The following is a 47855-nucleotide window of genomic DNA, read 5'->3' on the forward strand; positions in this document are numbered from 1 at the left end:
CGCGGTAAACGTGGGCGGCGCCAGCAAGTAGCGGGTTGGCATCGGTTCGCGTCTATTCGCGCCGGCGCGCGATGCCGCGCGGGCTTTCAGCCCGCGCTCGGTTGTCGGGCAGCTCTCGGGTCTGCGCCTCGGCGCTGCAATTCGTTACCCTCGCACTCATGATCACCGTGCGGGGCAAACAGCTCGCAGACATCACCGCAGATGAGCTGCGCTCGCTGATCGACGCGTATGACGGCGTGACGCTTGACGTCGGTGCGGGCGATGGGCGATTTGTGTACCACTACGCGCAGCAGCACCCGGAGCGGTTCGTGATCGGCATCGACCCGGTGCGGGAGAACATGCGCGAGATCTCGGCGAAGGCGGCGAAGAAGCGAGAGCGCGGCGGCGCTGCGAATGTGCTGTTCGTCGTCGGGAGCATTGAGCAGCCGCCGGAGGAGTTGCGCGGCGTCGCCGACGAGATCTTCGTGACGCTGCCGTGGGGGAGCCTGATGCGCGGGATCATTCTCGGCGAGGCTCAGGTGCTCGACGCGCTGGCGTCGTTCGGGACGCCCGGCGCGCGGATGCGGATCGTGCTGAACACACGCATCTTCGACGATCCGGTGCCGCTCGAAGCGCGCGACCTGCCGGAGGTGACGCCCGACTACGCGCGCGAGACCCTGGCACCGGCGTTCGAGCGCGCGGGCATGCGCATCGGCCGGGCTGAGTGGATGGACGCGGACGAAGTCGCTACGCTCGGCACGACGTGGGCCAAGCGGCTGTCGCATCGGCGGCCGCCGCGGTCGGTGGCGGTGTACGCTGCGCGTACGACAACAGACAACACACAACAGACAACAGAGGGATGACGGTGGGCAGTTCGCTTGTGATTCGGGCGCTGGAGCCGCGCGACGCTGAGGCATGCGATGCGGTGCTTGCGAGTTTGCCGTACTTCTTCGGCGACCCGGACGGTGTTCGCATGGCGCACGAGGCCGTACGGCACCAGCGCGGGTTTGTTGCAGAGGCGGACGGGGCGGTGCGCGGCTTTATCACGCTGGAGCAGCATCAGCCGGGGAGCAGCGAGATCACGTGGCTCGCGGTGCAGGCGGAGCATCGGCGTGGCGGCATCGGGCGGATGCTGGTGGAGACGGCGGTGGAGTTGTTGCGCGGCGAGGGGCAGTCGATGCTGTTCGTGCTGACGCTGGGGCCATCGGTGCCGGAGCCTCCGAGCGTCGCGGACAACTACGAGGGCACGCGCGAGTTCTATCGTCGCACGGGATTCGTCGGGTTGCGGGAGTTCGGCCTGCGCGACTGGAATGACGCGTACGCGCTGGTATTGGGGCGGCCACTGTTGCGAGGATAGGGCAACCACGATGAACCGTGACGCGCTTCGTGAACTGTTCGATTACACCACCTTCACCTGGGCAACGTACGGCAATATCGTGCGTTCGCTGCCGAACCACGCGTTCGCGCAGGGGGTCGAAGGATCGGGGTGGCCGTCGCTGCGGGACGTGTTGTTCCACATCGCCGCGGGGTGGGACGATTGGATCTGCGAGCTGACCGGGAGACGTTTCAGCCCGTCGTTCGCGAGGAATTGACGACCTGGGAGGACATCGACTCGATCCGCTCGAAGACGAGGCCGCTGCTACATCGCATCATCGACGAGACGCCTGATGAAGAGCTGAACATGCCGACGAAGGCAGCGCTAGCGGCCCCCGCCCGCGCGCCGAGCGAGATCATCGCGCACATCCTGCTCCATGAGCGCGGGCACCACGGCGACGTGACGACGTTGCTCTCGGCGCTGGGGGTAACTCTGCCGTTGAGCGACTACCTGGTGTTTGCGTTCTTCCGGGATCGCCCTGGCTGAATGTCGAAATGAGCTCGAGTTCGGGTGACAGATGGCCGGGAAGTCACTCCCCCTGACACGATTCGTCAGGAGACGGTCGGCGAACACGCGTGCTAGACTGCATCCCGCGTGACCCCGCCCGACCTCCGATATCTTGCTTCCAGGAGCCGATTAGCCGATGCCATTGGACGCCATCATCGTCAAGGGCGCCCGCGAACATAACCTCAAGGACGTCGACGTCCGCATCCCGCGCGACCGTCTCGTGGTGATCACGGGGCTCTCGGGGTCCGGGAAGTCGTCGCTTGCCTTCGACACGATCTACGCCGAGGGGCAGCGTCGTTATGTCGAATCGCTGTCCGCCTACGCCCGCCAGTTCCTCGGCCAGATGGAAAAGCCCGACGTCGATTACATCGAAGGCCTGTCGCCGGCGATCTCGATCGACCAGAAGGGCGCCAGCCACAATCCGCGCTCGACCGTCGGCACGGTGACGGAGATCTACGACTACCTGCGCCTGCTGTACGCGCGCGCCGGCACGCCGCACTGCCCGCAGTGCGGCCGCCCGATCGAGCGCCAGACGGTACAGCAGATCGTCGACACGATCTTCGCAATCGAGCCCGGCAAGAAGCTGATGATCCTGGCGCCGATCATCCGCGACCGGAAGGGCGAGCATCAACACATCTTCGAAGATGGGCGACGGGCGGGCTTCGTGCGCGTTCGCGTCGACGGGCGGATCCGCGACCTCGGCGAGCAGATCGACCTCGACAAGAAGCGCAAGCACACGGTCGAGATCGTCGTCGACCGGCTGATCGCGGAGGGCGCCGAGGGCGAGGGCACGGCTTCGAGCGCGAGCCGGCTCGCGGACAGCGTCGAGCAGGCGCTGAAGCTCGGCGGCGGCACCGTGCTGGTGGACGTCGAGGGCGAGGGCGAGCGGATGTACTCCGAGCACTACGCCTGCGCGTTCGACGGCACGAACGTCGGCGAGATCGCGCCGCGCAACTTCTCGTTCAACAGTCCGCACGGTGCGTGCCCCGAATGCACGGGGCTCGGCGTGAAGATGGAGATCGACCAGGCGCTCGTGATCCCGAACCGCAGCGTGTCGATCGAAGGCGGGGCGATCTCACCGTGGTCGCGGCAACAGGCGACGAGCACGTGGTACTTCCGGATGCTGCAGGCGCTGGCGCGGAAGCACAATTTCAAACTGAACGTGCCGGTGAAGGAGATGAAGGACAAGCATCTTCGCCTGGTGCTGTACGGCGATCAGGACCCGATCTCGATCAACTACAAGACGTCGGGTGGGCACACGAACCGGTGGGACACGACGTTCGAGGGCGTCATCCCGAACCTCTCGCGCCGGTATCGCGAAACGGACTCCGATTACATCCGCGGCGAGATCGAGCGCTACATGGCCGCGACGCCCTGCCCGGTGTGCAAGGGCGCACGTCTGAAGCCGGAAAGCCTCGCCGTGACGGTCGCGGGCGACAACATCCACCGCGTGACGTCGATGGACGTGCGAGAAGCGCGCGACTGGATCGAACACATCGGCGGCAAGGATACGCCGCTGAGCGAGCGCGAACAGATGATCGCGCGGCAGATCGTGAAGGAGATCCGCGAGCGCCTGACGTTCATGTTCGACGTCGGACTCGACTATCTGACGTTGAACCGCGCGGCGGGCACGCTGTCCGGCGGCGAGGCGCAGCGCATCCGCCTGGCGACGCAGATCGGTTCGAGCCTGATGGGTGTGCTGTACGTCTGTGACGAGCCGAGCATCGGGCTGCACCCGGTCGACGACGCGCGCCTGATCAAGACGCTGGAGCGCCTGCGCGATCTTGGCAATACGGTGCTGATCGTCGAGCACGACGAAGCGATGATGCGCGCGGCCGACCACATCATCGACATGGGTCCGGGAGCGGGTGAAGGCGGCGGGCGCGTCGTCGCGGAGGGCACGATCGACGACATCATGGCGTCGGCAGGCTCGATGACCGGCGCGTACCTGTCGGGGCGGCGGTCCGTACCGATGCCTGAGACGCGCCGACCGGGCAGCGGCGCGTCGATCACGGTCGTCGGGGCGCGCGAGAACAATCTGAAGAATATCGATGTCGAGATCCCGCTCGCGAAGTTCGTGTGCATCACGGGCGTATCCGGCTCCGGCAAGAGCACGCTGATCAACGACCTGCTGTATAAGAAGGCGGCGCAGGAGTTGTACAACGCACGCGAGCGTCCCGGTAAGGTCGATGCGATCGACGGGCTCGAGCACATCGACAAGGTCGTGAACATCGACCAGTCGCCGATCGGCCGCACGCCGCGCTCGAACCCGGCCACGTACACCGGCACCTTCACGCCGATCCGCGAGCTGTTCGCGTCGGTGCCGGAAGCGCGGCTGCGCGGCTATACGCCGGGCCGTTTCTCGTTCAACGTGAAGGGCGGCCGCTGCGAGGCGTGTTCCGGCGACGGCTACATCGAGATCGAGATGCACTTCCTGCCGGACGTGACGGTGCCGTGCGAGGTGTGCAAGGGCAAACGCTACAACCGCGAAGCGCTCGAGATCCTGTACAAGGGCAAGAACATCGCCGAAGTGCTCGATATGACGGTCACCGAGGCGTGCGCGTTCTTCGAGAAGGTGCCGCGCATCTCGGCGAAGCTCGACACGCTGCACGACGTCGGGCTCGGCTATATCCGGCTCGGGCAGCCGGCGACGACGCTTTCGGGCGGCGAGGCGCAGCGCGTGAAGCTTTCGACGGAGCTTTCGAAGCGCTCGACGGGGCGCACGCTGTACATCCTCGACGAGCCGACGACGGGGCTTTCGTTCGAGGACACGCGGGCGCTGCTGGAGGTGCTGCAACGGCTCGTCGATGGCGGCAATACGGTCGTCGTGATCGAGCATCACCTGGACGTGATCAAGAACGCCGACCACATCATCGACCTGGGGCCGTTCGGCGGCGACCGCGGCGGCAGGATCATCGCGCAGGGGACGCCGGAGGAAGTGGCGCTCGTCGAGGAGAGCTTCACGGGCCAGTACCTGCTCCGCGTCCTTGCGAGTGAGCGCGTTGAAGCGGCGCGCGGCGCATCGAAGCGCAACGGCATGACGAAGCGCGGCGCGGCGGCGAAGAACGTCGCGGCGGCTGCTTCGAACGGGCGCGCGAAGGCTGCGCTACCGGCGAAGAAGGCAACGAAGCCGCTTCCCGCATCGAAGAACGGCCGGCCGAAGACGAGGACGACAGCACGCGCGCGATGAACCCGCTCCAGAAGCGCATCCGTGGATCTCTGCTTGCGATCGATGGCATGATCGAGAGCGAGGGCGCGTTCGGGCACGGCCAGGCGTTCTGGGTGAATGGCAAGCAGGTCGCACACTTCGACGGGTCGGACACGATCGAACTGCGCATCACGCGGGCCGTCTTCAGCGAGCATCGCGACCGCTTGAAGGGCGATGCGCGCGTGATGCGGCACAGCGCCTCATCTGACTGGATTGACGTGCGTTTCAGCGCCGGCGGCGACGTGGCCCTCGTGATCGAATTGGCGGAACTCGCCGCCGCAGCGCACCGAGCGGCGCGGGGCACGACGCCGAAGCCGCCGCCCGAGGGCGCAGATCTGGCGCGCCGCAAGCGCTTTCATTGACGGGACGTACGCGGTCGTGAACAAGCAAGAACTCGCGGAGATCACGAGATCGTCGTGGCGGGCGCTGGAGGCCGAACTAGTGGAGCTTTCAGATGAGCAGATGCTGCTGCCGGGCGTCGGCGGCGACTGGTCGGTGAAGGACGTGCTCGCGCATATTTCGGCGTGGGAGCGCATGTTTATCCGCGATATCGAACATGTGATGCGTGGTGAGGAGCCTGAACAGCCGGAGCTGTGGACGGGGCAGATTACCGGCGAGACCAACAGCCGCATCTTCGCGGAGAACCGCGACCGTCCGCTCGCCGACGTGCATGCCGACTCCCGCGCGTCGCACGAGACGTTCGTCGGGGTGATCGACCGGCTTTCCGACGCCGATCTGTTCGACGCGCAGCGCTTTCCGCAGGCGTACGGCAACGCGATCGCGCCGTGGTTTCGCGATCATGGCGACCAGCACTACGCCGAACATCACGGACAGATCGCGCGATGGAGAAGCTCGCTGGGATGAACAAGCAGGAGCTTGCGGAGATCACGCGATCGTCGCGAGGGGCGCTGGAAGCCGAACTGGCGCAGCTTTCGGACGAGCAGATGCTGACGCCGGGCGTCGTCGACGATTGGTCTGTCAAAGACGTGCTGGCGCATATCTCGGCGTGGGAGCGTATGTTCATCGATTGGATCGACGCACTGATGCGCGGCGACAAGCCGGATCGCCCGGAGTTCTTCACCGACGAATGGACGGACAAGGTGAACGCGCGCGTGTACTGGGCACACCGTACCGACTCGCTTGAGGTCGTACTGGCGGAGTTCCACGCGATGCATGAGGTAATGATGGAGTTCATCGAGGGTCTGTCCGAGGAGGACCTGTTTGATCATGCACGCTTTCCGTGGGCGAACGGCCGTGAGATGGCGCCGTGGCTGCGGGCGAACGCCGACGAGCACTACGACGAGCATCGCGAGCAGCTTGAGGCCTGGCGGCGTGCGCAGCGCGAAAGGAAGAGCGAGTGATAGACGATGCGGCGGCGCAGGCGTTCGTGGAGAGGAACCGATCCGCTGCCATGACGACGCTGCGCGCAGATGGCACGCCGCATACCGTGCGCGTCGGGATTGCGGTCGTCGATGGCAAGATCTGGAGTTCTAGCACCCAGGCACGGGCGCGCACGCGTCACCTGCGTCTCGATCCGCGATCGACGCTCTTCGTGTTCGACAGCGCGTGGGCGTATCTGACGCTGGAATGCCGCGTGACGTTGCTCGAAGGGTCCGACGTGCCTGAGCAGAGCGTAGGGCTGTTCCAGGTGATGCAGCAGGGCATATCGCCGGCGCCGGGTCCCGGCAAACTGCTGTGGAACGGCGCCGCGAAGACGCTCGAGGAGTTCAAGCAGGCGATGCGCGACGAGAAGCGCCTGATCTACGAGTTCGACGTCGTGCGCTCGTACGGCATGTACGGAGAGTCCTGACGATGACCGAGCAGCCGAAGGCGATCTTCTTCGACATGGATGGCACGATTCTCGACTGGCAGTCGGGGATGGAGGAGTCGTGGCTCGCATCGTGCGAGCAGCATTGCGCCGGCGGCTACGTCCCAGCGGAGCTGCACGACGCGATCCGCGTGCGCCGCACGTGGTTCTGGGGCGACCCGGAGCGCGCGAATGCCGGCCGCATGGACCTGGACGCGTCGAGCCGGGAGATCGTGCGAAGGGCGTTCGACGACATGAGGATCAAGAGCGTCGAGTTGGCGCACCGGATCTCGGATGACTATCGCGCGCTGCGTGATCTCGCGATCGCGCCGTATCCGGGAGCCATCGAACTGCTCGCGGGCCTGCAGTCGCGGGGGACGCGAATGGCGCTGATCACCAACGGCGCCGCGATCTCGCAGCGGCGGAGCGTCGAGCGGTTCGCGCTAGCGCGGTATTTCGACTGCGTTGTGATCGAAGGCGAGTTTGGCGTGGGGAAGCCGGACGAGCGCGTGTTTCAGCACGCGCTGGCTTCTTGCGGGGTCGAGGCGGCGGACACGTGGATGGTCGGCGACAGCCTGGAAGCCGACATCGCGCCTGCGGTGCGGCTTGGCATGCACGCCGTGTGGATCGATGGGGCCGGTGAGCTCGCGCCAACGGAAGCGCTGCGCGATCGAAATGCGCATGTGCGTCCGCATCGGGTTATCAAGCGGATCGATGAGTTGATGGCGGGCGAGCGCACTTCGTGAAATTGCCAGCGCCCGAGAGGGATCATGCCGGGTCTTCGGCGGATTGATGCGCGAAGCCGCGCGGGCTTTCAGCCCGCGCTCGTTGTGGTCGTCGGCCAGCGTTGCGCGAAGCCGCGCGGGCTTTCAGCCCGCGCTCGTTGTGGCTACTTCGCCCCGGCCGGACGCAGCTAAAGCTACGTCCCTACGATCCGGTCCCCCGAGCCCCAGCTACTTGAAGACCTTTGCGGTCAGTTCGTCGCAGCTCAGTTCTTCGATGGCTGTTGCGCGGCGCCGCAGCCATTCGTTGAAGAGGAAGAGGCCGCGCTCGTTGGCGCTGTCGAGCGAGCCGATGGCGACCACCGTGTAGACATGCATGAACAACGCCGACAAGCGGTAATCGTAGAACGCGTCATCGTAGGTGTAGTCTTTCGTGTCGTTCTGGTCGCTGATGATGTCGTGCCAGAGGCGCACCAGCCGCTCCTCATGCGCCTTGCGGACCTCCGGCGTGACGCTCGTTGACAGGAAATAGGCGACGTCGAACACGCCGCGCCCCTTGCACGAGATCTGCCAGTCGATGGCGCGGAAGGCTGGCGTACTAACGCCGTCGCCATAGAACACGTTGTCGCCGCGGAAGTCGCCGTGAATGATCGTGAGCGGCGCGGGCGCAAGCGCGTCGAGTACGTCGAGCACATGATGCTGTAGCTGTTCGCCAAGCTTCACCAGCGCGGGCGAGAGCTTGTCGCCGGCGAACTGGCAGAACGTCCCCCATGCCTGTTGGTACGCCCCCGCGGCCACCTGCTGCACGGGCCCGTTGACAGCCGGCATCCAGTCGAGCTTGTCGAGCTTCGGAGAGTTCCACCATGCGGCCTGGAACTTCGCGAGGCTGCTGATGGCAAGTTCGGCCTGTTCGGCGGCGCATCCCGGGGCTTCATCGCCTACGACTGCGGGCGCCATGTCTTCGATCAGGAGCAGGTACTCGTCGCCTTCGACGTCCATCGCGCTGTAGTAGCGCTTCGGGACGGACATGTTGACGTCCGCGGCGATGTCTTCGTAGAACCGGATCTCGCGCTCGTAAAAGCGGAAGAGGTTGGCGACGCCGCGGCCACCGGGGTCGAGTGCGGGCAGCTTGGCGACCATCGCCGTCGGAGCGCCGGCCTCGTCGCGGTCGTACGTGACCGTGATCCTGGCGAGTTGGCCGAGGAAACCAGCACCGGCGCCGATGCTTTCCGATGCCACCGACACGACGTTCGCTTCGCGGATGACGTCGTTGTCGCGCAATGCCGCGGTGAGCCACTCCGGCGAGATCTCCTGAGGGCTACGGGGAATGCTCAACTTGCCCATGCGAATCTCCCTCGTGTGGTGACGGCGATCGGGTCTAGAATCCGTCCGGGCAAAATGGCGCGTACTTCGTGCGCCACATGGCATCCCAGCGATCGAGGGGTGCATCCGGCGAAGCCTCGGCGCGCCCGAAGCGCACGGCGAGCGACGGCGACACTTGTCCGAACACCAACTGCGCAAGCGCGGAGATATCGAGTGTGAGCTGCGCTGACTCCTTCGTGCGCGACACTGCGGTGCCTTCGGGGCCCGCCTCGAGCAGCCAGCGGTCGGCGTTCCAGGGGCACATCTCATCGCGCACCTGGAAGACGACGCGCCCTTCGCCGTAGGGCCGCAGCGGCAGCGCGCGCTCCAGATCGATGATGCGGCCGAGCATCCAGTCGTAACGCGTGGTATCGAGTTCTCGCGGGTCGAGCATGATGTCGAACGCGGGATCGTCGGCGGGAGCGGCGCCTACGATGACGCGCTTGACGAGGTCGAACGTCTTGAAGAACTCCCACATCGCGCGATAAGCGCCCGGCGTCAGCCAGGCGTAGTCCCGCACGAAGAGCCGCTGTCCGGGGCCGGCGCGATCGGCATGCTCCTCGTAGAACTTGGCGCTGTAGGCGACGTAGCCCTTCGGCTCACCATCTTCCTCGTACACGGCGAGCAGGCTTGGACCCATGTCCGGGCCGCCCGGGCCGGGCCTCAGGGCGAGCACGCTGCTGTCCCACATCACTTGGGCACGGTGCAAGTAGCCGTTACGCGGCGTCGCGAATTCGCGGTAGATCTGCTTGATCAGGGGCAGGTCGTCCTTCAAGACTTCACGCCACGACCCGCGCGCCGCCGGTACCGTCGGGGCGAAGTTAATCCACCGCGGGTCGATGGTGTACTGGTTCCGCGACGACACGACGGAGTACCCGTACCGCTGGTAGATCGCCGCGACCGACGCGAGCAAGACGGCGAGCGGCTGCTCGTGCTGCTCGTAGCGCTTCTTGAAGTCATGCTCCATGATCTTGCGCAGGTGCCCGCGCCGCCGGAACTGCGGCAGCGTGCCTACGAACGTCACGCCGGCGGCAGGGGCGGGGGCGCCGTTAAGGCGCATGGTGAAGGGCCAGGCGGCGTACGTGGTCGTCAGCTCGCCGTCTTCAAATGCGCAGACGGACCAATCCGGCGGGATCGGCGACGGGTCGTTCGCAGCGTCCCACGGTTGCCCGTTGTAGTTGCCGAACACGATGCCAGGGACGCGTTGGAATGCAGCGCGCTCTTCTTCTCTGAAGGGACGAATCTCAAGTGCCATAGGGCGGGATTGTACCGTCCCGGTCCGGGTGGCGACAACGGAGTGTGGGTTCTCGCGCGGAGCTCCGCGCACGCCGGCGGCAGGGGGTGTCAGAGAGCGCCGGCGCTAATCATGCGCGCGTCGTTCGCGGGTCAGGCGGCGGGCGTACGGGGCACTATCCGTCGAAGGGCGCGGTTTCGCCTTCGGCGCGCTGTGGCGACTGGATCGGCGCCTCACATTCGATGCAGATGTGCGTGTCGATGGGGTTGCGCGAGTTGCAGGCGATGCAGCGCAGCGGCAACGGCTCCGGCTCCAGGCCCGAACTGGCGACGAACTGGCGGACCATGGGGTGCGATTCGTCGAGTTCGCTGATCGTCACTTCCCGCACGTCCGTGACGGTCTTGTAGCGGCGCATCAGGCCGTTGCGCAGCATGTACGAGATGGCGTTCGACTTATCGGGGTCGTTGCCGGGGACGCCGTTGCGGCTGTCGCGCGACCACTGATCGATGAGCTTGATCGTCCAGAAGCCCGTCGGCGGCGTGGCACGCTTCATCATCATGGCGATCGCCTCGATGGAGGCGAGCAGCGCGTCGGTCGATACCCCGCCTTCGGCTTCGAGGTGGTCGGACTCGCCGGCGGCCGCCACCAGGTCGGCGCTGATCGTGCCCGGCACGCCCGACACGATCACCCGCTTATCGAAGCGGTTCTTGATCCACGTGATGACGCGGATGTAGTCGGAGTCGCCGGTCATCAGCACGTAGGTGCTCACCTGGGGCCTATCGAGCGCGGTTTCCATGATGTCCATGAGCATGTGCAGGTCGGCGGAGCTTTTCTGGCGCTCCTGGCCGTCGCGCACGAAGCGGCGAATCGGCACGTCGCGGGCGGTGATGCCGGCGACGTCGAGGCCGCGGCGCACCCACTGCGGGTGCTCGTTGAAGTCGGCGTAGGCCATGGCGACGGACACGCGTCCGTGCTTTCGTGCTTTCTCGATGAATGCGGAGACGTTTGGTTCGATCTGATAGACGTTCAGGAAGCTATAGCGGATGTTCTCGAGGTCGATGAAGAGTCCGACCTCTCCCGTCCCTATCCCCTGCATCTCTCGTCCCTTTCTCTCTTATCTCTGTTATCGGGAGGTAACGCGAGAATCGTACCACGGACCCCCGGCCGCCTTCGCGGCCGCAGCCGCGAGACGCGAAAGGGGCCGGACTGTTGCTAAACGGTGGCTTCGCGAATCCGGCGCCACGTTCCGAGCCTTGCAAATTGCTACAATGGGAGGTGCCGCCGGTTATTCCCGGACGGGGAGGAAAGAGGTTCAGAACACGACAATGGGAGCTACTGCCAAGACCTTGCTGCTTATGGGGGCACTGACGGGCCTCCTGGCGGGGCTGGGGTACCTGTTCTTCGGCGGATGGCTGGGCGTCATCCTGTTCGTCATCATCGCCGGGGCGTTCAACATCTTCGCGTACTGGAAGTCCGATTCGCTCGCGTTGCGCATGGCCGGCGCGCGCGAAGTGACGCCAGAGCAGGAACCGCGGCTGCACCGCATCGTCGATGAGGTGACGTCGCTGACGAGCCTGCCGAAGCCGCGCGTGTTCGTGGTCGACAACCCGTCGCCCAACGCGTTCGCAACGGGCCGCAATCCCAAGCACGCCGTCGTGGCCGCGACGACGGGCATCATGAGCCTGCTCAATGACCGCGAGCTAAAGGGCGTCATGGCGCACGAACTCGGGCACGTCGGCAACCGCGACATTCTGATCGGCGCAATCGTCGCCGTATTTGCCGGTGCGATCGCCATGGCGGCGAACGTGCTGCAGTTCCGGATGATCTTCGGCGGCCTGGGGGGTGGTGACCGCGGCGGCGGCGGCGGCCTGCTGGCGCTCGTCGCGATCATCCTGATGCCGATCGCAGCCGTCATCATCCAGATGGCGGTGAGCCGTACGCGCGAATACGAGGCGGACCGCACGGGCGCGCGCGTCACGCACGACCCCGACGCGCTCGCCGACGCCCTGATGAAGCTCGAACAGGGTGCGCAGTTGCGGCCGATGCAGGTGAATCCGGCGGCGGCGCACATGTTCATCGTCAACCCGCTGGCGGGATTCCGCGGCGCCAATTTCACGAACCTGTTCACGACGCACCCGCCGATCGAGGAGCGCGTGAAGCGTCTTCGCAACATGGCGCGCAGCGGCTACTAAGCCGGTCCGAAACGCGAAACGCAGTCGAAGGGCGCAGAAGATGCGCCCTTCGCGCATCCGGCGACGGATGCTCCTGGAGGATTCGATCAAACCGCGCGGCGGCGCAGTCCGCACGAACTTCGATGAGGCCTACTACCGGCGCTATTACGGCGGCGCCGCAACGAAGGCACGCGACCGTCGCACGCAACGCCGGCTCGCGTCGCTCGTATTTGCGTATCTCGATCATCTCGAGATCCCGGTGCGCCGCGTCGTCGACCTGGGCTGCGGACTCGGCGCGTGGCGCCGCGAACTCGCGGCGCGATATCCAACTGCCAGCTACACGGGCGTCGAGGCGAGCGAATACCCGCGTCGCAAGTACGGCTGGGATGACGGCACGGCAGCAACGTATCGCGGGCGTGGCCGGTACGACCTGGTGATCTGCCAGGGCGTGCTGCAGTACGTCGATGACGGCGAGTTCCGCGCCAGCATCGCGAACATCGCGCGGCTCTGCCGCGGCGCCGCGTTCCTGGAGATTCCAACCGTGCGCGACTGGAACGAGAACTGCGACCGCAGCACGAGCGACGGGCAGATATATATGCGCTCGGGGGAGTGGTACCGGCGCGAGATCGGGCGGCACTTCCGGAGCGCCGGCGGCGGCGTGTGGCTGCCGAAGGACTCGGACGCGGTGCTGTACGAGCTTGAGGGCGCAGGCTAGCGGATGCTTGCGGGCATTTCTAGCCTCGCGCGCGACTGCCGAGCGCGGTGAATCAGTCTTCGCAACATGGCGCGCACGGGCGCCTAGCCCCACGCAAAAGCAACTTATGTGGCACGGCGTGCGCCTAGAAGGCCCGGTCTGGGGACGGGGCCTCGCGCTTGACTCCACCAGTTCGACAGTCAATGCTGCGACGATGAAGCCGTCGCCCAGCTCGCTGACACGATTGGTCGCTGGTGCCGCGCTCATTGTCGTTGTTGTCGCGGTCGCCGGGTGCTCAAGGGACAACCAAGGCGAAACAGCTACGAGTGAAGAGATTGAGGCGTACTTCGCTCGCCTCAACGCCATCAATGCTCAGGCCTATGGGCGCTTCGAACTGCTCGTCCGTATCCTCGACGATTCGAGCTATACCGAAGGACTGAGCGTCAACAGCCGTCGCTTCGATGAGGGTGCGAATGCACTGCGTAATCTAACGGCGCCAGCCACATTCGAAGCCGAGCATGACGCGTATGCCGCGGCATTGAAAGATGTTGCCGACGAACTCGAGCAGAGTCTGCAGCGGATCTACGACGGAGAGGATGTAACCGATCAGATCGTCTCCCAAGTCGAGGGACCTCTCGCGGACAAATTCGCCGCACTTGCCGAGGCGTGTAGGCAGATCGCGCGGCAAGCAGACGAACTAGGGGTGTACGACGCCACAGAATGCGGAGGCGATCCCTACTTCATCGAGGCCGTAGAGCCGCCGTGGTCACATCGCGTGCATGTGAACCGTTGCTGCGGTGGCTCACACCCGCTGTCCAATCCACTCGACATCTTCTATGGAAGTGACGACTCTTGGGAGCGTACCGTCCAGCACTACAAAGATGAGATGACGAAGCGTGGCTTTCAATGGACTGAAGAGGAAGATCGGATCAGGTTTTCGAGACCGAATTGGCCTGAGGAATGCTTCTTTCTCCAACAGTACCGTGAAGAAAGTCGACGGTACGAGGTCGACGCGTCCGATGTTGCTGATCTTGGTCGATACGACCATGCGTATCAGACGGGATATACGTTGCTCTGCCTGGGCTAGTCTTCCGCCGGTTGTGTCCGCTTGTTCGTCACCCGCTGCTCCTCCCGCTCGCGCTTGCGGCGGCCCTCCCACCCCTGGTCCGTCGCGCGGTAGTACGTGTGACCCGCGACGCGGTCCGGCAGGTGCTGCTGGTCGACGACGGCGCCCTCGTAGTCGTGCGCGTACTTGTAGCCGGAGCCGTAGCCCATCTGGCGCATGAGGCCGGTGACGGCATTGCGCAGGTGCAGCGGCACCGGATCGTTGCGCGTCGCCTCGACGTCGCGCAGGGCGGCGCCATAGGCGCTGCCGGTGCTGTTGCTCTTCGGCGCGAGCGCCAGGTACAGCGCGGTCTCCGCCATCGCGAAGAAGCCTTCCGGCAGGCCGATGAAGTGCACCGCCTGCTGGCACGCCGTCGCGACGACGAGCGCCTGCGGGTCGGCGAGCCCGACGTCCTCCGACGCGAGGATCACCATGCGCCGGACGATGAAGAGCGGATCTTCGCCCGCCTCGATCATGCGCGCGAGCCAGTAGAGCGCCGCGTCAGGGTCGGAGCCGCGCACCGACTTGATGAACGCCGAGATGGTGTCGTAGTGGGCATCGCCCTGCCGGTCGTACAGGTAGGTGCGTTGCTGCAGCGCTTCTTCGATGTCGTCGACGCCGACGCGACGGCCCTCGCCGCTCTGCGCGTTGAGCACCGCCGCCTCGACGGCGTTGAGGGCGATGCGGGCATCACCGCCCACCGACGCCGCGAGCGCCTGAACCGCCTCGTCGTCCATCGCAACGCCGCTGGCGCCGAGTCCGCGCGTCTCGTCGGCCAGCGCGTTGCAGATGATGCGCTCGATGCTCTCCGGTTCGAGCATCTTCAACGCGAAGACGCGCGAGCGCGAGAGCAGCGGGCCGATTACTTCGAACGAGGGGTTCTCCGTCGTCGCGCCGATCATCGTCACGGTGCCGTCTTCGACGAAGGGCAGAATCGCGTCCTGCTGCGCCTTGTTGAAGCGATGGATCTCGTCGATGAAGAGCACGGTGCGCCCGAGCCCTGCGCGCAGCCGGTCGCGCGACTCCGCCGTGACGCGCCGCAGGTCCGCGACGCCGGCCGAGACCGCGGACAAAGGCACGAACGTCGACTTCGACATCCTCGCGACGATGCGTGCGAGCGTCGTCTTGCCGGTGCCCGGCGGTCCCCAGAGGATCATCGAAGGCAGGCTGTCCGACTCTGCGAGGCGGCGCAGGATGCGGCCTTCACCGACCAGGTGCTCCTGGCCGACGTACTCGTGGAAGGTACGCGGGCGCATGCGGGCGGCGAGCGGCGCGGAAGGCAGCGGCTCGTCGTTGCCGTCGACTTCGGGCACGAACATGGGGGTGGGGCGGGCTGGGGTTTTGCGTGGGCGTGGCATGTGGGGATTGTACTTGGCCGGTCGTCGGTCGTCGGTGCGGTCAGCGGTCAGCAGGGAGGCGGGGGAGCCCATCTTCGACGCGCTGCCTGACAATCACGATGCGCTGGCGCGCTTCGGACGCAGCTGAAGCTACGTCCCTACGATCGGCTCGATGACGGCTGCGGCGCTTCTTCACGACTGCTCACTCGCGACTGACGACAGATGCGCTGGCGCGCTTCGGACGCAGCTGAAGCTACGTCCCTACGATCGGGTCGATGGCGGCTGCGTGGGTTCCTGATGACCGCACAGTTGCAGGGTGACGATGGAGCTAGATCTCGTTTAACTCGTCCAGGAATGGGAGTTCGGAGAAGAAGCGATTGAAGATCGTTGCCTCGTCGAGGAAGATCAGGGCGCCGACGAAGATGATCATCACGCCGGTGACGACTTCGACGATGGGCAGGACGCCGCGGATGCGGCGGAAGAAGCGGGTCATCGGCACGACGGCGAGTCCCGTGATGATGAAGGGCACGCCGAGGCCCAGCGAGTACACGAGCAGCAGGTAGAACCCCTGGGCGACGTCGCCGGTGGCCGCGGAGAGCGTGAGGATCGCGCCGAGCACGGGGCCGAGGCACGGCGTCCAGCCGATCGCGAACGCGGATCCGACGCCGAACGACTTCGCGTAGTCAATGCCGGCCCAGCCGCCGCCGCCCATGCTCATCGTCGCGCTGCCACCGCCCGATGGCGCGCCGGCGGGCGCGGAGGCCGTCGCGAACTGCATGGAGTACGTCCGATAGAGGAACGGGATACGGATGACGCCGATCAGGTTGAGGCCGAGCACGATCAGCACCACGCCCGCGACGCGCTCGAGCGTGCGCTGATGGTCGCGCACGAAGTTCGCGTGCTCGGAGCCGAACAATACGCCGAGCAGGCCCGCCGACGCGCCGAGCAGCGAGAAGGCCGCCGTGAAGCCGAGCACGAACGTCGCCGCGTGCGTGACGGTCCTCCGGCGCTGCGATGCTCCGGGCTCAAGCGTCGCGGTGGTGCCGGTGAGGTGCGCGAGGTACACGGGCACGAGCGGCAGCACGCACGGCGAAAGGAACGACAGCAGTCCGGCGGCGAACGCGAACGCGAACCCCCACGGCCCGGTGAGATAGTCGACCCAACCCTCGGTCATGGTTTCCTAATCAAACGGCGACTTCTCGTCCGCCGGGATGCCGAGCAGGGCGAGACGCGCCGCGTCGTACTTCTCTTTCGCGCGAGCTTCGCGGTTGAGCAGCCCCTTCATCTGGTCGCCCTCGGGCGTGCGGGAGCCGTCGATGAACACCTCGTGGAGGGCCTGCAGCTTCTTCTGCCAGTCGTCATACGCCTCGAGGTACGCTTTGCGACGATCTTCGCTCGCCTGCATGTCTGTCGTGCTCCGCCATGCGCTGGAATGCTAACTGCACCACGATCGCGGGCTGAAAGCCCGCGCCACGGGCAGTTCCCGCGTCACAGGCAATTCCCGCGCCACGGGCAGCTGGGCCGGACTGCCCCCGCGAGGTTCGACGATCCAGCGTACCGCGGCGCGATCCGCTAACGCACCACGAAGATGCCGACGCCGACCACCGCAAATCCGAGGATGGCGGCGAGCATGGCGACGAGCGTGATCAGCGGCTCGACCTGCTCGCGCGGCGGGCCAAAGCCGCCCTGCCCCAGCGACATGACGGCGCCTGGCTCACCAGCCGCGTCCACGCCCGGCGTGAGGCAGACATCGGGGACGGGCAGTTCCGCAAGGAGAGCAGGCCGCGAGACCTCGCCTGTAGGGGCGTGGATGTATCCGACGATCGCCAGGCTGCCGCCCTGGCACGCTTCCTGCAGTGAAACTTCGAACGCGATGGACACATCGACCGCGGCAGGTGACGGGGGATCGTTGTGGAGCGTGGTCAGATGGAACTTCTCGCCGAATACCTCCTCGCCGAGCAGCGGCTCCACGCGCGCGTAAGCATCCGGTATGGACATATGGTCGAACAGCGCGATGTCGGCAGTGAACGTGTCGATCTCGCGCGCGGCGTCATTCGCGGTCAGGAGCGCCTGGAAGCGACGCGGGTCGTCGGTGTTCTGGCTGAGTTGGAGGCGCATCGTCACGGGCGGCGGCGCATCGTCCGGCTCGATGACGACGAGCTGTCGCGCGAGTTCGCGTCCATCGCCGGGGAGGAAGAGCCGCGCTACGGCGCCGCTCGGCTGCTGCGGCACTCGCACGATCACGTCCAGGTCGAGTACGCGCTCCTCGCCCGGTGCGAGGTCGCCGATGGTGTAGACGATCTGGCCGCCGTCCACGTCGAACGGAGCGCCGTCGAGGCGGCCGCCGAAGAAGTAGAACCGATCAGGCGGCGGCAGGTTGGCGGCCGGTTCGAAGTTGAATCGGACGTCACGGAGCGGGTCGCTGCCGGTGTTGGTCGCGACGGCCCGGCAGCGGAGCAGCGTGTCGACGCCGCTGGGGGCGCGCGGCGGATCGCAGGTGTACTCCAACGTCGCGGCCTGCTCCTGAGCGCCGGCCTGCAGCACAAACGAGGCTCCGGCGGCGACGGCGGTGCCCGCGAGGGCCAGGACGATCAACAGCGTACGCATGGCGTGTACCTCCTCTTCCGATCGCAGCATCGTCTCTGCGCGCGCCGCCGCACTCGACGCGCGACCGGCGGATGGATGGCGCTTCGCCTACGCGACCGAAACGGCAGCTTCACCTACAATGCCCGCGCACGAGAGGAGTCACGCATGGCTGACGCGCCGCGGATCGACTGGGACGCCATCACGTCAGAGGCGGCCCAACTGCTCTCCGACTTCATCCGCATCGACACGTCGAATCCGCCGGGGCGCGAAAAGGCGGCATGCGACTGGCTGGCGGATATCTTCCGGCGCGAGGGCATCGACGACGTGGCGTTCTACGACGCGTCGGACGGGAGCGAGCACGGCGCCGAGCGGATGAACATGACGGCGCGGCTTTCCGGGAGCGGCGGCAAGCGCCCCCTCGTGCTCCTGAGCCATACGGACGTCGTGCCGGTGGAGCGCCAGTACTGGGACTTCGAGCCCTTTTCGGGGGCCGTCGTCGATGGCGTGATCTACGGGCGCGGGGCGCTGGACATGAAGTCCATGGGCATCATGGAACTGATGGCGATGCTGATCATCAAGCGGAATGGTCTACTGCACAGCCGCGACATCGTCTACATGGCGCTGGCCGACGAAGAGGCCGGCGGCAAGTGGGGCATCGAGTGGGTCGAGCAGCACCATCCCGAACTGCTCGATGCGGAGTACGTGATTAACGAAGGCGGCTGGGGCAACGCCGAGGTGTTCGGGACGCGGCGACCGGCGTTCAACGCCTCGATCAGCGAGAAGGGGCCGCTCTGGCTGAAGCTGACGGCGGAGGGACGTCCCGGGCATGGTTCGGTGCCCCACCCCGACAACGCCCTGGAGCGCCTCGTGCGGGCGCTGTTCCGCATTCGAGAATGGGCGCGCCCGGTCAACGTGGTGCCGGAACTGCGCGAATACTTCGAACGGTTGCATCGCGCGCAGGTCTTCAAGGGCGACGGCACGCAGCAATCGATGGAACAACTCGCGCGCGATAACCTGCTGGCGAATGCGCTGCTGACGAACACGATCAGCACCACCAGCATGCGCTCCGGCATGAAGCACAACGTGATCCCGGCGATCGCCGAGGCGACGATCGACTGCCGGCTGCTGCCCGGCACCGACCACGAAGCGTTCACACAGCAGGTACGTGACGCCGTCGATGACGGGAAGGTGCGCGTGGAGCCGATCTTCTCCGCCGACACGCCCGCGTCTTCGACGGACACGGAGTTGTTCGCGCTGATCGAGGACGTCGTCCACGATCACATGGAGGAGGCGCTCGTGCTTCCCAGCGTCTCGGCGGGGTTCACCGATTCGCGCGTCTTCCGGCGGCACGGCGTCGAGTCGTACGGCTTCATCCCGATCCTGCTGGAGCAGGACGAGGCGGCGACGATCCACGGCCACAACGAGCGCATCACGGTCGACAACCTGCGGCTTGGCACGCAGATCCTCTTTGAGACGGTACGGAGGCTTTGCAGCTAACGCACCGTAACGGAACGCGGAGATCCATCGATGCCGACCGGCTCGCGTCGGCGCCTCGTGTCACGCGATGACGCGCGGTAAGATCGCAACGCCGCTCGTGGAGGCAGGAGGAACGCATGCAACTCGCTGATATCAAGCTCGTAGGCGTGATGGGCGGCGGCGTCATGGGCGGCGGCATCGCACAGACGTTCGTCGCCAACGGATTCCGCACCATCGTGCGCGACCTGAACGACGACCTCATCGAGAAGACGCGCGAGACGATGATCGACGGGCGATTCGGACTGAAGGGCGCGGTCGAGCGCGGCAAGATGACGCAGTCCAATTACGACGCGACGGTCGACCGGCTGTCCTTCACGAAGGAAGTCGCGGAACTGCGAGACTGCGACCTGATCGTCGAGGCCGTGCCCGAGAACCTGGACCTGAAGAAGAGCGTTTTCTCCGAGTTGGACCGCATCGTGCAGCCCGGAGCGATCCTCGCAACGAACACATCCGGGTTCTCGATCTCGGACTTGAACAAGGCGGTCTCCCGTCGTGACCGGTTCATCGGATTCCACTGGTTCAGCCCGGCGTTCATCATGAAGATCATCGAGGTGGTGTACGCACCCGAGACGTCGCAGGAGACGCTCGACACGATGATGGAGCTGACGCGGACGTTCGGCAAAACGCCGATCAAGGTGAAGGACGCGCCGGGCAAATACGGCTTCGTGGCGAACAGGATCTACTTCGCGATGGTTGCCGAGGCGCGCAAGGTGCTCGAAGAAGGCGTCGCCAGCGATGAAGACATCAACGCGGCGATGCGACTCGGCTTCAACTGGCCCGCCGGACCGCTCGAGATGGTGGCCGGCGCGCGCAAGGGCTGGCAGTAACCATCCGGTCCGCGTGCTGATTGACCTTCACTGTCACACGAAGGTGTACTCGGCGTGCAGCGCGCTCACGCCGGACGCGCTCGTGCGCGCCGCGCGAATGCGGGGCATCGATGGCGTGTGCATCACCGAGCACGACGCGGCATGGCCGACGGACGACGTGCGGCGGTTGGCGGACGAAATGGACTTTACGGTGTTGCGCGGCATGGAGATCACCACGGAGATCGGTCATGTGCTGGTCTTCGGCGTACACGCGTACCATCCTTCGATGGCGCGCCTGGCCGACCTGCACCGCATCGTCCGCGGCGAGGGCGCGTGCATGTACCTCGCCCACCCGAGCCGCCGCTACGGCACGCTGCCGCCGGACGATCTGGGGACGTTGTTTGACTCGGTCGAAACGCAGAACGGCACGGAGGGCATGCTGCAGAACGACACCGCCACCCGGATGGCGGCTTCGCTGCGCCTCCCGGGCATCGGCGGGAGCGACGCACACTCTGCACGCGAGGTTGGCGTGTGCGCGACGGAGTTCGATGTCGAGATCCGGGATGAAACGTCGTTTTTGTGGGCGTTACGCGCGGGCAGGTATCGCGCAGTTCGCGTCTAGACGGCCTTGGGCCACTCCCGCTTTGTGAGCCGCGGGAAGTCGAGCAGCGGGCGCTCGACGGCTTCGGCATCGGCCGACTCGAGGCGGCCCTGCGCCATGAGCGAGATCCTGTCGAACAGCAACTGCGCGAACGCGCCGAAGAACGCCGCGAATCCCAGTAGCTGCACGCTCTCCTCGATGTTCACCTCGATGCCGTAGAGGACGCTCGTCTCGTCGAAGAGTTCCAGGTGGATCGCCGGGAACATCAATGCCTCCAGCGCGACCTTCCCCGCGCACAAGGCGATGCCGAACCCCACCCAGAGACGCGCCGGCGTACTCGCGCGACCGACGGCGATGATCAGCAAGATCACGAGAGCGATGAGGAACGGCGCATAGACAGCCTCCCAGATCACGCGTCCAGCTTGCTCCGGCAGATCGAAGCGTTGTTCGATGCTCTCGCCGACACGCTCATGGAGGGAGATGCTTTTGTCGAGCGACAAGAACGCCATCGCTCCGCCGGCGAGCAGCCACATCAAGCGCTGGCCGCTATCGCGGTACGTAGAAGCGAGTCCGAGAGCAGCAAGTGCGGCGCCGGCGAGCACAAACGAATGGAACCAGGTGACGGCATTGAAGCGCCCGTCGATATCCAGCGCCCAGATGTGTTCGGGAGCGATCCAGCGTTGGAAGACGTCCGCGGCGACCAGCGCCAGTCCGCCGGCCAGGGCGACCGCCAGAATGACCCGATCCAACCGCAAGGACGAAGGTTCGATGATAGTGCCTGCCAGCCGCTGCAACTCCCGCAGGGGTCCATCTAAGTATCGACATCTCACGTACCTTCCAAGAGCAATCCGAACGTCGCAGGGCCCCTGTCATCGAATTGTCCCGAGGCGTCGTCCGGGGCTACGCCAATCTGCGATGCCACCTCGCTTAGATTCAGACAACACGCTCTGGATCAGGATTGCGCAGGTTCATGGAACATCACCTCGCCGCCCTCCTTTCGCATCCCGTGAAACAACCGGCGTGGCTCATCGATATACAGGATGAGGTACGCTAGGTGTTCAAACTCCGCGGAACCATGCCTTCCATCACCGCGACACGCGGGGACGAGCGCGACATGGCCCGCAAGATCGAGCACGCCGTGGATTCCGATCCCACCTGCGCGGGCGTCATCGCCGAACTGGTCGCCGAGTGTCGCAGCCGGGCATTAGCCCGCCCGGATGAAGCGTCGTGGCATTTTCTCAACGGCCGGCTCTTGATGGCCGCCGGAAATCCCCTGGAGGCGCGCGACGAGCTGGAACGCGCCGCGCTCCTCGACCCGCGCGACCCTCGCATCACGGCTCATCTCGGCCTGTGGTACGAAGCCGCGTTGCTGGCGGCGACGGGCACCACGACGAACGTCGAACTTCCGCCCTCGGTGGGTCCGGAGGTGAGCGCCAGCGCGGCGCGCTTCGCGGCCATCGAGGAGGCGCTCAGCGTCGAAGATCTTGCTCAGCGTTCGCTGGAACTCTTCGAGCAGGCACTCACCTTCCGGCTGCCACGCCGCGACGTTCAATTCCTGCAGCGCCACGCGGCGATCGTGTGCGAGAGCGCTTCGAATACCGACGTGCGCATGCCGCGGCGCGCACTCCTGCGCGCGGTATAACAGTTTCGCATACACTCCGAAGTGCATTCGGGCGGTAGTTCCTTCGCCTGATTCGACTTCGCTCGCGGCGTAACCTTTCTCAGCACGCCGGGCGTCGCAACTCCGCATCTCTGCCCAGAAAAAATGTGACAGCTCCGAGTAGGAAAAGCATCGCATGTCTGGTAGCCTTACCCCTCGTAACGGGATGCGGGGCATGGAACTCTTGGGGATGGTGCGATGGGTGAAGATAGCATCCTGACGACGGGATGGTCGAGGCGGAAGTTTCTCACGACGGCGGCGGTAACCGTGGGCGCGGCGGCGGTGTCGCTGGGAGCGCAGTGCGACCCGGCGCTCATCCGAAAATTGCAGCAAGGCAAGAACCCGCAGCCACCGCACCACAAGGTGTGGGTCTGGCAGTTCTCCACTGACTCGGAGCCAGATCAGATCGTGGCGAACCTCGGCGCGAACGGCCTTGGCATCCTGATGAAGACGCACGACGGCGTCGACTGGATGTCGCGCTACGACCGCTCACGAAACGCCGTGAACGGCCCTGGCCAGGTCGCGAATCTCGTCCGCTTCTTCGAGGACCGCGGCGTGCCGTTTCACGCGTGGAGCGTGATCAAAGGCATCGACCCGATCCGCGAAGCCCAAATGGTCGCCGATGTCCTGTCGGCGGGCGCTCGCAGCCTCGTCCTCGACCTCGAGGGAGGAGCAGGCTTCTGGGCCGGCACTCCGGCCGACGCCGCCCGGTTCGGCGACCACCTGCGTAAGCTGACGCCGTTCGGGCGCGTGGACATCTCGATCGATGCACGTCCGTGGCGCATCAACCTCGTGCCGATGCCGGAATTCGTCGCGCTCAGCGACGGCATCTGGCCGCAACTCTACTGGGACACATTCAACTCGGCCGGCAACCGCGACGGCTATCGCAATTCCGGTTATCCGACCGGCGCGAGCGGCATGACGCCGGAGTTCCTGCTCGATACGACGCACGTGGTCCTCGGCGGTTATAACCGCGATGTCATCCCTGTCGGCCAGGGCGCCGCGATCGACCCGAATACGTGGTCGCGATTCGCGCGGCGCGCGTGGGAACTGGGGATGGGCACGGTTTCCGTGTGGCGGTACGGCGTGACGCGGTACGAAACGCTTTCGTACCTGGGCGAGAATCGCGCGGGCATCGCGCCGCAGCCGCCGAAGCCGACGCTGACGCCGCAGTCGTCTTCGACGCGTCCGCCGTCGCCGACGAAGACGACGCGAGCGACGAGGACGCACACGCCGACGCGTACGCGGACGAATACGCCGACGCGCACGCACACGCCAACACCGGCGGCGCCTACCCAGACGTTGACACCAACGCACACGCCGACCGTGTAGACGGTTACTCCCGCCCCCTACCGTAAGCAGCGGCCCGTCGCCCGGCGCCGGCCGGATGCCGGTGATCGTGCCTGCGTTTGCCGCGTGCTGGCGCGTTACTCCGTTCGCAACACACAATACGCCGTCCCCTGGTACGACTCGACGGAGGCGCGCATGACGGCGGCACGCAGTCTCGGCATCGGATTTGTGGGAGCCGGCTTCATGAACGGCTTCCACGTGCGTTCGCTGGAGAGCGTGCGGGATTGCCACGTCGCCGGCATCTACAGCCCGACGCGTGCCAACGCCGAGGGCCTCGCCGCCGTTTCGCACGCGCGGCGCGTCGGTGAACCGAACATCCACGGGTCGATCGCCGATCTCGTCGCGGATACGGGCGTCGACGCGATTTGGGTGGCGTGTACGAACGATACGCGCGTCGCGGTCGTCGAGGAGATCGTCGATGCTGTGAGCACCGGCAAAGGTGAGCTCGCCGGCGTGGCGATGGAGAAGCCGCTTGCGCGCAATCTGGCGGAAGCGAAGCGCCTCATCGAACTGATTGAGTCGACGGAGTTGCTGCACGGCTACCTGGAGAACCAGGTGTTTCAGCCGTCGCTCGTGCGCGGCAAGGAGATCGTGTGGCGCCGCGCCGTGCCGATCTCCGGGCGGCCGTACCTCGCGCGCGCCGCGGAGGAGCATAGCGGGCCGCACATGCCGTGGTTCTGGAGCGGCGAGCGGCAGGGCGGCGGCGTGCTCAACGACATGCTGTGTCACAGTTACGAGGCGGCGCGCTTCCTGCTCACGGGCCCCGATGAATCACGCGAGGCCTTGCAGGTCGAAGACGTGAACGCGCAGATCGCATCGCTGAAGTGGACACGCCCCGAGTACGCACAGATCCTGCGCGACATGTCGGGCGGGCGCGTGGACTACAGCCGCTCGCCCGCGGAGGACTTCGCACGCGCGGCCGTTACCCTGCGCGCGCCGGGCGGTGAAAAGGCGCTGGTCGAGGCCACGACGTCTTGGAGCTTCGTCGGGCCGGCGCTGCGACTGCGCGCCGAACTGCTCGGCCCGGAGTACGCGATGCAGGTCGACAGCCTGATGACTGACCTCACCGTCTTCTTGAGCCGCCGCGTCCAGGGCGACGCGGGCGAGGACCTCGTCGAAAAACAGAACGCCGAGCAGGGGCTGATGCCGGTGATCTCGGACGAGCCGGGCGTCTACGGGTATGTAGCCGAGAACCGCCACATGGTGCAGGCGTTCCTCGACGGCCGCATGCCCGCCGAGACGTGGTACGACGGACTCGCGGTGACGGAGGTGCTCATGGCGTGCTACAAGTCCGCGGAGGACGGCAAAACGCTGCGGTTCCCCATCGACCTCAGCGAGTACGTGCCGGCCGTCGCGCGCGGCGAGTGGAAGGACTAGGAGTGCCGTCGTTTGCGTATCGCATCTCGGGATTCAACCGTCGTCGGAAGTGGGAGATTTTCCTGCGCGATTTTGCCCCGCAACCCGCCGACCGCGTGCTCGACGTAGGGTTCAGCGACAACGAATACAGCGCGACGGACAACTTCCTCGAAAAACACTACCCGTACCGAGCGCAGATCACGGCGCTCGGCATCGATGCGCCGTCGCTTTTCCCGGCGCGCTATCCCGATGTGAAGGTCGTGCAATACGAAGGACGAGAGTTCCCGCTCGCGGACAACGCATTCGACGTGGCGTGGTCGAACGCCGTCATCGAGCACGTTGGGCAGCACGAGGGGCGCCGGGAGGCGCAGATCCTGTTCTTGCGCGAGATCGCGCGCGTGTCGACATCGGCGTTCGTGACGACCCCCAACAAGTGGTTTCCTATCGAGGTGCACACGCGGACGCCGTTGTTGCACTGGCTCCCGAAGCGCTGGTTCGACCGCTATCTGCGCTGGCGGGGCATCGACTGGGCCGCGGGCGACTACATGGACCTGCTGTCGTTGGGCGAGATGCGCCGGTTGCTTCGCGACGCCGGCATCACGAAGTACCGCATCGTGCAGAACCGGCTGATGGGGTTGACGCTCGACTTCGTGGTGATGATCGGAGAGGCTCGCACGCGGCCCGCCTGATCGCGGAAGCCCGCCAGCCGAAGTAGACGATCACCTCGTTACTCGCCGATCGTAACCTCGCGGCCGTCGGCGGCGGAGCGATACGCGGCATCGATGATCTTCTGGATGTTGAGCGTCTCGGCGGGCTGCACGAGGGGCGCTTCTTTGCCCTCGACCACGCGCAGCCAGTGCGCCATCTGGCGGTTCTGCGCCGGCGCTTCGCCGACGTTGATCTTCTGGTCGATCGTCATGCCCTCGTGATTGCGATAGATCGCCGGCGGTGCGGTCGTGCAGCCCGCGTCGGTGCCGAGCACGCGCACGGAGAACGTCTCCTGGTCGATGTGCGCCGCCCACGACGTGCGGAGCAGCAGCGAGCCGCCGTTATTGAAGTGGATGAGCGCTACCGCAAAATCCTCGACGTCGAACGTGGCGGGATCCCAGGCGTTGCGCAGCATCTTCGCGATCTCGGGGCGCTTGCCGAACTTCGCGGCAGCCGTCGCCGAGACGCGCACGGGCGTGGGATTGCCCATGAGCCACATCGCGAGGTCGAGCATGTGGACGCCGATATCGAGCAGCGCGCCGCCGTGCGAGAACTGCGACTGGTGGAAGACACCCCAGGTGGGGATGCCCATGCGGCGCAGCGCGGTTGCTTCGCCGTAGTAGATCTCGCCGAGGTCGCCGGCGTCGATGCAGCGCTTGACGGCGCGGGAGCGTGCATCAAAGCGCCACAACTGGGCGGCCATCAGCACCCTGTCCGCAGCACGCGCCGCCTCGAACATCTCGTGCGCGTCGCTGACGCTGATGGCGAGCGGCTTTTCGCAGAGCACGTGGGCGCCGCGCTCGAGCGCGTAGAGCACGGGCTCCTTATGCAGTGAGTTCGGCAAGCAGACGCTCACGGCGTCCGGCTTCTCGGTGTCGATCATCTCGCGCCAGTTGGCGTAGATCTTCGGGATGTTGTGCTGCGCCGCGAGCTTGCGCGCCGGCTCTTCGTTGACGTCGCAGATCGCGGCGACCTGGTGGCCCGACGCCGTGAATCCGGGCAGGTGCACGACGCGCGCCGCGAACCCCGCTCCAATGATGACCGTGCGCGGCGCCATGCCTAATGCTCCCTACTGAAACCGTTCGAGCAGGCGCTTGCAGGCCGCGATGCCTTCGCGCTCGCCCAGCCGCTCGCCCTCATATTCGATGCCGACCCAGCCGCGGTACGCCGCTGCATCGACGATCGCCATCATGCGCGCGAAGTCGACCTTCGTCTCGTCTCCGGCGTCATCGAAGTCGTAGCACTTGGCGCTGACGGCCTTTGCGCGCGGCATCATGCGTTCGACGGCGTCGTAGCGGTCGATCTCGTCGGGAAAGTTGCCGAAGTCGGGAAGCGTGCCGAAGCGCGAATGGTCGACGCGCCGCATCAACTCCATGAGCCAGTCCGGCTCCGACGACAGTCCCCAGTGGTTTTCGATCAGCACGTCGATGGCGGCGGCGTCGGCGTATTCCAGCAGGGCGCCGAACGACTCGACACAGCGCTCGAGCGCATCGGCGTCACCGGGCTGGGCGCCGGTGTTGCAGCGTATGGCGTGGCAGCCGAGCACCGCGGCGATATCAATCCACTTGTGGTGGTTCTTCGCGGCGAGGAGGCGCTTGTCGCGCTCGGGGCCCGCCATGCTGCCCTCGCCGTCGCACATGATCAGCAGCAACTCGACGCCGCGGTCGTCGGCGCGTTGCTTGAGTTGCTTGAGATACGCGTACTGCGGCGACGGGAAGAACGTATTGACCATCTCGAAGCCGCCGATGCCGGCGTCCGTGCAGAGGTCGACCATGCCGAGCTGGTCGATCTCCTTCGCGAAGTACATCCGGTGGAGCGACCAGGCGGCGAGTGAAATCTGGAACTTCGGGCTGGACACGTGAGACCTCCCGGTGCGCGCCTGAGGCTGCGCGCCATCCTACGCGACGCGAGCGCGATGAGGAAGCGCTGCTCAGCGCGCCTTCGAGCGCAGGCGCGCCTGCACGGCTTGGCTGCGCAGTTCGCGCAGCGCATCGGCGGCGATCCAGCGGCCGGCGCGCGTGCCGGTGGCGGCCATCCGCTCGGCCGAGGCGATGGCGGCGCGGTTCAGGGCGGGTTGCGCTTGCCGATCTGGCGCAGCGCCCAGTTCACGGCCTGGCGCACGTACTTGCGATCGTCGCCCGACGCCTCTTCGATCAGTGGCAGGAATGGCAGGAACTGCTCATCTGACGCCGTCTTGTCGCTCACCGCCAGCCCCGCCATGAGTGCGAAGCAGGCGCGCCGCTCGAACTCGGGCTTGCGGCGCGCCCACGCGTGAGCCTTCGCGTAGGCGTGCGCTGTGTGGCGCCAGAGATCGAAGCATGTTCCATCGCAGAGGTCCCAGGAGTTCAGGTCGCGCACCCAGTGCTCCATCTCTCGCTTCGTCGTCTTCGCGGGATCGGCGACCATGCCCGCGATGTGGCGAGGTCGTGGATGCCGGTGTCCCACAGCTCGAACGCGAGCGCGTGGTTGCGGCCGCTCTCCTTCGCGAGCTTGCGCAGTGCAGGGATGGCGAGCCGAACCCGGTGTGTGAGTCGATGTTGATGCCGAACCGCGCCATGCCCTCGAGGTTGCGTGGATCGCCGAGGGTGCGGAGGCGTGCGATGACGGTGGCCACCGTCGCCGGAGTTGCGGTCCTGGAGCGAGCGTTGCGCGCGGGAGCCATGCGCCGATGGTAGTCGGCAGCGGCGGGTGGGGCTATTGCTTCTGCCAGTAGCGAGGACGGCGATTCGGGTCGAGGATGCGCTTGCGCAGCCGCAGTCCTGACGGCGTCACCTCCAACATCTCGTCGTCGCGGATGAACTCCAGCGCCTGTTCCAACGAGAGCCGCCGCACGGGCATGAGCTGCACGGCGATATCCGACGTCGACGAGCGGATGTTGGTGAGCTTCTTTTCTTTCGTGATATTGACGTTGATGTCCTCTTCGCGCGCGTTCTCGCCGACGATCATGCCCTCGTAGACGGTCTCGCCCGGCTCGACGAACATCTCGCCGCGGTCCTGGGCGTTTTCGATCGCGTATGCCGTCACCTTGCCCGCGCGATCCGCGACCAGCGCGCCGGTGAGGCGATGCGGGATATCGCCCTGCCATGGCTCGTAGCCGTCGAAGAGGTGGTTGAGCAGCCCCGTGCCGCGCGTGTCCGTGAGGAACTGGCTGCGAAAGCCGATCAGCCCGCGGGACGGAATGCGAAACTCGAGGCGTACGCGGCCCGTGCCGTGGTTCACCATGTTCGCCATGCGGCCTTTGCGCATCGAGAGCATTTGCGTGACGACGCCGACGAAGTCCTCGGGGCAGTCGACGGTCAGGTGCTCCATGGGCTCGTGCAGCGCGCCGCCGATCTTTCGCGTGATGACCTCTGGCTTGCTGACGTTCAATTCGTAGCCTTCGCGGCGCATCATCTCGATCAAGATGGCGAGTTGCAGTTCTCCGCGGCCGGCGACCTTGAACTGATCGGCGGCCTCTCCCGGCTCCACCGTGAGACTGACGTTCGTCAGGATCTCCCGTTCGAGGCGCTCCTTGATATTGCGCGAGGTGACGAGCTTGCCTTCCTTCCCGGCGAAGGGGGAGTCGTTGACGGAAAACACCATGCTGACCGTCGGCTCATCGATGACGACCGGCGGAAGCGGCCGCGGATCGTCGGCGTCGGTGATGGTGTCGCCGATGTTCACATCGTCGAAGCCGGTGAGCGCGACGATGTCGCCGGGACCCGCTTCGCTGACTTCGACGCGCTCGAGCCCATCGAACGCGTAGAGGTTGGAGATGCGACCGCGCTCGACGGTGCCGTCGTGGCGCACGAGCGCGACATCCTGGCGTTGCTCGATGTGGCCGTTGACAACGCGTCCGACGGCGAGCCGCCCGACGTAGTCGGAGTAGTCGAGGTTCAGGATGAGCATCTGCAGCGGCATCTCCGGATCGAAGCGAGGCGCCGGGATCGTACGGATGACCTCATCGAAGAGCGGCTTCAATTGATGGTCCTCGCCATCAGGCGTCAGGCGCGCGATGCCGTCGCGCGCGATGGTGTAGAGCACCGGAAAGTCGATCTGGTCTTCCGTGGCGTCGAGGTCGATGAAGAGGTCGTAGATCTCGTTGAGCACCTCTTGTGTGCGCGCGTCCTTGCGGTCGATCTTATTGATCACCACGATGGGCGGCAGATTCAGCTCGAGCGCCTTCTTCAGGACAAAGCGGGTCTGGGGCAACGGGCCCTCGCTCGCATCGACGAGGAGCAATACGCCATCGACCATCTTCAGCGTGCGCTCGACCTCGCCGCCGAAGTCGGCGTGCCCGGGCGTATCGACGATATTGATCTTGTAGTTGCCGAAGCGAACGGCGGTGTTCTTGGCGAGGATCGTGATGCCCTTCTCGCGCTCGAGATCGTTCGAGTCCATGACGCGATCGACGACCTCCTGGTTCTCGCGAAAGACGCCGCTCTGCCAGAGCATGGCATCGACCAGGGTGGTCTTGCCGTGGTCGACGTGGGCGATGATGGCGATGTTGCGCAGGTCGTCGCGCACGGCCGTAGCGGCGCCTTCGGCCGCGCCGATGTGGGTCTCTTGCACGGTTGCTCCTCTGGGGGCTGAATCTGTGTAGCTCCTACAGGGTAGCGCATTCGATCCGCCGCCGCGTCGGCATGGAATCGACATACAGCGCACCGACGATGCGCCCGGAACGGCACGGCCGCATCGTTAGACTCGAACCATGACGTGGGAAGACCTGCATCCGGCGATGTTCAAGGGCTCGACGCCGCGCGTGTTCGCCACGAACCCCGACGACGCGGAGTCGGGCCGCGTCTTCGTATGGGCGCAGGCGCGCTGGTTTGAACGCGTCGAATCGGCGACGGGAAACGGCGCCGTCGAGTTTTCGCCGGTCGCCGACGCGGAGGACGAACTGCGCGAGTGGCTGCGCGAGCAGGGGTTGGAGATGGACGAGCTGGACGAAGAGTTCGCCGGCACGGTGAAGGACGAGTTCACGAACCAGATATCGCTCTACCCCGAAGCCGAAGAAGAGTCGCTATCGGACAGGGAGCCCTGACGATGAGTTGCGAACCGCACTGGCGCGCGTATCTCGCCGCCGAAGCCAAACACGAGGCCGCGAGCCAGGCGCTGCACAAGCAGTCCGGCATCTGGGGCTCCATACAGGAAGACCTGGTGCCGGCGTTCGAAGACCAGGACTTTGGCGACCGCGCTGCTCTCTACGAGGCCGCCGCCGCCGCGCAAACCGACGCCGTCGAGAAGTTCGCCCGCTTCTACGAGCACAGCCGTCAGCACAAGGGGACGGTGCAGCATCCCGGGCACGACGTCGCGGTGAGCTAAGCGAACGTCACATCGCCTGCCCGCGTCGCAACGCGTTCCGTCGCATGCACTCCGACCGCCGCCGATTACACTGCGGCGCGAAGGAGCGCGCGTGTCCATACCGATCGACGCGCTTCGCCGGCTGAAAGCCTGGCCCGCTGGATTCTCGGCGCCTGGCGGGTTGCGAGCACCCAGCCGCGGGTGCAAGCTGTCCTCAGCATCAGCGAGGAGCGTGCAGCCATGACGACGCCAGCGACCAGCGACCAGATCATCGAGCGAAACGGAGTGCTCGTCGGGCCTTACCGGGCCCCGCGCAACCTGGCGGCGAACGAGCGGGGCAGCATCCACGACGACAGCGTCGCCACGAAGCTGGGCTTCCGGGGCGGCACGGTCGCCGGTTCGATCCACATGGAGCAGTTCCCGCCGCTCCTCGTGCGCGCGTTCGGCGAACGATGGTTCGAGACCGGCGGACTCTCGTGCTACTTTCGAAACGCCACCATGCACGAGGAGCGGGTGCGACCGCTCGCGCAGACGCCGTCCGGCGCCTCGCACGATCAGGTCAACATCTGGATGGAGCGCAACGACGGCATGCAGGTGCTGGAAGGCACCGCGAGCGTCGGGGCGCCTGCGGAGCCGTCGATGCTGCGGCGTAAGCTTGCGGAGCCGCGCGAAGCAGGCGAATTGCGCATCCTCGCGCATCTCGCGGCCGGGCAGACGCTCGACACGAAGCCGTCACGTCTCGAGTTCGATGCGCTGACGGACCGCCGCATCGACGCCGTCACCGAACCGATGCCGTGGTACCGCGATTCGTCGCCGTGGGGCGGTGCGATCGTCAATCCCGGGCTGCTCGTACACATGATGGTGCAGGTGGAGCCGGGCGTGCGCGAACATCAACGCGTCGTCGGCCTGTACGGCGCCATCGAGACACGGCATATCAACGGGCCGATCTTCATGGAGCGCGACTACGAGGTCTCCGGCAAGGTGCTTGCGCTCGGCACGACGCCAAAGACGGAGTACGTCTGGTTCGAGACGCTGATGCGCGAGCCTGGCGGCCGCGACGTCGCGTCGATGCTGATGATGCTGCGGTTCATGAAGGCGTCATCGCCGTTGTGGGCGCCCGGCTAAAGGCGCTGGTCCACGAGCCCGACGTCAGTACGCCACCGTCCCGTCTCCGCGAGCCAGAGCGCACCGGCTGATACGACCGAAAGCAGCGCGAGTTGCGCGAACAAGGCCAGCGTCACCGGTTCGAACAGGTTGGAGTCGCCCTGGCCGGAGCCCTTCAGCATGGCGAGGGTGAGCGCGCCGCGCGGCAATCCTGTCAGGATCCCGACGTAGACGCGCCCAGAAAAAAGACCGCGATAAAGAACGCCAGCATGATTGCCACGAGTATGGCCGTACGACGACGGACGGGTCGCCTACGCCCCCAGAGCCTTCTCCGTGATCAGCACGAAACATCCGAGACACGAACGCCAGGCCCAGCCATCCCGCTACGGGCACGAACTCGAGCGCGATGTGGGTGCCAAGAAAGCGGCGTTGGTGACAGGGTGGTGGCGTCGTCATGCCACGAGTATCGACCCGACGCTCCCCGCTGCCATGGTGCAGTCAGGCAATACCGGCGTGACGAACGGACTACTGAGGCGGCGGGACAAGGTTGGTCGGGGAGACAGGATTCGAACCTGCGACCTCCTGGTCCCAAACCAGGCGCGCTACCGGGCTGCGCCACTCCCCGACGCTCTGCGTCTCGCACTGAGGGTACAACACCCGGCGCTCACGGCAGCGCCACGCCCGCCCTCCGTGACGCGACGGTCAGCGCCACCCGCGCCGCCTTCATCATGCCGCGGATCATCGCCTCGCCGCCGAACCCCATGTTCCATTCTTCGCCGTGCAGCTCGTCTGAGACGGCGACGATCGCCGCGCAGCGCACGCCGCGGATCGCCGCGACGGTGAACAGCGCCGACAGCTCCATGTCGACGGTGATCACGCCGGCGGCGCGGTACAGCTCGATCTTCTGCTTGTGCTCCATGTAGATCGCGTCGGTGGTCCAGTTGATTCCGCGCTGCACATCGATGCCGCGCGCGGCGGCTTCCTGCGCGAGTTCCGACGCCAGGTCTTCGTCCGGAACGGCGGGCGTGTCGGCGGGCGCGTAGTGGTGCGATGTGCCCTCTTCGCGGATGGCAGACGCCGGGACAACGACCGTGCCGACCGGCGCTGTCGCCTGCAGGCTGCCCGCCGCGCCGGTCGTGATCAGCGTGCGCATACCACAGACGTACATCTCTTCGAGCATCGCGACGCTCACGGGCGCGCCGATCGGGAACGTGACGATGCTGAGCGCATCTCCGAGGGCAAACGCGTCGTCCTTCCAGTCCGACCAGCGGTCGAGCCGCGTCGCGCCTGCCACTTCGGCGAGGTATCGCGTAAGCCGGCTGCTGAACGTGCCCAGCACTACGGGCTTGATGCCGAGATCATCCTTCGTGACGCCCTGCGATGAGCAGTAGTGCCCCACGAGGCGCGCCGGATCGACGTACGGCTCGCCTTCGAGGTAGAAGCCGGTCATCGATCGCCGCGCGCGGCGCCGATGATCTGGCGCACGTCATCGATTCCTTCGTCGCGCATGTAGCGTTCGATGCCGGCGAGCACTTCGAGCGGCGCCAACGGGTTGCGGAACGTCGCCGTGCCGACCTGCACCGCCGTCGCGCCCGCCAGGAGGAATTCGACCGCGTCGTCGCCGGTCATGATGCCGCCGCAGCCGATGATGGGCACGTCGACGGCGCCGGAAACCTGCCACACCATGCGCAGCGCGATCGGCTTCAGCGCCGGTCCGGATAATCCCGAGAACACGCGCGTGATGCGGGGCCTGCGCGCAGGCACATCGATCGTCATGGCCTGGAGCGTGTTGATCACGCACAACGCACCGGCACCTGCATCGGCGCAGGCGCGCGCGATCGAGACGATGTCGGTGACGTTCGGCGTCAGCTTCACGATGACGGGCAACGTCGTTGCCCGGACGCAGGCTATCGTGACAGCCGCGGCGCTCTTCGCGTCCTGCCCGAACTCCATGCCGCCCTGCTGCGCGTTGGGGCTGCTGATGTTCAACTCCAGCCCGGCGACGCCTTCAACGTTCTCGAGACGCGCCGCGCACTCGCCGTACTCGTCGACCGTGCTGCCGAGGATGCTTACGACGACGGGCACCTTCCATCGTTTCCACACGGGCACGCAGTCGCGCACCATCTTGTCGATGCCGATGTTTTGGAGGCCGATAGAGTTGAGCATGCCCGCCGGCGTCTCATCGATGCGGCCGCCGGCGGGGCTGCCGGCGCGGGGACGCAGGGTTGTCGTCTTGCTGACGATCGCGCCAAGCCGGTTGACGTCGAACACCTTCGCGTACTCGATGCCGTAGCTGAACGTTCCGGACGCCACCATCACGGGGTTGGCGAGCGTCAGTGCCCGCTTGCCGGCCGCGATATCGACGCTGAGGTTCATCAGGCGGATTATAGGCGCCCCGGCATGTAGACGCTTCTCGTTCGCACCGACGACTGGAGGCTGGAGGCTGGATTTGAAGGATTCGGTTGCGCCAGCACCGTGCGCGGTGTTAGGCAGAATGGAGAGATCTGCGAGGCGTGGCTGAGAGCGCCACAGCGACGGGAGGATTCATGGGCCGCAAGGAACTCGAAGCGCTGATCGCCGTCCTGCAGCAGCAACTCAAGGCGGGCGCTGACAACGTCATCACCGGCAGCTGGACGATCACCTTTTCCCGCGACTTCAACGCGTTTCTCTTCGAAAAGTGCGAGGTCGGCGGCTACTGCGAGGAGCGCCCGAGCGTAATCAACCTCGAAGGCAAAGTGCTCGACAAGGGCGGGCCGCTGCTTGGCGAGCCCGCATAGCTTGGCGCATCCGTTCGATGGCCACGTCGCGATCGTCACGGGCGCCAATCACGGCATTGGCGCCGCGACGGCACGCGTCCTGGCGGCCCGCGGGGCGGCCGTGCTGCTCAACTACCTCAGGATCGCGGACGAAAGCCACGAGGCTACGCCGCGGGCCTATCGTCGCAATCGGGCGATGTCTGCCGATGCGACCCTCGCCGAGGTCGTCGGCGGCGGCGGCCGCGCGATCGCCGTGGAAGCTGATCTCGGTGACGTGGCGACGCCTTTCTTACTCTTCGATGCCGCGGAGCGCGCCTTCGGCCACGTCGACATCCTGGTGAACAACGCTACGGGCTGGCGTCAGGACACGTTCAAGCCGGCCAGCGTCGACCGGCTCGGCCGGCCGATGCAGCGCGTGACGGCGGGGACAATCGATGCGCAGTTCGCGGTCGACGCGCGTGCGTCGGCGCTGCTCATCGCCGAGTTCGCGGCGCGACACATCGCACGCGGCGGCGCGTGGGGACGGATCGTTGGTCTGACGTCGGGCGGCGCGCTGGGTTTCCCTGAGGACGTGTCGTACGGAGCGGCAAAGGCAGCGCTTGAGAACTACACGATGTCGGCGGCGATCGAACTGGCGCCGTACGGCGTCACGGCGAACATCGTGTATCCGCCTGTGACCGATACCGGCTGGGTGACTGATGCAGTGCGCGATTTCGTACGCGCGAGCCCCGAACACATGCACGTCGCGGAGCCCGATGAAGTCGCTGAGGTCATCGCGTACCTGGTGTCAGACGAGGCACGGCTGATCACGGCGAACGTCGTCCGCCTGCGATGACGGCGGCCGTCACGCCGTCGCATGGACGATGATCGACACCACCCTGTCCACGTCGTCGAGCGATGCCAGTGCGACGTCCGCGCCGCACGCGAGCAACTCATCGACCGGATTGCGTCCGGTGGCGACGCCGAACGCGAAGGCGCCGTTGGCGTGCGCCGCTGCTATGTCGTGCGGCGTGTCACCGACGACGACGACGCGGTCCCCGTTCGCGCGTCCCTCCGTGAGGCGCTCGATCGCGAGCCGCACGACCTCGTCGCGGGAAGGTGAGTCTTCGCCGAACCCTCCGACGAAGCCGGGGAAGTAGCGGTCGATGCCGTAGTGCACAAGCTTCATTTCGCCGCCACGGCGGAAGTTGCCTGTGCCCAGGCCCATGACGACGTCGTCGCGGGCATCCAACGCTTCGAGCAGTTTCCCAATGCCGGGCATCAGCTTGCCCTCGACCTCCTGCAGCGCCATCTGCAGGTGCGGGATATAGGCGTCGAGGAAACGCACAAGTTCGCCGCCCATGCGCTCCGGCTCGATGCCGCAGGCGTGCGCCGCGTCCGCGAAGATGGCGGTGTCCGTGCGCCCGGAGAACTCGACGCGCCCGAAGGCGTCGTCGACGCCGTAGAGGTCGTTGAATGCACGACGCATGCCCAGGCTGCCGGCGCCCCCGGTGTAGAGCAGCGTGTTATCGATATCCCAGAGCACGTACGAGGGCACGGCATTCCTCACAACAAGAAGCCCCCGTCGGACAGGGGCTATGGGTGCGGTGTGCGATCAGTCCTCAAGCGGTTCGCCGGCCTTCTTCCAGGCGTCTGTCCCGCCCTCGAGGTTATAGAGGCGGTCGGCCGGAAGGCCGCCCGCCGCGGCCATCTCGGCAGCCAGCGCGCTTCGCTGTCCGACCGAGCAGACGAAAATGATCTTCTTGTCGGCGGGAAGCTCTTCGCGGCGCTGGAAGACGCTGTTCACGGGGATGAGGGACGCACCGGGTACGTGGCCCGACTGGTATTCGTTCGGGTTCCGCACATCGACGATCACGGCTTCGCCATCGCCGACCATCTGCTTCATCTCTGCGACGTCGATGCGATAGAACGGTTCGCGTTCGTCCTTGGTGGCCATAGGAACGCTCCTGGGTGATAAAGCCCGTCAATGACAGTCTGGCAACCCACCGCGTCGCGCGCAAACGCGGCAAGCCTCCGCGCGCTGTTGACCGTCCGAGAGCGGCGTGGCTAGATTGTCGGACGCAACGCGTAACGATCAGAAAGGTGCTGCTCCATGGACTACGCGACCATCGCGAAGCCGCCCGTCGACCAGTTCAAGGTGCGCCCCAATCTGGACGACTACGATGGCATACGCAGCGGTTTCGTCTACCCCGACGTCATCAAGCAACTCGATGGGCTGCCCGGCGGCGGCCTCAACATCGCGTACGAAGCGATCGACCGTCACGTCGCGAAGGGGCGCGGCGACCATCTCTGCTGGATCTGGGAGGGCAAGGACGGCTCGATCGAACGGTATACCTACGCGGACGCCGAGCGGATGTCGAACCGCTTCGCCAACATGCTGCGGAACCTGGGCGTCGAGAAGGGCGAGCGCGTGTTCTGCTTCATGGATCGCGTGCCGGAGTTGTATGCCGCCGTCTTCGGAACTTTGAAGGCGGGGTGCGTCACGGGACCGCTGTTCAGCGCGTTCGGACCGGACGCCGCGGGCGATCGCCTGGCCGATGCAGGCGCGAAGGTGCTGGTGACGTCGCCGGACCAGCGGCATAAGGTCGAGAAGATGAAGCCCAACCTACCGGACCTGGAGCACATCATCATCGTCGAGCACGGCAAGGAACCCAAGCTCGAAGCGGGCGAACTGTCGTGGAACGAGTTGTTTCACGAAGCGTCTGAAGACTTCAAGATCGTGCACACGCAGCCTGAAGATCCCGCCGTCATGCACTACACGTCTGGCACGACCGGAAAGTCGAAGGGGGCCGTACACGTACACCAGGCGGTGCTCGGCCATTACGCCACCGGCAAATACGTGCTCGACCTGCACCCGGATGACATCTACTGGTGCACCGCGGATCCGGGATGGGTCACCGGCACGTCGTACGGCATGTTTGCGCCGCACACGAACGGCGTCACGTCGGTGATCTACGAGGGTGGGTTCTCCGCGAGCAAATGGTACGACGTCATCCAGCGTCACAAGGTCACCGTCTGGTACACGGCGCCGACGGCGATCCGCCTGCTCATGAAGGCGGGCGACGAGATCCCGAAGAAGTACGATCTTTCGACGCTGCGGTACACGATGTCGGTGGGCGAGCCGCTGAACCCCGAGGCCGTCGTGTGGGGCGAGCGCGCCATCGGGTTGCCGTTTCACGACAACTGGTGGCAGACCGAAACCGGCAGCATCATGATCGCGAACTACCCGGCGATGCCGATCAAACCCGGGAGCATGGGCAAGCCGATGCCGGGCATCGAACCCGGCGTGATCGACGAAGACGGCAACATCAAACCGGCCGGCGAAGAGGGCGACCTCGCCGTGCGCCCCGGCTGGCCTTCGATGTTCCGGACGTACTGGAACAACGACGCCATGTACCAGTCGAAGTTTCGCAACGGCTGGTACATCACCGGCGACCGAGCGCGCACCGATGAAGACGGCTACTTCTGGTTCGTCGGCCGGTCCGACGACGTGATCAACACGGCGGGCCATCTCGTCGGGCCGTTCGAGGTGGAGAGCGCGCTGATCGAGCACCCGGCCGTCGCAGAGGCGGGAGTCATCGGCAAACCCGATCCCGTGGCGATGGAGATCGTGAAGGCGTTCGTCACGCTGAAAGACGGCTACGAGCCTTCGGACAAGCTGCGCGGCGAACTGCTGCAGTTCAGCCGCCAGAAGCTCGGCCCCGGCGTCGCGCCGCGCGAGATCGACTTCATCACGACGCTGCCAAAGACGCGCTCGGGCAAGATCATGCGGCGGCTGTTGAAGGCACGCGAACTCGGCTTGCCAGAGGGCGATATCAGCACGCTGGAGGAGTAGATCGCCACTCGACTCGTGCTCATCGGTCAACGCTCGCCACGTTGTGAAGCGGGCGGTCTTTTCATCTCGAACTAGATTAATGGTTCCCAAAACTGCCTCTTGAAAACCTTTTCCAACGAGAGCAAGATACGAGCCGGTAGGTAATATATCACCGGTTTTAGCCTGATCGGAGGCAGCTTTCAACCATGACTCAAAGGCTAAAGCTCTTCGTAGCAATCGGAGCAGCCGTGCTCATCGCTGGTGTCGCGATTGGGACGATCTTGGCAGTGCGCACGAATTCGTCCTCCGCGTCAGAAGCCGGACCTTCCGCTGGCGAGGTAAAGGCAGTACTTGACGCTGAACGCGGCGCAGTGGGGGTTGATGCGACATACGAGGACGATCTGTACGGATTCCGGTTGAGCTACCCGGTGCAGAAATGGCATGTCACTCTCGGTGACAGTCCTGACCCCCACCGGATACAACTGCAAACGACGGGCGTCTTTGCCCCTTCAGGATCGCCCAGTACGGGCACACAGCCGTCAGCCGAGATCACAATCCAGCCTTATCTCTCAGAGCCAGTCTCCGACGCTAGGTGCGAGGAGCCGGAGGCATCGAAAGTGGCTGGATATCCAGCCTTCATATGCGCCTACTCGTACGGCAATAGTTACAAGAATTTTGAGCCGACGCCCCAAGAGTGGAGTGTCATATCGGTGACGCTCGTGCTCGATGACGGGCCTGTGTACATCAGCGCGGCCATCCTGAAACCTCTTGGTGAGCCCGATCCTTCGAAGGCGCTTGACGCATTGCGGAGCCATGCCACTGACGTGATGGAGATCATCAAGAGTTTGGAAGTCAACGTTCAGTCGCCTTCGTCGTGATAAAGGGCAGGCTGTTGTCAGTCGTTAACGCTGATAGGGAAGACAGGAGGCTACTCTGATGGATCGGCTCGCGCGGACGTCTCCCTTGCGGCTTCTGTTGCCATTACTCGTGATTTGTTCGTCGCTGATGGTTACGCAGATCGCGCAGGGCCACCAACAGTATGGATCGAACACAGCCGCTGCTTGGCGGGTGCCATGGCGGGCCGGCACCGACCAGTGGCGCAGTGGCTATGGATTCAACACAGTAACACACATTGGCTCTGAGTCGTATGCACTGGACTTCAGCCACCCGCACGGTACACCCATTCACGCCATGGCCAGCGGAAGTGCCGCGGCGGTGACAGGATCTCTCTGCGACACCACCGGGTTCGGCATCTCTGTTCAACTCTCGCACCCCGGTCCGTTCTACTCACGCTATGCACACCTGAGCCAGAACTTCTTCGGCGTAGGTACAAACATTGTTCAGGGGCAGTTCATCGGGCGGAGCGGGAACTCCGGGCAGGTTGACCCGGATCCGCCATCGTGCAACACACCGCCAAACGGGGCTCACCTCCATTTTGCTGTTTACAATCAATTGAGTTGCACGAGCTCCACTTGCGCGGTCAACCCACAATCAGGCGGTAAGACTCTTTCCGGTTATACCAACTTCGACACGTCGGAAGGCGCTCATGCTCACCGATCCGACAACGCTGGCGTAGGTGACATCTGCCTCGCCGCCCCAGGCACTGGCAATCAATGCACGAACGCGTCTGCACTAGATAGCGGCTCGTTCACGGCTTTTGTAAACGCGTATAACTCGGGCGGTGGCCAGGGGAGCGTCGGCCAACCGTGGAACCCCTGCGGAGGTGCCAGTGATACGACTATCACAGCCTGCTGGTGGGTGCACAGCTGGGGAAACGGCAAGGTCCAGGATTTCAGTGGGCCGAGTCATGGCCACGGTCCCGGCACAGGGGCGATCATGCGCCGAACCGGAACAAGCACGGCGTACTGGGTGCATGGAGGCGTGTGGCAACGGTACTTGGTGGCCGGCGGCGCGCCTGGTTACCTTGGATACCCCATCTGTAATGAGTTCCCGTGGAGCGTGTATAGGCGCACGGATTTCCAGAACGGCTTTGTGGCGTATCGACCCGACACCGGCGAATCTGTGGACGCGGCCTACAGCGGATTCTTCCCGAAGATCTGCTGAGCGACCGATGCCATCGCCATGGAATGCGCAATGGACACCCGTTTCCCCGCCATCGCTGATCAGCTTGTGACGGACAATCCCGCCTTGCTATAACTCGCCAAAGGCTTCGACCAGGACGAGTAGCGGCGTACATTCGTCCCAGCGAGGGCGCGGTTGGTGCAAGCGCCCGGCGTACACGCCGCGAAGACCACCTGTGAGCCGCATCTGCGAATGTCCGCCTACGGCGGATTAGTAGACGATGTCGCCGGCAGCGTTATCCGCCGAACGAGGGGCCGCGCCCGGATCCAAGTAGCGGCCTAAAACAGGGTGGAACCACGGAGCGCCTCCCGTCCCTGCGACGGCGAGGCGCGTTTTCGTTTTCGTGCCGCTGGAGGACGAAATGGTTCTGCAGACCCTTTCGAAAGAGGATCGGCTCTACCGCATGAGGCACTCCGCCGCCCACATCATGGCCGAGGCAGTCCTCGAGATGTTTCCCGATGCGCAGTTCGCCATCGGCCCGCCGATCGAGCACGGGTTTTACTACGACTTCCTTCTCGCGCGACCGCTGACGCCGGACGACCTGCCTGAGATCGAGCAACGTATGCGCGCCCGCATGACGTCGAACGTGCCGTTCGAGCACAGCGAGATGAGCCGCGAGGACGCGTTGGCGCTCTTCGCGACGCAGCCGTTCAAAGTCGAACTGATCCAGGGCATCGAAGACGCGAACGTCTCGCTCTACAAGCAGGGCGCATTCGTTGACCTGTGCGAGGGGCCGCACGTCGAGCGCACGGGCGATGTCCCGCCCTTCAAGCTCACGAGCGTCGCGGGCGCCTACTGGCGGGGAGACGAGAAGCGCCCGATGCTCCAGCGCATCTACGGCGCGCTGTTCGAGACACAGGAAGAACTCGACGATTACCTGCACCGGCTCGAAGAAGCGCAGCGGCGCGACCACCGCAAGCTCGGGCGCGAGTTGGAGCTGTATACGTCCAGCGAACTGATCGGCTCGGGGCTTCCGTCGCTACTGCCGAAGGGCGCGACCGTACGACGCCTGCTCGAGGAGTACATCACCGGACAGGAGCGGGAGGCGGGCTACCAGCACGTCTACACGCCGGTGCTCGCCAAGGTCGACCTCTACAAGCGATCGGGCCACTGGGACCACTATCGAGACAGCATGTACCCGCCAATGGCGCTGGAACACGAAGAGCTCGTGCTCCGGCCGATGAACTGCCCTCACCACATCCTGATCTACGAGAACGCGCTGCACAGTTATCGAGAATTGCCGATCCGCATCGCCGAGATGGGCACGATGTACCGGTACGAGAAGTCGGGCGTGGTCGGCGGGCTGTCGCGCGTTCGCGCGATCAACCTCAACGACGCCCACATCTTCTGCACGCGTGAGCAGATCGGGCAGGAGTTTGCCGGCGTCATGCGCCTGGTCGAGCGCGCGTACGCGACGCTTGGCATCACGGACTACGCATATCGCTTGTCACTGCGCGATCCCGCCGACACGGAGAAATTCGTGCAGAACGACGAGATGTGGGACCTTGGCGAGAAGATCCTTCGCGAGACGCTGCAAGAGCTTCAATTGCCGTTCTACGAGGCGCCGGGAGAAGCGGCCTTCTATGGCCCGAAGCTCGACATCCAGATCCGTGACGTCCTGGGGCGCGAAGAATCGATGTCGACGATCCAGCTCGACTTTCACCTGCCGAACCAGTTCGACCTGACCTACATCGGGGAGGACGGTGCTCAGCACCAGCCCGTCATCCTGCATCGCGGCGTGATCGGGGCGACCGAGCGCATGATGGCGTATCTCATTGAGCTGTACGCCGGCGCCTTCCCGACGTGGCTCGCGCCGGTGCAGGTTGCACTGATCCCAATCGCCGACCGCCATGCCGACTACGCGCACAACGTCGGCACGCGGCTCAAGCGCGCCGGCTTCCGCATCGACATCGACGACCGCAGCGAGCGCATGAACGCGAAGATCCGGCGTGCGCAGTTACAGAAAATTCCGTACATGCTCGTCGTCGGTGATCGGGAGCAGGAAGGCGAAGCCGTCGCCGTGCGCACGCGCGCCGGTGAGGACCTGGGATCGATGCCCGTGTTCCAGTTCATCGACCGGCTGCGCGATGAGGTGATCACGCAACTGGACCCGGAGGTCGCGGGGCCAGACGTGGGCGGCGAGTCCGAACGCTAGAGCTTCGATCCAAATTCGTCGAGGCGCCGCTCGAGCCGCCGCTGTTGCACCGAAAGCGTCAGGTCTCCCCGCGTCTTCTCGAGGATGCCACGCACGCTGTCCGTCGTGCGACGGAGGCCGCCGGTCATGGCGTCGGGGTAGTCGACGGTCACGAGCACGGAGTACATGTCGTCCATCGCGCGGAGCCAGTCTTCGCACTTTTCGACATCGCCGGTGCGCAACGTATCGAGCAGGTGCCGCCGCAGCTCGCCGACGGCCTCGCCCATGCCATTGAGGAACGCCGCCTGCTCCACCTGGAGCGTCTCCGGCGTCGGGAAGTCGCTGCCGGCAATCAACGCAAGGGTGATCGATGCTTCGGCGTACTCCTTCTGCGCGTCGTGCACGAAACCGGCGAAGTAGATGTCCGGGTGGCCATCGAGCGACTGGCGCGCAGTCTGCAGTTGCGCGCCGGCCTTCGACACGAGTTGGCCGGCGGTTTCGAAGTCGTCGCGGTGGACCGCACGGATGGCGTTCGCGGAGAGCCTGATCGCCTCGCGGCACAGGGGAAGCGCCGCCTCGCGCGCGGTGTTTTTGCCGACGAAGTTCTCCCGGACGCGCTCCATGATCGCGTCAAGCGGCGTGGAGATGTCGGGCATGGCTTCCTCGCTGTCTCGCCGCCCGCGCGGGATCTAGAGGTCTTTGACAGGGTGGGGCAGATCACCGTCGCGGGCCGCATCGATCATCTCGCGCGCCTCGCCGGGCAGGTCCATGCCGTAGTCATCGAACTTCTTCTCGACCCAGCGGCCGATCTGGCGCGGATCCTTGTAGTCTTCGACGCCGCGGGGCATGCTGCCGTAGTCATCGAGCACGCGCGATTCGCTCTTGTGGTACGCGAAGCGTGACAGGGCGCGCGCCGTCCCGCCGCCGCAGTGCTGGCACGCCGGCGCGACCTCGGTGGAGGTGTTGCGGACGAACTGGCTGGTGAGGCGCCGGCAGTCCTTGCACTTGTACTCGTAGATCGGCATGGCGGTTACAGCGTACTAGAAATCATCTTCGTCATCGGCGAAGCCACCTTCACCGGTGATGTCGTCGGGCAGCTCGCCCGCCTCCATGCGACCGACCATCTCGTCGAACTCGGGGCCCATGTCTTCGCCCATCTCGTCGCGCATGCTGCGCGCCCAACGGGCGACCGCGCGCGGATCGTTCTCGTCGATGCCGGCCATGCCCGCCCCGTCGTCGAAGTCGCCGCCGCCGCGGTGCACGGCGACGCGCGAGATCAGGCGGGTGAGCTTCTTGCCGCCGCAATGCTCACAGGCCGCATGGACGTCGCTGGAGACGCTGCGGACGAAGACGGAGGTGCGCTTCTTGCACGCGAGGCAACGGTACTCGTAGATCGGCATGCCATAGCGATAGCAGACCATGATGCGAGGCTCAACGGGGCCGGACGGCGTCTTCGTAGTGGGTGACGGAACGCAAGGCTCCGTCGCGCGTCAGTTCCACGGTCACGACGTCGATCCGCAGCGGCAGTTCGGCGCAGTCCGGGTTGCGCTCGACGTACCAGTCCACGGCGCGCAAGAGTTGCGCGGTCTTCCGCGGGCCGACGGAGAGCGCCGCCATGCCCTGGTCGCCTCCCTTCCGCGTGCGCACCTCGACGAATACCAACGCATCGACGTCGCGGGCGACGAGGTCGATCTCAGCCTCAAACACGCGAAAGTTGCGTTCGATGATGCGATAGCCCTTGGCCTCCAGGTGGGCGGCGGCGACGCGTTCGCCGAAATCGCCCAGCGACTTTCGGGGCGAAGTCAACTGTCCGCCGCCTTCCACCTCCGGTGGACGGGCCTTAGGGAGTTGTGGTCGTGGGATGTAGCGAGCACCTCACCGATCAATAACTCGAAGAGGATGTACCCCTTCGCGCGATCGGCATCCGCGGGCTCAGCCTCAACTGCCCTGCCGACGAGAAGCACCTCGCCGCCGCCCCCGGTCGTGTCCTCGACCGGGCCGTGCAGTGCGAATCGACCGTTGCGGCGGAGATCGTGGGCCTTTGGAGACGTCGGATACATAGTGACGATGAGGCAGCTGCCGCGCGGTGCCAATGGCCCGACCGGATGCACTCGCGGCCAACCATCCCGGCGCACGGTGCCGAAATAGCAGGGGGCGCTCGCGAGTCGTTCAAGGATATGCGCGGCGAGTTCGGGATTCAGTGCGCCGAAGTCGCCCCATCGAATCGCGTCCACAGGACAATGCTACACCGGCCGCGCGGACGCTCGCCGCGCGTCAGGGCGTGTACAGCTCGACTTCGTATCCGTCGAGGTCGGTGAAGTAGATGTACGGCTTGGCGTCCTCGTGTTCGCCGCTGCGAATGGCGGTGCCGCCGGCGGCCTCGATCTCGGCGCGCGCGGCCGCGACATCGGTGCCGGGATCAATGGCGAACCCGAAGTGACGCAGACCCGCGTGCGCGCCGGGGCGCCAATCCGACGATCCGGCGAACGTGATCATGTCGCCACCGCCGGGCACGCTCGCGAAGACCGCGGACCCGTCGCGAAACTGCTCCTCGATGCCGAACAGGCGCTGATAAAACGCAAACGACCGCTCAGCGTCGCGGACGAGAAACTGGATGTGGCGAAGGCCCCTGGTGCGAATCATGTCGGCGACGGCTCAAGCGCCTTGAACGGCAAGTCGATCGCAATACCGCGCGCCTCGAGAGCAGCGCGCACGGGCGCGAACAGCCTGCGGTGGATCGGACACGGCCCGTGCTCGTCGAGCGCGCGCTTGTGCTCCGGCGTCGCGTAGCCGCGGTTCTCGTTGAAGCGGTACTCCGGGTATACCGGGTGATAGCGCTCCATCAGCGCGTCGCGGTGTGTCTTCGCCAGGATCGATCCCGCCGCGATCGACGCGCACAACGCATCACCGTGGATGATCGAGCGGTGCCGGTATTCGGGCAGCGAGACCGCATCGATCAGCACCAGGTCGGGGCGGCATGGCAGCGCATCGAGCGCGCGCCGCATCGCGAGCTTCGTGGCGGCGATCAATCCGATCGTATCGATCTCCTCATGTGAGGCTGCGCCGACGCCGTAACCGCACTCTTCGCGGATCGCCTGGGCGAGGCGCTGGCGCTCTTCGGCGTCGATGAGTTTGCTGTCGCGCAGGTCCGCCCACCAGGTCCGCGCGAACCCCGGCTCGAGGATTGCCGCACCGGCGACGACGGGGCCGGCGAGCGGCCCGCGGCCCGCTTCATCGAGTCCGGCGACGTGCCGAAAGCCCCGCCGCCAGGCGGCGAGTTCGGCGTTGAGGCTGGGCGCTGCTTGAAAGAGGCCCATCGGCGCGATGCTAGCACCGGGCGGAGTGCGTGTAAAGCATCGTCCGCACCAGCGGGCGGGGGCTACCATGGCAGCGAAAACGCCAAGCTGACAAGGGAGGACGTAATGCCCATCGTGCGTGTCGAGTTGTTCTCAGGGAGGACCCACGCGCAGAAGCAAGAGTTGGCGCGCGCCATCACGGAGGCTGTGGCGAACGTCGCCCATACTACGCCGGAAGCGACGATCGTCATTTTTCAGGATGTCGAACGCGAGAATTGGGCCCAGGCAGGCAAGCTGGCATCCGACGACGACTAGAGACTCAGGGTTCTGCCTATGGGGTGCTCATCCCCGCCGACGGATACTGGAACGACCATAACCGGGGAGACGTTTGCGTATGTTGACAGATCTCACGTTACGAGACGTGTGTAAGCAGGTTCACGGTAGGGGCGCGGGTGCTCTGATATACTGGGTTCGCATTCCCCTGGAACTCCCGTTGAGCGCAGGGACAAAGGTTAGGTTTCGCCCATGAGCTCGCGTTGGCTACGCAACAGCTTCATTTATCTGCTCATCCTCGTGGCGGTCATCGCGATCGTCGTGTCGTTTTTCCGCGACGGGGAAGACACCAAGTCGCTGAACTTCAGTGAGGTGGTCGCCGAGGCCAAAGACAATAACGTCAAGAGCATCGAAGTCTCCGGCCAGAATCTCAACGTCGCACTGAAGGACGAGCCTGAGGAGACCTACAAATCGCGCGTCGGCGAGAACACGGACCTTGAGCAGATCCTGCGCGAGGAGAACGTGCCGATCGGCGGGGCTGGCGGCGTCGAGATCCAGTACAAGTCGCCGTCGGGCTTCGGTAACTGGATCGGGATCCTGATCAACTTCCTGCCCTTGCTGATCTTTGGAGCTATCTTCATCTTCCTGATGCGCCAGGCGCAGGGCTCCAACAGCCAGGCGATGAACTTCGGCAAGAGCCGCGCGCGCATGTTCGTCGGCAACAAGCCGACCGTAACCTTCTCGGACGTGGCAGGCGTAGACGAAGCTAAGGAAGAACTGGCGGAGGTCGTCGAGTTCCTGAAGTACCCGGAGAAGTTCGCATCGCTCGGCGCGCGCATTCCGCGCGGCGTGCTGTTGGTCGGACCGCCCGGGACCGGCAAGACGCTCCTTTCGCGCGCGGTCGCGGGCGAGGCCGGCGTGCCCTTCTTCTCAATCAGCGGGTCGGAGTTCGTGGAGATGTTCGTCGGCGTCGGCGCCAGCCGCGTGCGCGACCTCTTCGACCAGGCCA

At 65.5% G+C, this 47855-nt stretch carries 54 protein-coding genes, 1 tRNA gene and 1 other annotated feature; of the genes, 30 read left to right on the plus strand and 25 right to left on the minus strand.

Annotated features, from left to right (window positions below; genetic code table 11):
* Nucleotides 1-158 precede the first annotated feature (158 nt).
* The 9 genes from WEB52_11350 to WEB52_11390 all read left to right on the plus strand — a co-directional run bounded on the left by WEB52_11350 (nucleotide 159) and on the right by WEB52_11390 (nucleotide 7622).
* Nucleotides 159-842 carry a class I SAM-dependent methyltransferase gene (locus WEB52_11350; protein ID MEX2227031.1) on the plus strand — a complete coding sequence of 228 codons (684 nt, stop codon included), beginning with the start codon at nucleotides 159-161 and terminating at the stop codon, nucleotides 840-842.
* A 2-nt stretch (nucleotides 843-844) separates the two neighbouring features.
* A complete protein-coding gene (locus WEB52_11355) occupies nucleotides 845-1336 on the plus strand; it encodes a GNAT family N-acetyltransferase (GenBank protein ID MEX2227032.1) in 492 nt (163 codons plus the stop codon).
* A 180-nt stretch (nucleotides 1337-1516) separates the two neighbouring features.
* The gene (locus tag WEB52_11360; protein ID MEX2227033.1) at nucleotides 1517-1840 is read left to right on the plus strand and encodes a DinB family protein; all 324 of its coding nucleotides are present in this window, start codon (nucleotides 1517-1519) and stop codon (nucleotides 1838-1840) included.
* 157 nt (nucleotides 1841-1997) lie between these two features.
* Nucleotides 1998-5051, plus strand: a complete 3054-nt coding sequence (uvrA, locus tag WEB52_11365) for an excinuclease ABC subunit UvrA (protein ID MEX2227034.1) — start codon at nucleotides 1998-2000, stop codon at nucleotides 5049-5051.
* The gene (locus WEB52_11370; protein ID MEX2227035.1) at nucleotides 5048-5431 is read left to right on the plus strand and encodes a luciferase family protein; all 384 of its coding nucleotides are present in this window, start codon (nucleotides 5048-5050) and stop codon (nucleotides 5429-5431) included. The genes uvrA and WEB52_11370 overlap by 4 nt, the downstream gene beginning before the upstream one ends.
* Before the next feature lie 16 nt (nucleotides 5432-5447).
* Nucleotides 5448-5933, plus strand: coding sequence for a ClbS/DfsB family four-helix bundle protein (locus WEB52_11375; protein ID MEX2227036.1), 486 nt, complete (start codon nucleotides 5448-5450; stop codon nucleotides 5931-5933).
* Nucleotides 5930-6430 (plus strand): ClbS/DfsB family four-helix bundle protein, encoded by a 501-nt coding sequence (locus WEB52_11380; GenBank protein MEX2227037.1) that lies wholly within the window; start codon nucleotides 5930-5932, stop codon nucleotides 6428-6430. Before WEB52_11375 ends, WEB52_11380 begins: the two co-directional genes overlap by 4 nt.
* The gene (locus WEB52_11385) at nucleotides 6427-6879 is read left to right on the plus strand and encodes a pyridoxamine 5'-phosphate oxidase family protein (protein ID MEX2227038.1); all 453 of its coding nucleotides are present in this window, start codon (nucleotides 6427-6429) and stop codon (nucleotides 6877-6879) included. Before WEB52_11380 ends, WEB52_11385 begins: the two co-directional genes overlap by 4 nt.
* 2 nt (nucleotides 6880-6881) lie before the next feature.
* On the plus strand, nucleotides 6882-7622 hold the full coding sequence (locus tag WEB52_11390) for an HAD family hydrolase (GenBank protein ID MEX2227039.1): 741 nt from the start codon (nucleotides 6882-6884) through the stop codon (nucleotides 7620-7622).
* Nucleotides 7623-7829: 207 nt separating this feature from the next.
* Here WEB52_11390 and WEB52_11395 read toward each other — a convergent pair whose 3' ends face one another.
* The 3 genes from WEB52_11395 to WEB52_11405 all read right to left on the minus strand — a co-directional run bounded on the left by WEB52_11395 (nucleotide 7830) and on the right by WEB52_11405 (nucleotide 11290).
* The gene (locus WEB52_11395; protein MEX2227040.1) at nucleotides 7830-8942 is read right to left on the minus strand and encodes a phosphotransferase; all 1113 of its coding nucleotides are present in this window, start codon (nucleotides 8940-8942) and stop codon (nucleotides 7830-7832) included.
* A 34-nt stretch (nucleotides 8943-8976) separates the two neighbouring features.
* Nucleotides 8977-10215 (minus strand): GNAT family N-acetyltransferase, encoded by a 1239-nt coding sequence (locus tag WEB52_11400; GenBank protein MEX2227041.1) that lies wholly within the window; start codon nucleotides 10213-10215, stop codon nucleotides 8977-8979.
* Nucleotides 10216-10369: 154 nt separating this feature from the next.
* Nucleotides 10370-11290: an NYN domain-containing protein gene (locus tag WEB52_11405; GenBank protein MEX2227042.1), complete on the minus strand. Its 921-nt coding sequence runs from the start codon at nucleotides 11288-11290 to the stop codon at nucleotides 10370-10372.
* Between the two features lie 259 nt (nucleotides 11291-11549).
* Here WEB52_11405 and WEB52_11410 point away from each other — a divergent pair, with 259 nt between their 5' ends.
* From WEB52_11410 to WEB52_11420, 3 genes are all read left to right on the plus strand, one after another.
* Complete coding sequence (locus tag WEB52_11410) at nucleotides 11550-12386, plus strand: zinc metalloprotease HtpX (GenBank protein MEX2227043.1); 837 nt, start codon at nucleotides 11550-11552, stop codon at nucleotides 12384-12386.
* A gap of 67 nt (nucleotides 12387-12453) precedes the next feature.
* A complete protein-coding gene (locus WEB52_11415; protein MEX2227044.1) occupies nucleotides 12454-13080 on the plus strand; it encodes a methyltransferase domain-containing protein in 627 nt (208 codons plus the stop codon).
* A 193-nt stretch (nucleotides 13081-13273) separates the two neighbouring features.
* Nucleotides 13274-14146 (plus strand): hypothetical protein, encoded by an 873-nt coding sequence (locus WEB52_11420; protein MEX2227045.1) that lies wholly within the window; start codon nucleotides 13274-13276, stop codon nucleotides 14144-14146.
* On the opposite strand, the gene WEB52_11425 is transcribed toward WEB52_11420, so the two are convergent.
* From WEB52_11425 to WEB52_11440, 4 genes are all read right to left on the minus strand, one after another.
* On the minus strand, nucleotides 14143-15522 hold the full coding sequence (locus WEB52_11425; protein MEX2227046.1) for a replication-associated recombination protein A: 1380 nt from the start codon (nucleotides 15520-15522) through the stop codon (nucleotides 14143-14145). The genes WEB52_11420 and WEB52_11425 overlap by 4 nt on opposite strands.
* Before the next feature lie 307 nt (nucleotides 15523-15829).
* Entirely contained in the window at nucleotides 15830-16675 is an 846-nt protein-coding gene (locus WEB52_11430) for a cytochrome c biogenesis protein CcdA (GenBank protein ID MEX2227047.1), read from the minus strand.
* Between the two features lie 6 nt (nucleotides 16676-16681).
* Entirely contained in the window at nucleotides 16682-16906 is a 225-nt protein-coding gene (locus WEB52_11435; protein ID MEX2227048.1) for a hypothetical protein, read from the minus strand.
* A 167-nt stretch (nucleotides 16907-17073) separates the two neighbouring features.
* The gene (locus WEB52_11440; protein ID MEX2227049.1) at nucleotides 17074-18108 is read right to left on the minus strand and encodes a hypothetical protein; all 1035 of its coding nucleotides are present in this window, start codon (nucleotides 18106-18108) and stop codon (nucleotides 17074-17076) included.
* 144 nt (nucleotides 18109-18252) lie between these two features.
* Between WEB52_11440 and WEB52_11445 the strand changes: the two genes are divergently transcribed.
* The 3 genes from WEB52_11445 (at nucleotide 18253) to WEB52_11455 (ending at nucleotide 21051) form a co-directional block, all read left to right on the plus strand.
* On the plus strand, nucleotides 18253-19584 hold the full coding sequence (locus WEB52_11445; protein ID MEX2227050.1) for a M20/M25/M40 family metallo-hydrolase: 1332 nt from the start codon (nucleotides 18253-18255) through the stop codon (nucleotides 19582-19584).
* Between the two features lie 116 nt (nucleotides 19585-19700).
* Nucleotides 19701-20450, plus strand: a complete 750-nt coding sequence (locus WEB52_11450) for a 3-hydroxyacyl-CoA dehydrogenase family protein (protein ID MEX2227051.1) — start codon at nucleotides 19701-19703, stop codon at nucleotides 20448-20450.
* 13 nt (nucleotides 20451-20463) lie between these two features.
* Nucleotides 20464-21051 carry a PHP domain-containing protein gene (locus WEB52_11455; protein ID MEX2227052.1) on the plus strand — a complete coding sequence of 196 codons (588 nt, stop codon included), beginning with the start codon at nucleotides 20464-20466 and terminating at the stop codon, nucleotides 21049-21051.
* Here the strand turns inward: WEB52_11455 and WEB52_11460 are convergent.
* The gene (locus tag WEB52_11460) at nucleotides 21048-21785 is read right to left on the minus strand and encodes a hypothetical protein (protein ID MEX2227053.1); all 738 of its coding nucleotides are present in this window, start codon (nucleotides 21783-21785) and stop codon (nucleotides 21048-21050) included. The genes WEB52_11455 and WEB52_11460 overlap by 4 nt on opposite strands.
* A 359-nt stretch (nucleotides 21786-22144) precedes the next feature.
* On the opposite strand from WEB52_11460, the gene WEB52_11465 reads away from it, so the two are divergent.
* The 4 genes from WEB52_11465 (at nucleotide 22145) to WEB52_11480 (ending at nucleotide 26085) form a co-directional block, all read left to right on the plus strand.
* Nucleotides 22145-22672: a hypothetical protein gene (locus tag WEB52_11465; protein MEX2227054.1), complete on the plus strand. Its 528-nt coding sequence runs from the start codon at nucleotides 22145-22147 to the stop codon at nucleotides 22670-22672.
* 216 nt (nucleotides 22673-22888) lie between these two features.
* Nucleotides 22889-24022, plus strand: coding sequence for a twin-arginine translocation signal domain-containing protein (locus WEB52_11470; GenBank protein MEX2227055.1), 1134 nt, complete (start codon nucleotides 22889-22891; stop codon nucleotides 24020-24022).
* 153 nt (nucleotides 24023-24175) lie between these two features.
* Nucleotides 24176-25417 (plus strand): Gfo/Idh/MocA family oxidoreductase, encoded by a 1242-nt coding sequence (locus tag WEB52_11475; GenBank protein ID MEX2227056.1) that lies wholly within the window; start codon nucleotides 24176-24178, stop codon nucleotides 25415-25417.
* A 2-nt stretch (nucleotides 25418-25419) separates the two neighbouring features.
* On the plus strand, nucleotides 25420-26085 hold the full coding sequence (locus WEB52_11480; protein ID MEX2227057.1) for a class I SAM-dependent methyltransferase: 666 nt from the start codon (nucleotides 25420-25422) through the stop codon (nucleotides 26083-26085).
* Nucleotides 26086-26123: 38 nt separating this feature from the next.
* On the opposite strand, the gene WEB52_11485 is transcribed toward WEB52_11480, so the two are convergent.
* The 4 genes from WEB52_11485 to typA all read right to left on the minus strand — a co-directional run bounded on the left by WEB52_11485 (nucleotide 26124) and on the right by typA (nucleotide 30655).
* Complete coding sequence (locus WEB52_11485) at nucleotides 26124-27161, minus strand: Gfo/Idh/MocA family oxidoreductase (protein ID MEX2227058.1); 1038 nt, start codon at nucleotides 27159-27161, stop codon at nucleotides 26124-26126.
* A gap of 12 nt (nucleotides 27162-27173) precedes the next feature.
* Nucleotides 27174-27962, minus strand: a complete 789-nt coding sequence (locus WEB52_11490) for a sugar phosphate isomerase/epimerase family protein (GenBank protein MEX2227059.1) — start codon at nucleotides 27960-27962, stop codon at nucleotides 27174-27176.
* Nucleotides 27963-28168: 206 nt separating this feature from the next.
* Nucleotides 28169-28510, minus strand: coding sequence for a DNA alkylation repair protein (locus WEB52_11495; GenBank protein MEX2227060.1), 342 nt, complete (start codon nucleotides 28508-28510; stop codon nucleotides 28169-28171).
* A 288-nt stretch (nucleotides 28511-28798) separates the two neighbouring features.
* On the minus strand, nucleotides 28799-30655 hold the full coding sequence (gene typA, locus WEB52_11500; GenBank protein ID MEX2227061.1) for a translational GTPase TypA: 1857 nt from the start codon (nucleotides 30653-30655) through the stop codon (nucleotides 28799-28801).
* A gap of 139 nt (nucleotides 30656-30794) precedes the next feature.
* Here typA and WEB52_11505 point away from each other — a divergent pair, with 139 nt between their 5' ends.
* From WEB52_11505 to WEB52_11515, 3 genes are all read left to right on the plus strand, one after another.
* Complete coding sequence (locus tag WEB52_11505; protein ID MEX2227062.1) at nucleotides 30795-31127, plus strand: hypothetical protein; 333 nt, start codon at nucleotides 30795-30797, stop codon at nucleotides 31125-31127.
* A gap of 2 nt (nucleotides 31128-31129) precedes the next feature.
* Entirely contained in the window at nucleotides 31130-31408 is a 279-nt protein-coding gene (locus WEB52_11510) for a hypothetical protein (GenBank protein ID MEX2227063.1), read from the plus strand.
* 219 nt (nucleotides 31409-31627) lie between these two features.
* Nucleotides 31628-32512, plus strand: coding sequence for a hypothetical protein (locus WEB52_11515; protein ID MEX2227064.1), 885 nt, complete (start codon nucleotides 31628-31630; stop codon nucleotides 32510-32512).
* On the opposite strand, the gene WEB52_11520 is transcribed toward WEB52_11515, so the two are convergent.
* The 4 genes from WEB52_11520 to WEB52_11535 form a co-directional block, all read right to left on the minus strand.
* The gene (locus tag WEB52_11520; GenBank protein ID MEX2227065.1) at nucleotides 32509-32673 is read right to left on the minus strand and encodes a hypothetical protein; all 165 of its coding nucleotides are present in this window, start codon (nucleotides 32671-32673) and stop codon (nucleotides 32509-32511) included. The two genes, WEB52_11515 and WEB52_11520, sit on opposite strands and share 4 nt — an antisense overlap.
* A gap of 366 nt (nucleotides 32674-33039) precedes the next feature.
* Nucleotides 33040-33116: transfer RNA gene (locus WEB52_11525), tRNA-Pro, on the minus strand.
* 39 nt (nucleotides 33117-33155) lie between these two features.
* The gene (locus tag WEB52_11530; protein MEX2227066.1) at nucleotides 33156-33941 is read right to left on the minus strand and encodes a nucleoside phosphorylase; all 786 of its coding nucleotides are present in this window, start codon (nucleotides 33939-33941) and stop codon (nucleotides 33156-33158) included.
* The gene (locus WEB52_11535) at nucleotides 33938-34867 is read right to left on the minus strand and encodes a dihydroorotate dehydrogenase (GenBank protein ID MEX2227067.1); all 930 of its coding nucleotides are present in this window, start codon (nucleotides 34865-34867) and stop codon (nucleotides 33938-33940) included. Before WEB52_11535 ends, WEB52_11530 begins: the two co-directional genes overlap by 4 nt.
* Nucleotides 34868-35037: 170 nt before the next feature.
* Here WEB52_11535 and WEB52_11540 point away from each other — a divergent pair, with 170 nt between their 5' ends.
* Nucleotides 35038-35268 carry a hypothetical protein gene (locus tag WEB52_11540; protein MEX2227068.1) on the plus strand — a complete coding sequence of 77 codons (231 nt, stop codon included), beginning with the start codon at nucleotides 35038-35040 and terminating at the stop codon, nucleotides 35266-35268.
* 1 nt (nucleotide 35269) lies between these two features.
* Entirely contained in the window at nucleotides 35270-36082 is an 813-nt protein-coding gene (locus WEB52_11545) for an SDR family oxidoreductase (protein MEX2227069.1), read from the plus strand.
* Nucleotides 36083-36091: 9 nt separating this feature from the next.
* On the opposite strand, the gene WEB52_11550 is transcribed toward WEB52_11545, so the two are convergent.
* Both WEB52_11550 and WEB52_11555 read right to left on the minus strand, forming a co-directional pair.
* Nucleotides 36092-36784: an HAD family hydrolase gene (locus tag WEB52_11550; protein MEX2227070.1), complete on the minus strand. Its 693-nt coding sequence runs from the start codon at nucleotides 36782-36784 to the stop codon at nucleotides 36092-36094.
* Between the two features lie 57 nt (nucleotides 36785-36841).
* Nucleotides 36842-37183, minus strand: a complete 342-nt coding sequence (locus WEB52_11555; protein MEX2227071.1) for a rhodanese-like domain-containing protein — start codon at nucleotides 37181-37183, stop codon at nucleotides 36842-36844.
* Between the two features lie 156 nt (nucleotides 37184-37339).
* Between WEB52_11555 and acsA the strand changes: the two genes are divergently transcribed.
* The 4 genes from acsA (at nucleotide 37340) to thrS (ending at nucleotide 43298) form a co-directional block, all read left to right on the plus strand.
* Entirely contained in the window at nucleotides 37340-39082 is a 1743-nt protein-coding gene (gene acsA, locus WEB52_11560) for an acetate--CoA ligase (protein ID MEX2227072.1), read from the plus strand.
* Nucleotides 39083-39267: 185 nt separating this feature from the next.
* Complete coding sequence (locus tag WEB52_11565; GenBank protein MEX2227073.1) at nucleotides 39268-39939, plus strand: hypothetical protein; 672 nt, start codon at nucleotides 39268-39270, stop codon at nucleotides 39937-39939.
* A 58-nt stretch (nucleotides 39940-39997) separates the two neighbouring features.
* Nucleotides 39998-41125, plus strand: a complete 1128-nt coding sequence (locus WEB52_11570) for a M23 family metallopeptidase (protein MEX2227074.1) — start codon at nucleotides 39998-40000, stop codon at nucleotides 41123-41125.
* A 97-nt stretch (nucleotides 41126-41222) separates the two neighbouring features.
* Nucleotides 41223-41462, plus strand: a binding site (T-box leader).
* Nucleotides 41463-41504: 42 nt separating this feature from the next.
* A complete protein-coding gene (gene thrS, locus WEB52_11575) occupies nucleotides 41505-43298 on the plus strand; it encodes a threonine--tRNA ligase (protein ID MEX2227075.1) in 1794 nt (597 codons plus the stop codon).
* Here the strand turns inward: thrS and WEB52_11580 are convergent.
* From WEB52_11580 to WEB52_11610, 7 genes are read right to left on the minus strand one after another with little or no spacing between them, the layout of a single operon-like run.
* Nucleotides 43295-43933 carry a haloacid dehalogenase gene (locus tag WEB52_11580; protein ID MEX2227076.1) on the minus strand — a complete coding sequence of 213 codons (639 nt, stop codon included), beginning with the start codon at nucleotides 43931-43933 and terminating at the stop codon, nucleotides 43295-43297. The two genes, thrS and WEB52_11580, sit on opposite strands and share 4 nt — an antisense overlap.
* Before the next feature lie 33 nt (nucleotides 43934-43966).
* Nucleotides 43967-44302, minus strand: a complete 336-nt coding sequence (locus WEB52_11585) for an FmdB family zinc ribbon protein (protein ID MEX2227077.1) — start codon at nucleotides 44300-44302, stop codon at nucleotides 43967-43969.
* A 15-nt stretch (nucleotides 44303-44317) separates the two neighbouring features.
* Nucleotides 44318-44698: a zinc ribbon domain-containing protein gene (locus WEB52_11590; protein MEX2227078.1), complete on the minus strand. Its 381-nt coding sequence runs from the start codon at nucleotides 44696-44698 to the stop codon at nucleotides 44318-44320.
* 10 nt (nucleotides 44699-44708) lie between these two features.
* Nucleotides 44709-45083: a YraN family protein gene (locus WEB52_11595; GenBank protein MEX2227079.1), complete on the minus strand. Its 375-nt coding sequence runs from the start codon at nucleotides 45081-45083 to the stop codon at nucleotides 44709-44711.
* Nucleotides 45080-45511, minus strand: a complete 432-nt coding sequence (locus WEB52_11600) for a pyridoxamine 5'-phosphate oxidase family protein (GenBank protein ID MEX2227080.1) — start codon at nucleotides 45509-45511, stop codon at nucleotides 45080-45082. The genes WEB52_11595 and WEB52_11600 overlap by 4 nt, the downstream gene beginning before the upstream one ends.
* Before the next feature lie 40 nt (nucleotides 45512-45551).
* Entirely contained in the window at nucleotides 45552-45920 is a 369-nt protein-coding gene (locus WEB52_11605) for a VOC family protein (GenBank protein ID MEX2227081.1), read from the minus strand.
* A complete protein-coding gene (locus WEB52_11610; GenBank protein ID MEX2227082.1) occupies nucleotides 45917-46594 on the minus strand; it encodes a ribonuclease HII in 678 nt (225 codons plus the stop codon). The genes WEB52_11605 and WEB52_11610 overlap by 4 nt, the downstream gene beginning before the upstream one ends.
* On the opposite strand from WEB52_11610, the gene WEB52_11615 reads away from it, so the two are divergent.
* A complete protein-coding gene (locus WEB52_11615) occupies nucleotides 46526-46888 on the plus strand; it encodes a tautomerase family protein (protein ID MEX2227083.1) in 363 nt (120 codons plus the stop codon). The two genes, WEB52_11610 and WEB52_11615, sit on opposite strands and share 69 nt — an antisense overlap.
* A 210-nt stretch (nucleotides 46889-47098) precedes the next feature.
* Nucleotides 47099-47855: ATP-dependent metallopeptidase FtsH/Yme1/Tma family protein (locus tag WEB52_11620; GenBank protein ID MEX2227084.1), on the plus strand; the 757-nt coding region annotated here is incomplete at its 3' end.

Source organism: Dehalococcoidia bacterium, from assembly GCA_040902535.1.
In the GTDB taxonomy this organism is placed as follows: Bacteria; Chloroflexota; Dehalococcoidia; order DSTF01; family JACRBR01; genus JBBDXD01.

Excerpts from the sequence above, each read along its gene's own strand:
- WEB52_11565 (MEX2227073.1), top strand. The coding sequence starts at position 39,268 with ATGACTCAAAGGCTAAAGCTCTTCGTAGCAATCGGAGCAGCCGTGCTC.
- WEB52_11395 (MEX2227040.1), bottom strand. The coding sequence starts at position 8,942 with ATGGGCAAGTTGAGCATTCCCCGTAGCCCTCAGGAGATCTCGCCGGAG.
- WEB52_11370 (MEX2227035.1), top strand. The coding sequence starts at position 5,048 with ATGAACCCGCTCCAGAAGCGCATCCGTGGATCTCTGCTTGCGATCGAT.
- WEB52_11470 (MEX2227055.1), top strand. The coding sequence starts at position 22,889 with ATGGGTGAAGATAGCATCCTGACGACGGGATGGTCGAGGCGGAAGTTT.
- WEB52_11400 (MEX2227041.1), bottom strand. The coding sequence starts at position 10,215 with ATGGCACTTGAGATTCGTCCCTTCAGAGAAGAAGAGCGCGCTGCATTC.
- WEB52_11510 (MEX2227063.1), top strand. The coding sequence starts at position 31,130 with ATGAGTTGCGAACCGCACTGGCGCGCGTATCTCGCCGCCGAAGCCAAA.
- WEB52_11520 (MEX2227065.1), bottom strand. The coding sequence starts at position 32,673 with ATGCTGAAGGGCTCCGGCCAGGGCGACTCCAACCTGTTCGAACCGGTG.
- WEB52_11405 (MEX2227042.1), bottom strand. The coding sequence starts at position 11,290 with ATGCAGGGGATAGGGACGGGAGAGGTCGGACTCTTCATCGACCTCGAG.
- WEB52_11485 (MEX2227058.1), bottom strand. The coding sequence starts at position 27,161 with ATGGCGCCGCGCACGGTCATCATTGGAGCGGGGTTCGCGGCGCGCGTC.
- WEB52_11380 (MEX2227037.1), top strand. The coding sequence starts at position 5,930 with ATGAACAAGCAGGAGCTTGCGGAGATCACGCGATCGTCGCGAGGGGCG.
- WEB52_11495 (MEX2227060.1), bottom strand. The coding sequence starts at position 28,510 with ATGGTCGCCGATCCCGCGAAGACGACGAAGCGAGAGATGGAGCACTGG.
- WEB52_11580 (MEX2227076.1), bottom strand. The coding sequence starts at position 43,933 with ATGCCCGACATCTCCACGCCGCTTGACGCGATCATGGAGCGCGTCCGG.
- WEB52_11465 (MEX2227054.1), top strand. The coding sequence starts at position 22,145 with ATGGCCCGCAAGATCGAGCACGCCGTGGATTCCGATCCCACCTGCGCG.
- WEB52_11440 (MEX2227049.1), bottom strand. The coding sequence starts at position 18,108 with ATGCGTACGCTGTTGATCGTCCTGGCCCTCGCGGGCACCGCCGTCGCC.
- WEB52_11570 (MEX2227074.1), top strand. The coding sequence starts at position 39,998 with ATGGATCGGCTCGCGCGGACGTCTCCCTTGCGGCTTCTGTTGCCATTA.
- WEB52_11515 (MEX2227064.1), top strand. The coding sequence starts at position 31,628 with ATGACGACGCCAGCGACCAGCGACCAGATCATCGAGCGAAACGGAGTG.
- WEB52_11505 (MEX2227062.1), top strand. The coding sequence starts at position 30,795 with ATGACGTGGGAAGACCTGCATCCGGCGATGTTCAAGGGCTCGACGCCG.
- WEB52_11535 (MEX2227067.1), bottom strand. The coding sequence starts at position 34,867 with ATGAACCTCAGCGTCGATATCGCGGCCGGCAAGCGGGCACTGACGCTC.
- WEB52_11430 (MEX2227047.1), bottom strand. The coding sequence starts at position 16,675 with ATGACCGAGGGTTGGGTCGACTATCTCACCGGGCCGTGGGGGTTCGCG.
- acsA (MEX2227072.1), top strand. The coding sequence starts at position 37,340 with ATGGACTACGCGACCATCGCGAAGCCGCCCGTCGACCAGTTCAAGGTG.
- WEB52_11445 (MEX2227050.1), top strand. The coding sequence starts at position 18,253 with ATGGCTGACGCGCCGCGGATCGACTGGGACGCCATCACGTCAGAGGCG.
- uvrA (MEX2227034.1), top strand. The coding sequence starts at position 1,998 with ATGCCATTGGACGCCATCATCGTCAAGGGCGCCCGCGAACATAACCTC.
- WEB52_11435 (MEX2227048.1), bottom strand. The coding sequence starts at position 16,906 with ATGCAGGCGAGCGAAGATCGTCGCAAAGCGTACCTCGAGGCGTATGAC.
- WEB52_11530 (MEX2227066.1), bottom strand. The coding sequence starts at position 33,941 with ATGACCGGCTTCTACCTCGAAGGCGAGCCGTACGTCGATCCGGCGCGC.
- WEB52_11555 (MEX2227071.1), bottom strand. The coding sequence starts at position 37,183 with ATGGCCACCAAGGACGAACGCGAACCGTTCTATCGCATCGACGTCGCA.
- thrS (MEX2227075.1), top strand. The coding sequence starts at position 41,505 with ATGGTTCTGCAGACCCTTTCGAAAGAGGATCGGCTCTACCGCATGAGG.
- WEB52_11590 (MEX2227078.1), bottom strand. The coding sequence starts at position 44,698 with ATGGTCTGCTATCGCTATGGCATGCCGATCTACGAGTACCGTTGCCTC.
- WEB52_11425 (MEX2227046.1), bottom strand. The coding sequence starts at position 15,522 with ATGCCACGCCCACGCAAAACCCCAGCCCGCCCCACCCCCATGTTCGTG.
- WEB52_11605 (MEX2227081.1), bottom strand. The coding sequence starts at position 45,920 with ATGATTCGCACCAGGGGCCTTCGCCACATCCAGTTTCTCGTCCGCGAC.
- WEB52_11450 (MEX2227051.1), top strand. The coding sequence starts at position 19,701 with ATGCAACTCGCTGATATCAAGCTCGTAGGCGTGATGGGCGGCGGCGTC.
- WEB52_11350 (MEX2227031.1), top strand. The coding sequence starts at position 159 with ATGATCACCGTGCGGGGCAAACAGCTCGCAGACATCACCGCAGATGAG.
- WEB52_11415 (MEX2227044.1), top strand. The coding sequence starts at position 12,454 with ATGCTCCTGGAGGATTCGATCAAACCGCGCGGCGGCGCAGTCCGCACG.
- WEB52_11610 (MEX2227082.1), bottom strand. The coding sequence starts at position 46,594 with ATGGGCCTCTTTCAAGCAGCGCCCAGCCTCAACGCCGAACTCGCCGCC.
- WEB52_11420 (MEX2227045.1), top strand. The coding sequence starts at position 13,274 with ATGAAGCCGTCGCCCAGCTCGCTGACACGATTGGTCGCTGGTGCCGCG.
- WEB52_11410 (MEX2227043.1), top strand. The coding sequence starts at position 11,550 with ATGGGGGCACTGACGGGCCTCCTGGCGGGGCTGGGGTACCTGTTCTTC.
- WEB52_11585 (MEX2227077.1), bottom strand. The coding sequence starts at position 44,302 with ATGCCGATCTACGAGTACAAGTGCAAGGACTGCCGGCGCCTCACCAGC.
- WEB52_11540 (MEX2227068.1), top strand. The coding sequence starts at position 35,038 with ATGGGCCGCAAGGAACTCGAAGCGCTGATCGCCGTCCTGCAGCAGCAA.
- WEB52_11390 (MEX2227039.1), top strand. The coding sequence starts at position 6,882 with ATGACCGAGCAGCCGAAGGCGATCTTCTTCGACATGGATGGCACGATT.
- WEB52_11475 (MEX2227056.1), top strand. The coding sequence starts at position 24,176 with ATGACGGCGGCACGCAGTCTCGGCATCGGATTTGTGGGAGCCGGCTTC.